General features: G+C 70.8%; 52 protein-coding genes and 2 riboswitches. Of the genes, 38 read left to right on the forward strand and 14 right to left on the reverse strand.

All coding sequences use genetic code 11. The annotated features are described in order from the left end of the window. The 9 genes from VGW35_00425 to VGW35_00465 all read left to right on the forward strand — a co-directional run. Positions 1-911 (forward strand): DNA mismatch repair protein MutS (locus tag VGW35_00425; GenBank protein ID HEV8306101.1); only part of this gene is annotated, 911 nt, incomplete at its 5' end. A gap of 288 nt (positions 912-1,199) precedes the next feature. Beyond that, a riboswitch (Fluoride riboswitch) is annotated at positions 1,200-1,268 on the forward strand. Positions 1,269-1,411: 143 nt separating this feature from the next. Next, positions 1,412-1,555: a CBS domain-containing protein gene (locus VGW35_00430; protein ID HEV8306102.1), complete on the forward strand. Its 144-nt coding sequence runs from the start codon at positions 1,412-1,414 to the stop codon at positions 1,553-1,555. Positions 1,556-1,562: 7 nt separating this feature from the next. Then, positions 1,563-2,525 (forward strand): DUF4129 domain-containing protein, encoded by a 963-nt coding sequence (locus tag VGW35_00435; protein HEV8306103.1) that lies wholly within the window; start codon positions 1,563-1,565, stop codon positions 2,523-2,525. Between the two features lie 40 nt (positions 2,526-2,565). Continuing rightward, complete coding sequence (locus tag VGW35_00440) at positions 2,566-2,994, forward strand: hypothetical protein (protein ID HEV8306104.1); 429 nt, start codon at positions 2,566-2,568, stop codon at positions 2,992-2,994. Continuing rightward, on the forward strand, positions 2,991-3,947 hold the full coding sequence (locus VGW35_00445; GenBank protein HEV8306105.1) for a MoxR family ATPase: 957 nt from the start codon (positions 2,991-2,993) through the stop codon (positions 3,945-3,947). Before VGW35_00440 ends, VGW35_00445 begins: the two co-directional genes overlap by 4 nt. Continuing rightward, entirely contained in the window at positions 3,944-5,221 is a 1,278-nt protein-coding gene (locus VGW35_00450; protein ID HEV8306106.1) for a DUF58 domain-containing protein, read from the forward strand. Before VGW35_00445 ends, VGW35_00450 begins: the two co-directional genes overlap by 4 nt. After that, positions 5,221-5,727 (forward strand): hypothetical protein, encoded by a 507-nt coding sequence (locus VGW35_00455; protein HEV8306107.1) that lies wholly within the window; start codon positions 5,221-5,223, stop codon positions 5,725-5,727. The genes VGW35_00450 and VGW35_00455 overlap by 1 nt, the downstream gene beginning before the upstream one ends. 16 nt (positions 5,728-5,743) lie before the next feature. Next, complete coding sequence (locus VGW35_00460; protein HEV8306108.1) at positions 5,744-6,307, forward strand: hypothetical protein; 564 nt, start codon at positions 5,744-5,746, stop codon at positions 6,305-6,307. Continuing rightward, positions 6,211-6,693: a hypothetical protein gene (locus tag VGW35_00465; GenBank protein ID HEV8306109.1), complete on the forward strand. Its 483-nt coding sequence runs from the start codon at positions 6,211-6,213 to the stop codon at positions 6,691-6,693. The genes VGW35_00460 and VGW35_00465 overlap by 97 nt, the downstream gene beginning before the upstream one ends. A gap of 21 nt (positions 6,694-6,714) precedes the next feature. Here VGW35_00465 and VGW35_00470 read toward each other — a convergent pair whose 3' ends face one another. The 7 genes from VGW35_00470 to VGW35_00500 all read right to left on the reverse strand — a co-directional run bounded on the left by VGW35_00470 (position 6,715) and on the right by VGW35_00500 (position 11,730). Next, positions 6,715-7,137, reverse strand: coding sequence for a universal stress protein (locus tag VGW35_00470; protein HEV8306110.1), 423 nt, complete (start codon positions 7,135-7,137; stop codon positions 6,715-6,717). Between the two features lie 2 nt (positions 7,138-7,139). Next, positions 7,140-8,324 (reverse strand): cation:proton antiporter, encoded by a 1,185-nt coding sequence (locus tag VGW35_00475; GenBank protein ID HEV8306111.1) that lies wholly within the window; start codon positions 8,322-8,324, stop codon positions 7,140-7,142. A 67-nt stretch (positions 8,325-8,391) separates the two neighbouring features. Continuing rightward, entirely contained in the window at positions 8,392-9,381 is a 990-nt protein-coding gene (locus VGW35_00480) for a DUF6062 family protein (GenBank protein ID HEV8306112.1), read from the reverse strand. A 6-nt stretch (positions 9,382-9,387) separates the two neighbouring features. Further along, positions 9,388-9,588: a ubiquitin-like protein Pup gene (locus tag VGW35_00485; protein HEV8306113.1), complete on the reverse strand. Its 201-nt coding sequence runs from the start codon at positions 9,586-9,588 to the stop codon at positions 9,388-9,390. 112 nt (positions 9,589-9,700) lie between these two features. Beyond that, a riboswitch (Fluoride riboswitch) is annotated at positions 9,701-9,765 on the reverse strand. 49 nt (positions 9,766-9,814) lie between these two features. Continuing rightward, entirely contained in the window at positions 9,815-10,108 is a 294-nt protein-coding gene (locus VGW35_00490; GenBank protein ID HEV8306114.1) for a hypothetical protein, read from the reverse strand. After that, the gene (locus tag VGW35_00495) at positions 10,098-11,264 is read right to left on the reverse strand and encodes a sulfite oxidase (GenBank protein ID HEV8306115.1); all 1,167 of its coding nucleotides are present in this window, start codon (positions 11,262-11,264) and stop codon (positions 10,098-10,100) included. Before VGW35_00495 ends, VGW35_00490 begins: the two co-directional genes overlap by 11 nt. Positions 11,265-11,343: 79 nt before the next feature. After that, positions 11,344-11,730 carry a hypothetical protein gene (locus VGW35_00500; GenBank protein ID HEV8306116.1) on the reverse strand — a complete coding sequence of 129 codons (387 nt, stop codon included), beginning with the start codon at positions 11,728-11,730 and terminating at the stop codon, positions 11,344-11,346. A 170-nt stretch (positions 11,731-11,900) separates the two neighbouring features. Between VGW35_00500 and VGW35_00505 the strand changes: the two genes are divergently transcribed. From VGW35_00505 to VGW35_00550, 10 genes are all read left to right on the forward strand, one after another. Further along, positions 11,901-12,695, forward strand: coding sequence for an HAD-IIA family hydrolase (locus VGW35_00505; protein HEV8306117.1), 795 nt, complete (start codon positions 11,901-11,903; stop codon positions 12,693-12,695). Positions 12,696-12,699: 4 nt separating this feature from the next. After that, the gene (locus VGW35_00510; protein HEV8306118.1) at positions 12,700-13,680 is read left to right on the forward strand and encodes a cation diffusion facilitator family transporter; all 981 of its coding nucleotides are present in this window, start codon (positions 12,700-12,702) and stop codon (positions 13,678-13,680) included. Between the two features lie 45 nt (positions 13,681-13,725). After that, complete coding sequence (locus VGW35_00515) at positions 13,726-14,412, forward strand: corrinoid protein (GenBank protein HEV8306119.1); 687 nt, start codon at positions 13,726-13,728, stop codon at positions 14,410-14,412. Next, complete coding sequence (locus tag VGW35_00520) at positions 14,409-15,326, forward strand: homocysteine S-methyltransferase family protein (protein HEV8306120.1); 918 nt, start codon at positions 14,409-14,411, stop codon at positions 15,324-15,326. Before VGW35_00515 ends, VGW35_00520 begins: the two co-directional genes overlap by 4 nt. Positions 15,327-15,395: 69 nt before the next feature. Beyond that, positions 15,396-16,235 carry an LLM class F420-dependent oxidoreductase gene (locus VGW35_00525; GenBank protein ID HEV8306121.1) on the forward strand — a complete coding sequence of 280 codons (840 nt, stop codon included), beginning with the start codon at positions 15,396-15,398 and terminating at the stop codon, positions 16,233-16,235. Positions 16,236-16,274: 39 nt separating this feature from the next. After that, a complete protein-coding gene (locus tag VGW35_00530) occupies positions 16,275-16,724 on the forward strand; it encodes a nitroreductase family deazaflavin-dependent oxidoreductase (GenBank protein HEV8306122.1) in 450 nt (149 codons plus the stop codon). Then, complete coding sequence (locus VGW35_00535) at positions 16,721-17,467, forward strand: hypothetical protein (GenBank protein ID HEV8306123.1); 747 nt, start codon at positions 16,721-16,723, stop codon at positions 17,465-17,467. Before VGW35_00530 ends, VGW35_00535 begins: the two co-directional genes overlap by 4 nt. 66 nt (positions 17,468-17,533) lie before the next feature. Next, positions 17,534-18,949, forward strand: a complete 1,416-nt coding sequence (locus VGW35_00540; protein HEV8306124.1) for an adenylate/guanylate cyclase domain-containing protein — start codon at positions 17,534-17,536, stop codon at positions 18,947-18,949. Next, positions 18,946-20,073 carry a polysaccharide deacetylase family protein gene (locus VGW35_00545; protein ID HEV8306125.1) on the forward strand — a complete coding sequence of 376 codons (1,128 nt, stop codon included), beginning with the start codon at positions 18,946-18,948 and terminating at the stop codon, positions 20,071-20,073. The genes VGW35_00540 and VGW35_00545 overlap by 4 nt, the downstream gene beginning before the upstream one ends. After that, positions 20,070-21,173: a tetratricopeptide repeat protein gene (locus tag VGW35_00550; GenBank protein HEV8306126.1), complete on the forward strand. Its 1,104-nt coding sequence runs from the start codon at positions 20,070-20,072 to the stop codon at positions 21,171-21,173. The genes VGW35_00545 and VGW35_00550 overlap by 4 nt, the downstream gene beginning before the upstream one ends. A 246-nt stretch (positions 21,174-21,419) precedes the next feature. On the opposite strand, the gene VGW35_00555 is transcribed toward VGW35_00550, so the two are convergent. Next, complete coding sequence (locus tag VGW35_00555) at positions 21,420-22,346, reverse strand: fumarylacetoacetate hydrolase family protein (protein HEV8306127.1); 927 nt, start codon at positions 22,344-22,346, stop codon at positions 21,420-21,422. Between the two features lie 205 nt (positions 22,347-22,551). On the opposite strand from VGW35_00555, the gene VGW35_00560 reads away from it, so the two are divergent. Genes VGW35_00560 through VGW35_00580 form a run of 5 tightly spaced genes read left to right on the forward strand, consistent with a single transcriptional unit; the run spans position 22,552 to position 27,880 of the window. Continuing rightward, on the forward strand, positions 22,552-23,574 hold the full coding sequence (locus tag VGW35_00560; GenBank protein HEV8306128.1) for a 2-dehydropantoate 2-reductase: 1,023 nt from the start codon (positions 22,552-22,554) through the stop codon (positions 23,572-23,574). 40 nt (positions 23,575-23,614) lie between these two features. Then, a complete protein-coding gene (locus tag VGW35_00565) occupies positions 23,615-25,234 on the forward strand; it encodes an ABC transporter substrate-binding protein (GenBank protein ID HEV8306129.1) in 1,620 nt (539 codons plus the stop codon). A 31-nt stretch (positions 25,235-25,265) separates the two neighbouring features. Continuing rightward, positions 25,266-26,189 carry an ABC transporter permease gene (locus VGW35_00570; GenBank protein ID HEV8306130.1) on the forward strand — a complete coding sequence of 308 codons (924 nt, stop codon included), beginning with the start codon at positions 25,266-25,268 and terminating at the stop codon, positions 26,187-26,189. Positions 26,190-26,192: 3 nt separating this feature from the next. Then, positions 26,193-26,978, forward strand: coding sequence for an SDR family NAD(P)-dependent oxidoreductase (locus VGW35_00575; GenBank protein HEV8306131.1), 786 nt, complete (start codon positions 26,193-26,195; stop codon positions 26,976-26,978). After that, positions 26,975-27,880: an ABC transporter permease gene (locus VGW35_00580; protein HEV8306132.1), complete on the forward strand. Its 906-nt coding sequence runs from the start codon at positions 26,975-26,977 to the stop codon at positions 27,878-27,880. Before VGW35_00575 ends, VGW35_00580 begins: the two co-directional genes overlap by 4 nt. Before the next feature lie 12 nt (positions 27,881-27,892). On the opposite strand, the gene VGW35_00585 is transcribed toward VGW35_00580, so the two are convergent. Next, complete coding sequence (locus VGW35_00585; protein ID HEV8306133.1) at positions 27,893-29,491, reverse strand: D-aminoacylase; 1,599 nt, start codon at positions 29,489-29,491, stop codon at positions 27,893-27,895. A gap of 105 nt (positions 29,492-29,596) precedes the next feature. Between VGW35_00585 and VGW35_00590 the strand changes: the two genes are divergently transcribed. The 7 genes from VGW35_00590 to VGW35_00620 all read left to right on the forward strand — a co-directional run bounded on the left by VGW35_00590 (position 29,597) and on the right by VGW35_00620 (position 36,402). Next, a complete protein-coding gene (locus VGW35_00590) occupies positions 29,597-30,214 on the forward strand; it encodes a hypothetical protein (GenBank protein ID HEV8306134.1) in 618 nt (205 codons plus the stop codon). 124 nt (positions 30,215-30,338) lie between these two features. Further along, positions 30,339-30,902, forward strand: coding sequence for a shikimate kinase (locus VGW35_00595; GenBank protein HEV8306135.1), 564 nt, complete (start codon positions 30,339-30,341; stop codon positions 30,900-30,902). After that, complete coding sequence (locus tag VGW35_00600) at positions 30,899-32,755, forward strand: bifunctional homocysteine S-methyltransferase/methylenetetrahydrofolate reductase (protein HEV8306136.1); 1,857 nt, start codon at positions 30,899-30,901, stop codon at positions 32,753-32,755. The genes VGW35_00595 and VGW35_00600 overlap by 4 nt, the downstream gene beginning before the upstream one ends. Positions 32,756-32,856: 101 nt before the next feature. Further along, positions 32,857-33,828 carry a protein-methionine-sulfoxide reductase catalytic subunit MsrP gene (gene msrP, locus VGW35_00605; protein ID HEV8306137.1) on the forward strand — a complete coding sequence of 324 codons (972 nt, stop codon included), beginning with the start codon at positions 32,857-32,859 and terminating at the stop codon, positions 33,826-33,828. Between the two features lie 59 nt (positions 33,829-33,887). Continuing rightward, complete coding sequence (locus tag VGW35_00610) at positions 33,888-34,529, forward strand: protein-methionine-sulfoxide reductase heme-binding subunit MsrQ (GenBank protein ID HEV8306138.1); 642 nt, start codon at positions 33,888-33,890, stop codon at positions 34,527-34,529. A gap of 41 nt (positions 34,530-34,570) precedes the next feature. After that, a complete protein-coding gene (locus VGW35_00615) occupies positions 34,571-35,002 on the forward strand; it encodes a CBS domain-containing protein (GenBank protein ID HEV8306139.1) in 432 nt (143 codons plus the stop codon). Further along, the gene (locus VGW35_00620) at positions 35,002-36,402 is read left to right on the forward strand and encodes an FAD-dependent oxidoreductase (protein HEV8306140.1); all 1,401 of its coding nucleotides are present in this window, start codon (positions 35,002-35,004) and stop codon (positions 36,400-36,402) included. The genes VGW35_00615 and VGW35_00620 overlap by 1 nt, the downstream gene beginning before the upstream one ends. A gap of 207 nt (positions 36,403-36,609) precedes the next feature. Here VGW35_00620 and VGW35_00625 read toward each other — a convergent pair whose 3' ends face one another. From VGW35_00625 to VGW35_00635, 3 genes are all read right to left on the reverse strand, one after another. After that, positions 36,610-37,422: a creatininase family protein gene (locus VGW35_00625; protein ID HEV8306141.1), complete on the reverse strand. Its 813-nt coding sequence runs from the start codon at positions 37,420-37,422 to the stop codon at positions 36,610-36,612. 11 nt (positions 37,423-37,433) lie between these two features. After that, positions 37,434-38,531: a Zn-dependent alcohol dehydrogenase gene (locus tag VGW35_00630; GenBank protein HEV8306142.1), complete on the reverse strand. Its 1,098-nt coding sequence runs from the start codon at positions 38,529-38,531 to the stop codon at positions 37,434-37,436. A gap of 275 nt (positions 38,532-38,806) precedes the next feature. Further along, on the reverse strand, positions 38,807-40,363 hold the full coding sequence (locus VGW35_00635) for an NAD(P)/FAD-dependent oxidoreductase (protein ID HEV8306143.1): 1,557 nt from the start codon (positions 40,361-40,363) through the stop codon (positions 38,807-38,809). A gap of 400 nt (positions 40,364-40,763) precedes the next feature. Here VGW35_00635 and VGW35_00640 point away from each other — a divergent pair, with 400 nt between their 5' ends. From VGW35_00640 to VGW35_00665, 6 genes are all read left to right on the forward strand, one after another. After that, a complete protein-coding gene (locus VGW35_00640; protein HEV8306144.1) occupies positions 40,764-41,738 on the forward strand; it encodes an ABC transporter substrate-binding protein in 975 nt (324 codons plus the stop codon). A gap of 214 nt (positions 41,739-41,952) precedes the next feature. After that, positions 41,953-43,488: an ABC transporter substrate-binding protein gene (locus tag VGW35_00645; protein ID HEV8306145.1), complete on the forward strand. Its 1,536-nt coding sequence runs from the start codon at positions 41,953-41,955 to the stop codon at positions 43,486-43,488. 15 nt (positions 43,489-43,503) lie between these two features. Then, the gene (locus VGW35_00650) at positions 43,504-44,448 is read left to right on the forward strand and encodes an ABC transporter permease (GenBank protein ID HEV8306146.1); all 945 of its coding nucleotides are present in this window, start codon (positions 43,504-43,506) and stop codon (positions 44,446-44,448) included. Continuing rightward, the gene (locus VGW35_00655; protein HEV8306147.1) at positions 44,445-45,374 is read left to right on the forward strand and encodes an ABC transporter permease; all 930 of its coding nucleotides are present in this window, start codon (positions 44,445-44,447) and stop codon (positions 45,372-45,374) included. The genes VGW35_00650 and VGW35_00655 overlap by 4 nt, the downstream gene beginning before the upstream one ends. A 76-nt stretch (positions 45,375-45,450) precedes the next feature. Continuing rightward, positions 45,451-45,912 (forward strand): carboxypeptidase-like regulatory domain-containing protein, encoded by a 462-nt coding sequence (locus VGW35_00660; protein ID HEV8306148.1) that lies wholly within the window; start codon positions 45,451-45,453, stop codon positions 45,910-45,912. A gap of 385 nt (positions 45,913-46,297) precedes the next feature. Further along, on the forward strand, positions 46,298-46,657 hold the full coding sequence (locus VGW35_00665) for an RNA-binding protein (protein ID HEV8306149.1): 360 nt from the start codon (positions 46,298-46,300) through the stop codon (positions 46,655-46,657). Between the two features lie 69 nt (positions 46,658-46,726). Here the strand turns inward: VGW35_00665 and VGW35_00670 are convergent, their stop codons facing one another. Continuing rightward, positions 46,727-47,509: a DUF2182 domain-containing protein gene (locus VGW35_00670; protein ID HEV8306150.1), complete on the reverse strand. Its 783-nt coding sequence runs from the start codon at positions 47,507-47,509 to the stop codon at positions 46,727-46,729. A gap of 9 nt (positions 47,510-47,518) precedes the next feature. After that, positions 47,519-48,124, reverse strand: coding sequence for a DUF1326 domain-containing protein (locus VGW35_00675; protein ID HEV8306151.1), 606 nt, complete (start codon positions 48,122-48,124; stop codon positions 47,519-47,521). 345 nt (positions 48,125-48,469) lie between these two features. On the opposite strand from VGW35_00675, the gene VGW35_00680 reads away from it, so the two are divergent. Further along, positions 48,470-48,975, forward strand: a 506-nt coding sequence (locus VGW35_00680) for a cytidylate kinase-like family protein (GenBank protein ID HEV8306152.1), incomplete at its 3' end; no start/stop codon positions are given.

Genomic DNA, 48,975 nt, shown 5'->3' on the forward strand with positions numbered 1-48,975 from the left:
CCCAGGCGCTGGCGGCGCTTCGAAATCGGGGTATCGGCCTGGCCGCCAACGCGCTCGGCCAATCCGCGGACCATGTGCGCGATTTCTTCGGCATGCTGCGGGCGGAACTCGCGTTCTACGTCGGTTGCGTCAATCTGCACGAAGAGCTTGTGCAAAAGGGAGAACCCACGTGCATCCCGTTGCCGGCGGCTGGCGATGAGCGGCGATTATCGTTTCGCGGGCTATACGACGTTGGTCTCACATTGAGCGTCGACCGACGAGTAGTCGGCAACGAGGCGAATGCTGACAGGAAGAACCTTCTGATCATCACCGGTCCGAACACGGGGGGCAAATCGACGTTCCTTCGGAGCGTCGGCTTGGCCCAACTGATGATGCAGTGTGGGATGTTCGTGCCTGCAGAGTCCTTCCGGGCGAGCCTCTGCGACGGTCTATTCACGCATTACAAGCGAGAAGAAGATGTCAGCATGGAAAGCGGAAAGTTCGACGAGGAGCTCAGGCGCATGAGCGAAATCGTCGACCTCATCGCATCGCATTCCATGATTCTGTTCAATGAATCGTTCGCGGCGACCAACGAGCGGGAGGGTTCGGAGATCGCGCGGCAGATCATATCGGCTCTATTGGAAAAGGGCGTGAGGACCCTTTATGTGACGCATATGTATGAGTTGGCGCATGGCTTCTATGAGAGGAGTATGGAAAACGTCCTGTTTCTGCGAGCCGGACGCCAAGCCGATGGAGCCCGAACATTCAAATTGATTGAGGGAGAACCATTACCCACGAGCTTTGGGGAAGACCTGTACAACAACATCTTCACCGCGGAGATCGCTCATCGCGTGACCAGCGATCCGAAGGCACGGGCGACCCGCGGAAGAGATGCGATGCCGGGACCTCCTCCCGCTGGACGAGGAAGATAATTCCGGTGACGTATTGCGTGGCCATCGTCCAGACAGCAAGACGCCGCCGAGGCGGGCGGCAAGTCGCGGTGCGCGGCCAGCGCCGCAGAGAACCATGTTACGGCTCAGCTCCGCGAGCCTGGCCGCCGTCACGGCGGGGTTGCTCCGTCGGTACGGTCGCCCGGGGTTCTTCCTACCGGCGCCCGGTGGCTGGCTGCCGGGTGCGCCGTTCAAGGGATTCCTTCCCTCAAATTTGCCCGCATGACTCGCGAATGATTGGCTTGACACGGGCAGCGGGCTGGGACCACAATTCCATCGGGTGATGGGGTTCGCCTCCTAACCGCTGCCCCACGGGCGGCTAATGACCCCTACCGAAAAGCTCGGTAGGGGTTTCGTGTCTCAAGGCTCCTGCTGAGGGAGCCCTTTCCTGTTCGAAGTGCAAGGCGCATGGTCGCTTCCGGACCCGGTCAGTCGAGGGCCCGGGTCACCATCAGTGAGGAGGTCCGGCAGAGCGTCGCCGGTTGGCGTCGTGCTCCATCCTGACGCAGCACCAGGTGAAGCGGCTGGTGGTCGTGGACGGGGCCGGCCGCCCGCGCGGGCTGGTCGACCGGCGCGACGTTCTCCGCTCGCTCGCCGCCGAGCCCGCCGCCGGGAGTGGGAATTGAGCGGCCGGTGAGTCCGATCGGGCGGCCGCATGGCAGTCTCCGAGGATGGACGCCGGTCGTCGCGTCGGGGGGCGCGGCGCTGGGCGGGCTCGCCTTCGCGCTGGCGGCCCTCGAGGGGTCCCGGAGCGGGGCGGCTGGGGGACCGGCGGCGCGGCTCGTCCTCGGCCTGCCGGAGTGGCTGACGACACTGGTCCTCGCGCTGCTCTCGGTGGCCATTCTGGTGTTTCTCGCGCTGCTCCTACCCCGCCGGGTCCGGTGGAGGCGGAAAGGGGACGAGGAGTTCCAGCTCTACTACGAGCCTCCGAGGGTGTCGCCATGGCTCCTGCTGCTCCTCGGCGTGCCGGCCCTGACGCCCGTGGGAGCCCTGGTGGCGCTCTGGTGGGTGGACTGGGCGCCATTCAGGGAAGGGGTCGCCGGACTGGTTCTCGGGGCTCCCTCCGCCCCGCCGGGCGAGCCGGCCCCCGCTCGGCCGGATTCGCTCCCACCGATCGCGTCACTCCCGGCGTTCAGCGGCGCCGTCGCGGCGCTGGCCGTCCTCGCCGGACTCGTGAGCCTCGGCCTCGTGCTGTGGATCCTTCTCGACGATCGGCTGGCCCGGTGGTGGGCCAGGCCTGCGGCGGCCGGTCGCCCCGAGCCTCTGCTCGAGGCGGTGGAGGCGAGCCTGGACGACCTTCGGCGAGAGCCCGATGCGCGACGGGCCATCATCCTGTGCTATCGGCGCTTCGAGCAGTGGCTCGCCCGATCCGGATTCCCCCGGGCCCCCTGGGAGACCCCGACCGAATTCATGCGGATCGCGCTCAGTCGGCTGCCGCTGCCGCTGGGGGCGGTGTGCACCGTGACGCGGCTCTTCGAGCTCTCGCGGTTCAGCCACCACCCGGTCGGACCCTCCGAGCGCGACGACGCGGTCGGGTCGCTGACCGAGATCAAAGCGGCCCTGGAAAGGGCCGAGTCCCGTGCCCCCGCCGCCTGAGCGTCGCTGGCCCGGGATTCTCGCAGGGTACACGGTCTTGGTGGGCCTCCTGGCGCTGGCCGCGACCCCTCTCTACCTCGCCGTCGAGCCGAGCGCCAAGCCGGTGGTGGTCCGGCTGGCCGTCGCCGCGGTCCTGGGCGTCGCGCTGATCCACCTGCGAGGAGAAGTGCGGGCGCAGATCGCCGCCCAGCCCCCCTCGGCCTTCGAGCGGGCCCTGGCCCGGGTGCCCGTGGAGTCACACCTGGCCCCGATCTTCGTGACGCTCCGGGAGGAGATCCGGATCAGCATGAGGAGCCACGGGTACTTCGCGCAGGTCCTGTGGCCGCGGCTCCTCGACCTCGCGGCCCGGCGACCCGGCGGCCCGCCCGCGACCTGCCCGGCCCGGCCCGGCGGGCGGCGGCTCCTCCGGCGGGGCCCGCCGCTCGCCACCCTTCGAGCCCTGATCGCCGGGATCGAGGAGCGGACATGAAGATCGACGCGCTGGCCGGCCGGAGCCGGGACGTCCTGGCCACGCTCGCGCAGGTCATCGTCGGGAAAGAGGACGTGCTGGAGCGGATCCTCGCCGCGATCCTCGCCAACGGGCACATCCTGATCGAGGACTACCCGGGTCTGGCCAAGACGCTCATCGCCCAGCTCTTCGCCCAGACCCTGGACCTCGACTTCAAGCGCATCCAGTTCACGCCCGACCTGCTCCCGAGCGACATCACGGGCAGCTTCCTCTACGATCAGCGGCAGGGGCGTTTCGAGTTCCGCCGGGGCCCCGTCTTCACCCACCTGCTCCTCGCCGACGAGATCAACCGGGCGACGCCCAAGACCCAGGCGGCGCTCCTCGAGGCGATGCAGGAGGCGCAGGTCACCGTCGAAGGCGACCGGTTCCCGCTCGATCCCCCGTTCCTGGTGATCGCCACCCAGAACCCGATCGAGCTGGAAGGCACCTATCCGCTCCCCGAGGCCCAGCTCGACCGCTTCCTCATGCGCCTGGGGATCGGGTATCCGAATCCCGAGCAAGAGCGGGAGATCCTGGCCCGGCGCCGGCAGCGGCGGGAGGACGCCGCGCGCGTGCCCACCATCATCTCCCGGACGGAGCTGCTGGCCATGCAGGCCGCGCTCGAGGACGTGTTCGTGAGCGAGGCGATCGAGCGGTACATCGTGGACCTGGTCCGCGCGACGCGCGCCGACGGCCGTGTGGCGCTCGGAGCCTCGCCCCGAGGGGCACTCGCCCTGCTGAAGCTCGCGCGGGCGCAGGCGGCCCTCCGCAGTCGCGACTTCGTGACGCCCGACGACGTCAAGGAGATGGCCGTTCCGGGCCTGGCTCACCGGCTGATCCTCCGGCCCGAGCTCTGGGTCTCCAGGGTGTCCAGCGTTCAGGTGGTGAGCGATCTCCTCGGCCAGGTCCCGACCCCCAAGGCCGACCCCTCGTGACCGCCCGGCGCACTGGGCTCACGGTCTCTGCCCTGAGCCTGGTCGCGCTCGCGCTCTTCCTCGCGGTCCTCGCGGGCCGGGCGGAGCTGCTCCTGGTCGCCCTGCCGCTGCTGCTCAAGCTCGTCGCCGGCGCGCGCGACCCGACGCCGCCGGCCTACGACCTGGACTACGAGGTGTCGGCCGAGCGGGTGTTCGAGGGCGATCGACTGGTCGTGACGGTGACGCTGACCGCGCGCTCGCCGGTCCCCCTCCTCGAGCTGGCGGAGCCGTTGCCCTCGTCCGTGGAGGTGGTGTCGGGCCTCAACCGAGCGGTCCTGGCGCTCGAGGCGGGCCAGCGCGGTCGATGGACCTACGAGGTTCGCTGCCGGGAGCGCGGCCACTTCAGCCTGGGTACCGTGCACGCCCGGATCTGGGAGCGATCGGGGCTCCGGGTGCTGGAGGGCCGCCACCTCGATCCGAAGCCCGTCAGGGTGTACCCGCGGGTGGTCCCGCTCCGCCGGGTGCCTCGCCCGCTCCGCACCCAGACCTCGGTCGGGAACTACGTCTCCCCGACCTTCGGCGCGGGACTCGAGCCCGGGGACATCCGGCCGTTCGCCCCCGGCGATCGGGTCAAGCACGTGAACTGGCGCGCCTCCCTCCGGCTCGGCGCGCTCTACGTCACCCAGTATCAGCAGGAGCGGAACGCCGACGTCGTGCTGATGCTCGATACGCTGAGCCAGGTGGGCCTTGCCCCCGAGACCAGCCTCGACGGCTGCGTGCGGGCGGCGGCCTCGCTGGCGCGGGCGTACCTCGCCCGGAAGGACCGGGTCGGCTTCATCGAGTACGGCGGGGTGATCCGCTGGGTCAGGCCGGGCTCCGGCCCGGCCCAGCTCGAGCGGCTGCTGGATGGGCTGGTGGCCGCCCAGCCGCTCTTCACCTACATCCGGAAGGACCTGAGCCTGGTTCCCCCTCGGGTGCTCCCGCCCCAGGCCCTGGTCATCGCCCTGAGCCCGCTGCTCGACCCGCGCTTCCTCGACGCCGTGGGGGACCTCGCCGCCCGGGGCTTCGACCTCGTGGTGCTGTCGGTTTCCCCCATCGACCTCACGCGGGCCGCGCTCGCGCCGACGCCACTGACGGACCTGACCTGTCGGCTCTGGGCCCTGGAGCGGCGCGCCCAGCTTGCCGAGCTGCGTCGGCGCGGGCTCGTCGTCCTCGAGTGGGCGCCGGATGCGCCGGTCGAGCTGGCGCTCGCCTCGCTCGGGGGACACCGCCGGCGCATGGTGGTGGCCGGCTAATGCGTCCGCTCGCGACCCTTCTCGGTCTGGCCCTCGTCGGGCTGCCGATCCTGGCCGCCCCGATAGGGGCCGTCGCCGCGCTGGGGGCGGCGGCCGGCGTCCTGTGCGCGGGCGGGATCGTTGGCCGGTCCCCCCGAATGGTGACAGCGGGCGCCGGTCTCGGGGTGATCCAGTACACGCTCGCCCTGTGGCTCCGATCCGCGCCGCCCGATTTCCTCACCGCGCTGGCGCTCGGCATCGTCCTGTCCCTGCTCCTCGACGTGAGCGACTTAGCCGCCCGCTTCCGCGGAGCGGCCCTGGATGCCGCCGTGGTCCGGGGGCAGGTGCGTCACTGGATCGGATCGGCGGCCCTCGCCGCCGCCGCCGGGCTGGCCCTCGTTGTCGCGGTCGGGCGGGTCACGGTCGCTCTCCCGAGCTGGGCCTATCCCGCGGCTGCCGGGATCGGAGTGCTGGTCGCTTTCGCCGGCGCGATGTGGGCGGTGATCCGCGCGACCGCTTCACCCTGACCGCCGGAGGCTTCCCGTGAGACGCAAGCTGACAATCCGGACGCTGCGAGCGCGCGAGATCCTGGATTCTCGCGGCTGTCCGACCATCGAGGCCGAGCCGCTTCTGCCGGTGCCGATGCTGAACGTCGTGAACGGCGGCCGTCACGCGGCCGGCGGCCTCGACTTCCAGGAGCTGATGATCGTCCCCATCGGCGCGGGCACCTTCGCCGAGGCCTTGCGGGCGGCCGCCGAAAGCTACTGGGGGCTGCGCGAGGTCCTCGCCGAGCGGGGCCTGTCGACCGCCGTCGGGGACGAGGGCGGGTTCTCGCCCGCGCTCCGCTCCGTGGAAGACGCGCTGGAGTGCATCATTCGAGGGATCGAGCGGGCCGGCTACCGACCCGGCGTGGAGGTGGCGCTGGCGCTGGACCCGGCGGCCAGCGAGTTCCACCGGGACCGGGCGTACGTGCTGGCGCGCGCCGGCGGCGGCGCCTGTCGGCCCGGGACATGGTGGAGTGGTACCGGCGGCTGGTCCAGGCGTACCCCATCGTCAGCATCGAAGACGGCCTCGGCGAGGCGGACGCGGAAGGCTGGACGCGGCTGACCGAGGCGCTCGGCCAGCAGGTCCTGCTGGTGGGCGACGATGTGTTCGTCACGAATCCCGAGCTGATTCGGGACGGGATCGCCCGGGGGATCGCCAACGCCGTCCTGATCAAGCTGAACCAGATCGGTACGGTGAGCGAGACGCTGGAGGCGATCCGGGCGGCGCGCGCCGGCGGGTATCGCATCGTCGTCTCGCATCGCTCGGGCGAGACCGAGGACACGACGATCGCGGACTTCGCCGTCGCCGTCGGCGCCGAGTTCATCAAGACCGGCGCGCCCTGTCGGGGCGAACGGACGGCGAAGTACAACCAGTTGCTGCGGATCGCGGAGGATCTCGGGGCGGGCGCGCGCCACCGCGGCGTGTCGAGCTCAGGCCCGACGGGGTAGCGCCCGGGATCGGGAGCACGGCTACTTCACGATCATCACGCTGCACGGGGCGAGCCGGCTCAGGTTCTGGGTGGTGCTGCCCATGATCCGTCCCCAGATGTTCGAGTGCCCGACGAAGCCGACGACCAGGAGGTCGAAGCCGCCCTCCTTCGCGTAGGTCACGATCGTCTCGACCTCGTGGCCCGGCTTGACTAGGGTTTCCAGCTCGACGCCCTGGAGCGCGGCGAGGTCCCGGGCCTGCTTGGTCAGATTCCGGAAGAACTCCTCGAACTCGGCCTGGGCCTCCTTGACCTCGCCCACGGTGGCCGCGTAGTGCGGGAGATGCTCCATGACCGAGAGCGTGTACAGCTCGGCGTCGAAGCGCCTCGCGATTTCGATCCCGGTCCGGAGCGCCCGCCGGGAGCCCTCGGACCCGTCGTAGGCGACCAGGATCTTCCGGAACATGCCTAGCCTCCTTTCCCCTGGCGCTCCGAGTCGGGAACCAGCACCGCCCGGGCCGGGGCGCCGGCCCCGCCCTCAGACACCCGCCGGGGCTCGAACCACCGCTGGGCGATGAACGTCGGCACGATCGCGCTCAGCACGACGACGGTGACGATCACCGAGAACTGGGCCTGGTCGAAGATGCCGGCGCGGAGCCCGTACAGCGACGAGATTGTGCCGAAGGTCAACCCCGTGCTCATGAGGAGCGTCGTGAACATGGCCTCGCGCGCCGGCAGATAGCGGATCGAGAGCGGGTAGACACCGACCGTCTTGGTGACGAGCTTCACCAGGAACAGCATGCCGAGCAGCCCCAGGTTGGCCCACACGAGCCCGAGGGAGACGTTCATGCCACCCTTGAGGAAGAAGAAGGGCGTGAGGAACGCGAAGGCGACGACGCGAAAGCGGCGCTGCTCCTCCCGGTGCTGCTCGAAGACGTGGGACACCGCCAGCCCGAGGATGAAGGCGGGCAGGACCGCGTGGCTCTGGGCCACCTCGGAGAAGTACATGAGGACGAGGAGGGCCGCGAAGGCTCCCTTGATCTCCGGCTCGATGACGCGCCGTCCGTACCGGGCGAAGAACCAGCGATGGAGGGGCGGCATGATGACGATGATCGCGACGGACATCACCACGAACACCACCAGCCACCACGTCGGCCGGATGAAGAGGAGACTCAAGGCGGCCGCCGTGCCGAAGTCGGTCACGAAGGTGGCGGCCATGAGGAGCTTGCCCATCGGATGGGCGGTGAGTCCCGTCTCGACGAGGACGGCGTAGACCACGGCCAGGGACGTCGTGGAGAGCGCGACGCCGGTGAGCTGGGATGCCGGCAGCGACCACCCGAGGACGTACTGGCAGAACACCCAGGCGCCGACGAACGGGGTGACGAACGAGATCCCGCCGATCAGGAGGCTCTCCTTGAGCTTCTCCCGCATGAGGGCGACATCGACCTCCGCCCCCGCCAGAAACGTGAGCACGATGCCGGCGAAGCCCGCCAGGAAGTCGAGCCATGGGGTCGTGTGGAGGCCGAGGGCGTTGCCGGCGACCACGCCGAAGGCGATCTCGATGAGCGCCACCGAGAGGCCCAGCTCCACCGAGGCCATGCTGGCGAGCAGGATCAGGATGCCGGCCACCATGGCGATGTAAGCGTTTTCCATTCAGGTCTCCGTTCGCGATCGGGTGGGCCGGATGACGCTCAGGCCGCGTCTTCCGGCAGCCCTTCGTTCACCGACCAGAGCCGGTCGTGAAGGGCTGCCGACTCGATTCGTCGCCGAGCGGTCGGGTCAGCTCCCGGAGCCGAAGCTCGAGTCGCCCTGTCTCGAAGGCCAGGGCTTCGAGGCGCTCGCGCAAGGCGTCGGCCGACTCGGCGGAGGTCGGGTTCGACTCGGGGGGACCGGGGGTTCGGGGCGCTTGATCAGTCGGCGCAGGCGTGAGGGACCGCGGGATCTCGTTTCCGAAGAGCTTCGGGTGCCCTGCCACGAAGTCGAGGGCGTTCGTCCACGAGGCGGCCTCCTCGTCGGTGAAGGGGGCGTGCTTCCGGTAATCGTGCTTGCCGATGAAGCCGGCGAGGTGCTCGGCGAGCCGGTCGAGCCTGCGGAGCGCTTGCCCGAGGAGGAGCACCGCCCCCGCGTGCCTGGGGAATCGCGCGAGCGCCAGCGTGAGGTGGGGGAGACAGACCCCGGTCGAGCGCGCGTAGGCCCGATCGAAGTCGGGGTCCTGAATGTGGTCGAGGAGCGTTTGGAGGTAGCCTGTCTCCGCGCTCCCCACCATCTCGCAGAGCGGGCATCGGCGTCGGGTGGCCCGGGCGCGCAGGAAGCCGACGGACGGGCGCCGGCCGAAGAGGCGGCGCCAGACCCCGAGGACCGGGGACTCGCGTAGCTCTCGCTGAGTGCCGTTCAGCCGGTCGCGCAGCCGGCCTAGCAGGTCTTGATAGATGATCGCGATCCCGAGGCCGGCGTTCCCGACCTCGGTCGACATCCACGCATGCCAGGCACAGAAGCCCCACGACCGGTCGAGGATCCCCCGGGTCGCCGGGTCCGTAACCTGCTCGTAGAGGAGTCCGTCCAGCGCCCGGAACGTCGTCTCGTGGAGGCAGCGGCAGACCGGACACCGGGGCTTCCCGCAGGCGTCGAGCAGGTGGAAGTAGGCGATGAACTTGCTGGGACGGCCCCGAGAGCGCCAGCCGAGGTCCCCCAGCAGGCGGTCCAGATCCACCGATCGTTATTCTCCGCCGCGCTGGACGTAGCTCTTGACGAACTCCTCGGCGTTCTCCTCGAGGACGCCGTCGATCTCGTCGAGCACCTTGTCGAGGCCCTTCTTGAGGGCCGCGCCCTTCTCGGCGACCTTCGGGTTGGCCGCCGGAGCCTCGTCGTGCTTCTCCGGTTCGGACGCCGCCTTCCTCTTGCGATCCTGCTCCGCCATCGTCTGGCCTCCTACTGCGCCTCCTGTCGCACGTGCCGTCGGGTCGCCCCAGCCCCCAAACAAAAATCCGGGCCCCGGTGGGAGCCCGGAATCAGAAACTCCCACCGGGCACAACCCAGTAGGAGTCATCAGCGGCCGGCCGCGGTTTAGAGGGCGAACTCCATCGCCCGCGTCGTTGATGATCTCAGTATACGCCTCCCGTCAGGCGCCCGGTCAAGCCAAATGGTCAGGGCCCGAGGTAAGTCACCAGGTACTCGAGGATCAGCGGCCTGGTGTCGGGGGTGATGGGGGCGCCGTAGGTGATCATGCGGTCGACGATCGTCTCCCAGCGGCCCCGGTCCAGCCGTTGCTGGGCCAGGATCTCCGGGGCGTGGCACATGATGCAGCTCCCCAGCACGAGCTCCATGTGCTTGCCGGCGGGCAGGGGGTTGCCCTGGGCAGCGAGCGAGCCCGCCGTTCCTCCCGCCGCGAAGCCGGCCAGCAGGACGCCGAGGAGCCGAGCCGCCCGCCTACCCCACATTGACCCGCACGGCGTGGATCACGTTCCAGCGGTAGCCCTGGGGGTCGGGCGGCCGGCTCAGGGGCTGGTAGCGCCCGAGCGAATCGCTGGCGCGCGCCATGAGGGTGTGCGCGCCCGGCCGGGCGTCCCAGGCATGCTCCCAGCGACGCCAGGCGAAGCGCTGCTCCGCCCCGGTGAGCGTGGCCGGCTTCCAGGACTGCCCGCCGTCGGACGAGACGTCCACCGCCACGATCGCGCCCTCCCCGGCCCACGCGAACCCGAAGACGGCCTGGGCGCCGGCCGTGAGCTGGGCCCGGTCCAGCGGACTCACGATGACGGACTTGCACTCGAGTGACTGGAGGGAGTAGGTCTGCTGGGGGTCGTCCACGCGCGGCGACCGATAGCTCCGCTGCATGAACGGGCCGTTCCATTCCTTCTCGGCCAGGGTGATCTCGGTCAGCCACTTGATGGAGGCCGAGCCGATCCAGCCGGGCACGATGAGCCGCGCCGGGCCGCCGTGGAGGTGCGGCACCGGCCGGCCGTTCATCTCGAGCGCGATCATGGTGTGCGGCTCCATCGCCTTCCAGATCGGATGGCTCCGGATGAAGTCGGGCGCCTGCGGGGTCGGCGGCGCGTCGTTGCCGTTGGGCACCACGTGCCGCGCGCCGGGCCGCGGCCTGGCCAGACGGAGGACGTCGGCCAGGCGGACCCCTTTCCAGACGGCCGTGCCCACCGCGCCGTACTCCCACTGGATGCCTGACGCCTTGGGGGTATGGAAGCTCCGGCCGTTGCCCGCGCACTCCAGGGTGATCGTGTGGGTGACCTGCTCCATCCGCCGCAAGTCGTCGAGCCGGAGCGTCAGCGGGTTCTCGACCTCGCCGTCCACCTTGAGAACGTACTGGGCCGGGTCCATCTCCGGCCCGTCGTAGTTGTTGCGGACGAAGAAGAGCTCGTGGGGCGTGATCTCGGTCGAAAGCTCTTTGAGCGGCGTTTCGAGGTTGAGCGGCCGCGGGCTGCGAACGATCAGCTTCTCCTTGCCGGGGATCGAGGGCGCCGGGGTCTGCGCTACCACCGGGACGCCTCCCCCGAGGAGGGCGGCGGCCGTGCCGACGTGGATCATGAAGGCACGACGGGAGAGACCCACTGGCGGCTCGGCTGGCGGACGTCGGTCACTCACGGCTGTCCTCCTCGTCCCGCGCTCACGCGCGGGTGCAATTGTACGCTGGCCAGCGGCAGCCCCGGTGGCGCCGCCGCCCTCAGGGCCGAGCCCACCCGAGCCCCAGAAGCGCGAGAAGCCAGGCCGGCACGAGCGCCGCCACGCCGAGGAGCCAGCAGGTCAGCGGGCGGTCGCCGCCCCCCGACGCGTCCAGGCGCCGGACGGCATGGTCGGTGAGGATCGCGCCGAGAAGCGCGGCGGCCGACGAGGTGACGAACGCCCTCGCCGCCCCGCCCGTCTCGGGCAGCCCGGTGGGCGAGGCGCCGAGCAGGGCGACGAAGGCGACGAGCCAGGCCGGGAGGAGGGCGAGGAGTCCCAGCAGCCAGAACCGCATCGCTCCGCCCCCGGGCCGCCGGCGCACATAGCCGACCGCCGCGCGCGTAATCAGCACGCCGACTGCCGCGAGCGCCACCGACCATGCCACCATCAGCCCGCCACCGGCGGAACCCCCGTCCGGGCCCGCCTTGCCTGCATGATACCAGGCGTCCCGGCCGGTTGTTCCGGTGGACGCCGATGGGTATCATCCCGAGCGTGGGCGCGCCAGGGGTGCTTCGCGGCCCCCCGGGTCCAGCGCCCTCCTCACGGAGGATGCGCCCGATGACGCTCGCCACGCTGCGCGGCTTCGCGTTCGACCTCGACGGCTGCATCTGGGCCGGCCCGATTCTCCTGCCAGGCGCCGCCGAGCTGGTGCGCGCCCTCCGGCTGGCCGGCCGCCGGGTCGTGTTCGTCACCAACAGCTCGCGCGAGCTGGCGGCCGGACTCAGCGCGCGGCTGAGCCGGCTCGGCATTCCGGCCTCCCCGACCGACGTGCTCTCCGCGCTCGAGCTGCTCGGGGAGACCATCCGCCGTCGGATCGGTGGCGTGCGGGTGCTGGCGCTCGGCACCGACGAGATGCGCCAGGTCCTCGAGGCGGCCGGGCACACGGTCGTTCCGATCGAGGCCTGGCCGGAGGCCGAGGCGGTCGCCATCGGGAACGACCCCGCCTTCGACTTCGGGCGGCTCCGGGCGGCCTCGCGTGCCGTGGCCGCCGGGGCCGCGTTCTTCACCGTCAACCTCGACCCGAGGCTGCCGGTCGGCCCCGACGAGTTCGACCCCGGCTGCGGCGCCCTGGCCGAGGCGGTGGCGGTGGCGGGGGGCGCGCGCCCGGTGGTGGTCGGCAAGCCCCACCGGCCGATCTTCGACAGCGCGCTCGAGCGGCTGGGGTGCCGGCCGAGCGAGACCGCGATGGTAGGCGACAGCCTGGCCACCGACGTCGCCGGCGGCCGCGCGGCCGGGATGGTCACGGTCTGGCTCGATCCGTCGGGCGACGGCGAGGGCGCGGGCCGCGCCGACCTCACCGTCCGGTCGCTGGACGAGCTGCGGGAGCTGTGGGCGGCCGGACTGCTATCATGAGAGCATGAGGGCGAGCGCCGGCTCCTCGAAGGCTCGGGCCGAGACGGTCGCCATCGCGGGCGCCGGCAGCCTGGCCGCGCTGAAGCTCGGCACCGGCCTGGCCACGAACTCGATCGGACTCATCTCCTCGGCCATCGACTCCCTCATCGACGTCCTGATCTCGACCCTCAATCTCCTGTCCATCCGGATCGCCGACTCGCCCGCCGACGAAGGCCACCCCTACGGCCACGGGAAGGTCGAAAACCTCGCCGGGCTGGTCCAGGCCGCCGTGATCGCCGGGCTGGGCGCCTGGGTCATCTACGAGGCGGTCCGCCGGTTGCTCCTGGGTACGCGCCCGGAGAACACCGAGTGGGGCGTCGGGGTGATGGCGGCTTCCATGGGGGTGAGCTGGCTGATCACGCGCCATCTGCGGCAGGTCGCCGCCCGCACCGACTCGGTGGTGCTGCTGTGCGACTCCCTCCACTACGCGACCGACGTCTGGACCAACGCCGGCGTGCTGGCCGGCCTCGTGCTCCTGTGGCTCACGGGTGCCACCGTCTTCGATCCGCTCATCGCGATCGCGATCGGCGTGATCATCGTGCGGTCGGCCTACCTGATCGTGGCCCGGTCGGTGGCCGACCTGATGGACGCGGCCATCCCCGTGGACGAGCAGCGCGAGATCGAGCGCGTCATCCATCGCCACAAATTCGTCGTCTCCTTCCACGACCTCCGGACCCGCCGGTCGGGCTCCCAGCGGCAGATCGACTTTTCCGTGGTGCTGTGCCGGCACCTCCCGCTCGGCGAGGCCCACGATCTCGTCGACCACATCGAGAAAGAGATCGAGCGGACGATCCCCCGCTCCCACGTCGTCGTCCACGCCGAGCCGTGTATGCCGGAGTGTCGGCTGACCGACCTGTGCGTCCTCTGGAGCAAGCAGGAGGATCTCCTGGCCCACGACCCGCGGCGCGAAGACAAGGCGGTCGTGGAGCCTCCGGGGACGGGCTGACGCCTTGTCGGGCCGTGTCGCCCGTGATACAAAAGGGCCAGAACGATGGCGAGCGGCAAGGACGGAACCTACGACTACCCGCGGATCGCCCGCGCCTTGATCCTGGGCGACAAGGACACCGTGGGCCGGATGACCCGGGAAGGGCTCGACCTGGGCCTCGATCCCAAGGAGATCATCTTCAAGGGCCTCATCCCGGGCATGGACGTCGTCGGCGAGAAATTCCGCCGGAACGAGTACTACGTGCCCCAGGTGCTTCTATCGGCGCGGGCGATGTACGCCGGGCTCGACCTGCTCAAGCCGCTGATCACGGCCGCCGCCACCAGCGAGTATCTCGGTACCGTCGCCATCGGGACCGCGCAGGGCGACCTCCACGACATCGGGAAGAACCTGGTGGCCATGATGCTCGAGGGCGCGGGGTTCCGCGTGGTGAATCTCGGCCGCGACGTGGCGCCCGAGGTGTTCTGCAAGGCCGTGGAGGAACATGGCGCCAACATCGTCGGGATCTCGGCGCTCATGACGACGACGATGCCAGCCATGAAGCGGACGATCGACGCCCTGACCAAGGCGGGGCTCCGCGACCGGGTCAAGGTGATGATCGGCGGGGCGCCGGTGAGCCAGGCGTTCGCCGACGAGATCGGGGCCGACGGCTACGCCAGGGATTCGACCCTGGCCGTCGTGAAGGCCAAGGAACTGACCGGGGCGCCGGTGAAAGGCGCCGCCCAGAGGCGGTGAGCGGTCCTACGTCCAGGGGCAAGGAGTGGCTCGAGCGGGTCCGGAGCGGGGACCTCCTCGTCTTCGACGGGGGGTACGGGACGATGCTGTTCGCGGCCGGCCTCCTCGACGGCGCCTGCCCCGAGCTCTGGAACGATACCCATCCCGACGTCGTCCGCGGGATCCACCAGGCCTACTTCCAGGCGGGCTCCGACTTCGTCGAGACCAACACCTTCGGCGGCACCCGGCTCAAGTTCGGCGCCTACAAGATCGCCGAGCGGACGCGCGAGCTGAACGAGAAAGGGGCGCGCCTGGCCCGGGAGGTCTGCCCGCCACCGGGGTACGTGGCGGGGTCCATCGGCCCGACCAGCCACATCGTGGAGCCCTACGGCGACGTCACCGAGCAGGAGCTCTACGAAAGCTTCCGGGAACAGGCCGAGGCTCTCGCCGAGGGCGGCGTGGACCTGTTCGCGGTCGAGACCATGATGTACCCGGAGGAGGCGCTGGCCGCCATCCGGGCCTGTAAAGACGCCAGCGGGCTCCCCGTCATGGCCACCATGTTCTTCATGTACGAAGACCTCCACGACCGGGACCGAACGATGTGGGGCGAGAGTCCCGGCGAGGTCGCGCAGAAGCTCATGGCCGGCGGTGCCGACGTGGTGGGGATGAACTGCGGCCGGGGGCCGGACCGGGCGATCGTCATCATCCGCGAGATGCGGGCCGTCACCGACGCCCCGCTGGTGGCGTACCCGAACGCGGGGCTCCCGATCACGACCGGGGACCGTGTCACCTACGAGCTGGGCCCCGAGGAGATGGCCCGCGATTACCCGGCGCTCCTCGACGCCGGCTGCAACGTGGTCGGCTCGTGCTGCGGCTCCACGCCGGAGCACATCCGGCTCATCGCCGACACGGTCCGCGCCCGCCAGCGGCGGTAGATCGCGGCCGGGGGCTCTCGGGGTCGTCGCCCCGGACGCCCGTCATCGTCTCACACGCGAGGAGAGCGTATGAACACCGGCGCCTTCATCTTCGCCACCGACTACGCGATCCGGATCGACGAGCTGGCGCGCGCCCTGGAGGAGCGCGGGTTCGAGTCGCTCTTCCTGCCCGAGCACACCCACATCCCCGTGAGCCGCCGGACGCCGTTCCCCGGCGGCGGCGCGCTCCCCAAGGAGTACATGCACACCCTCGACCCCTTCGTGGCGTTGACCGCCGCCGCTGCGGTCACCACGCGGCTCCGCCTCGGAACCGGCATCTGCTTGATCATCCAGCGCGACCCGATCATCACCGCCAAGGAGGTGGCGAGCCTCGACCTCCTCTCGAGCGGACGCTGCCTGCTCGGGATCGGTGCCGGCTGGAACGCCGACGAGATGGAGAACCACGGCACCGTGTTCAAGACGCGCTTCCGGCTCATGCGCGAGCGCGTCCTGGCCATGAAGGCGATCTGGACGCAGGACGAGGCGGCCTTCCACGGCGAGTTCGTGAACTTCGACCCGATCTGGCTGTACCCCAAGCCCGTCCAGACGCCGCACCCGCCCGTCCTGCTGGCCGGCGAGAGCGGCCACACCCTCCGGCGCGTGGTCGAGTTCGGCGACGGCTGGTTTCCACGCGGCCGGGCCGGAGAGGCGGCCATCCTGGCCGGGCTCGACGACCTCCGGGCCCGGGCCGCCCGCGCGGGCCGCGACATGAAGACGATCTCGGTGTCCGTCTTCGGCGCCAAGCCGGACGCCGCCACGCTCGACCGCTACGCGGCGGCCGGCGTCACCCGCGCGATCCTGCGCCTGCCCTCCGAGGGGCGCGACACGATTCTCCCGTTGCTCGACCAGTACGCGAAGCTCATCCGGTAGCCCGCGCCGCATGGGAACCGGTGGGCCCGCCCAGGCACGATGGCGGCGACGTACCGACTGGGCTGCTGGCGCCGGGTGGCGAACGTGCTCGTGCGCGCCCTGCTCCGCTGGGGACTGGGGCCGCCGCGCACGTACCTCCTGACGGTCCGCGGGCGCGTCACCGGGCGTCCCCACTCGACGCCGGTGACCCTCGTGGAAGAAGGCGGGTTGCGCTGGCTGGTCGCGCCCTACGGCGAGGTCGGCTGGGTACGCAACGCTCGAGCCGCCGGCGAGGTGATGCTCAGCCGAGGCAGTCGATCCGAGCGGGTGACGGTCTTCGAGCTGGAGCCGGCCGAGGCCGCGCCGATCCTGCGGCGATACCTGACGCAGGTGCCGATCACGCGACCGTTCTTCGACGTCAGGCCGGCCTCCGGGCTCGACACCTTCGCCGCCGAAGCCCCCCGCCACCCGGTGTTCCGCATCGTCAGGGTGGACAACGAGCCCCCGTGAGCGGGGCGCCCCCGCTGCTCGACCCCGCGCCGGTCGTCCTGCGACGGGTTCCCCTCCGTATCGACCCCGCCGAGGTCCGCGCCTTCCAGGCGTACAAGCCTCCGCTGCCGCTGGCGCCGTCCGAGCTCACCACGCGGCTCGAGGCGGCCGGCCGAGAGGCGGCGGCGCTGATCGAGCCGCGACTCGGATATCGGACGGTCGCCGTCACCGAGGCGGGACCGGATACGCTGACCCTGGCCGATGGCCCGCGCCTCCACATCCCCGACATCGGCCGTCACTGGGGGGCGGTGGATGCCGTGACCGTCGGGGTTGCCACGATCGGGGAGGCGGCGGAGGACCGGGTCCGGGCGCGCCGGGAGGCCGGCGACTTCCTGGGCGCGACGCTTCTCGACAGCGCCGCCTCGGCCGCCGTCGAGTGCCTCGCCGAGTGGGCGAACGACTACCTCTGCCAGCTCGGCGTGGCGGCCGGGCTCGCGGTGACCAACCGGATCAGCCCCGGGCTCGCCGGCTTCGGCCTCACCGAGCAGTCGCTCCTGCTCGGACTCTGTCCGGCGGGCGAGGCGGGCGTGTGGCCCGAGCCCGGCGGGACCCTCCGGCCTGCCAAGAGCATCTCGTTCCTGGTCGGCATCGGGCGAACCGCGCGCCTGGACCACTACTTCGTCCAGTGCCGCCGCTGCTGGGCTCGGGACTGTCCGGCCCGTCGCCTGGCCGCGATCACGACGGTTCACCGAGGGGACCATTGACGGACGCGGCGGGCTCCATGATACGTTCAAGGGTCCCCGGAGAGCCGTCGGGGACGGGAGGGAGCGATGGCGGAGGGCCAGCCGGCTGCCGGGGCGGAGGAGGTTCGAGTCGGCCTGTCGCTTACGTCCAAGCTCAGCCTCCTCATCACCGTCCTCCTCGTCGCCACCGTCCTCCTGGTCAGCGCGATCCAGCTCCGCCAGACGCAGCGGGAGCTGACGGCCGAGATGACCAAGCGCGGGCTGACGATCGCCACCCACCTGGCCGCCAGCGCCAAGAACCCCATCCTGACGAACGACGAGCTCACCCTGACCCTCCTGGTGAAGGAGGCCCTGCAGGACCCCGACGTGGCCTACGTCATCATGGTCGATCACGAGGCGCGGATCGTGGCCCACCGCGACCTCGGCCTCATCGGGCGGCCGGTCGAGCGGCCGGGCGAGCTGCGGCCCCTCGCCGGTGAGCTCCTGGTCCAGACATATGCCGACCCCAAGCTCGGCCGGCTCATCGACTTCGCCGTCCCCCTGGTCTTCAGCAAGGTCCCGGTCGGCGCCCTCTACCTCGGCTTCAGCCAGCGGTCCATCGAAGCCGCCGTCGCCAAGGCCCGGAACCAGGCCATCCTGATCAGCGGTGTGATGATGCTGGTCGGGATCGGCGGGGCCGTGGCCCTCTCGGGCGTCCTCTCGCGTCCGATCCTGCGGCTCGTGGAGGGGACGCGGGCCATCGCGGCCGGGAACTTCCAGGTCTCCCTGGCCATCGCGGCGCGAGACGAGATCGGCGTCCTGACGGAGTCCTTCAACCGGATGGCGAAGAGCCTCCGCGAGAAGGAGATGATCAAGCGGGCCTTCAGCCGATACGTGGCCCGGGAGGTGGTGGACGAGATCCTGAAAGATCCGGAGCACCTGGTGCTGAAGGGGGAGCGGCGCGACGTGACCGTGCTCTTCTGCGACATGCGCGGCTTCACCAGCCTCTCCGAGCACCTGCCGCCGGAGGAGGTCGTCCTGCTCCTCAACCAGTTCTATACCCTGATGATCGACACCACCTTCAAGTACGACGGGACCCTCGACAAGTTCCTCGGTGATGGCGTGATGGCGATCTTCGGGGCGCCGATCGCGCACCCGGATCATGCCATCCAGGCGATCCGGGCCGCCCTGGCCATGCAGGCCGGCGTCCTCGAGCTCAGCGAGAAGCGGGTCCGGGACGGGAAGGCCCGGGTGACGGTCGGCATCGGCGTCAGCGCCGGGGAGGTGGTGGCCGGGACGGTGGGCACCGAGGACCGCATGGAGTACACGGTCGTCGGTGACAGCGTGAATCTGGCCTCCCGACTCCAGTCGGAGGCCAGGGCCGGCCAGATCCTGATCAGCCGGCGGACGCATGAACGGGTGGAACGGCTGGTGGAGGCGCGCACCCTCGGCATCCTCAAGGTGAGGGGCCGGGAAGAGTCGGTCGAGGCCTTCGAGGTGCTGGGGCTGGTGCCCGTCGCGTGAGGGACCGAGCGCGGGCGCGCCAGCCCGGGCCCCTCACGCGGCTCCTCGCGACGGCGGGCGCGGGACTCCTGGTGGCGGCCTGCGGAGCATTTCCGCCGAAGACGCCGACCGCCCCCGCGGCCACGCCCTCGCCCGGCGGGAAATCGGGCCCCGCCGCACCGGCGCCCGAGCCCGCTTCCCCCCTGGCGGTGACGCCCGAGGCTGGTCCAGCGCCGCTCCCCGAGATCTTCGAGTCCGACGAGTTCATCGTCACCTTCGCCAAGGCGGGAGAGACGGCGGAGCGGCTGGCCGAGAAGCTTCTCGGAGACCCGACCAAGGCCTGGGTGATCGAGGACTACAACGGGACGGCCAGCTTCTCCCCTGGTCAGGAGGTGGTGATCCCCAAGCGATCCTGGAACCTGGCCGCGGTCGATCCCTCCGGGTACCAGATCGTGCCGGTCCTCGTGTACCACAACATCGGCCCCGAGGCGAAGGGCCGGCTCGTCCTCGCCGCCCAGACATTCGAAGAGCAGATGCGGTACCTCAAGGCCCAGGGGTATCGCGTCGTGAGCCTCAGCGAGCTCTACGACTTCATGTCCTTCAAGCGCCAGCTCCCCCGCCGCGCCGTCGTCATCACCTTCGACGACGGTTACAAGTCCTTCCTCCAGTACGCCTACCCGCTCCTGAAGGAGCTGGGGTTCATGGCCACGCTCTTCGTCTACACGGACTACGTCGGGGCCGGACGCAACGCGCTGAGCTGGGAAGACCTCCGGCGCCTGGCCCTGGAGGGCTTCGACGTCCAGGCGCACTCCAAGACCCACGGGGACCTCCGGCGGAAGCCCGGCGAGTCGGACGAGGAGTACGGCCGGCGCATGCAGCTGGAGCTCGGCTATCCCCAGACCCTGTTCCAGCGCTATCTCGGGCGGTCGGCGCGGATCCTGGCCTACCCCTACGGCTACCACGACGAGAGCCTCATGCAGAGGGCCAGGGAGTTCGGGTACACGGCGGCGTTCACCGTGCGCCGGGAGGGGAACCCGGCGTTCGTGTCCCCGTTCAGGGCCCACCGGAGCCAGATCCACGCGGACATGAGCCTCGCCGACTTCGTGAAGAACCTGACCATCTTCAGCCAGGAACCCGCCAGGTGAGCCCTCGCGCCGCGCTCACGGGCCTGGCCCTCGCGCTGGCCGTCGGGGCCTGCGCAGCGCCCGCCTCCAGAACCGCGAGGCCCGAGGTCACGCCGGCCGCCCCGCGGATTTCGACCGAGGCCCTGGTGGCCGCTCATCGGGCGAAGGCCGAGGGCCTCGAGCGGGACGGCAACCTCCTGCGGGCCCGCGACGAGTGGGCGATCGCGCTCACCATCAATCCGAACGACCGCACGTCCCGCGTGCGGCGCGACGCGGTGGAGAGCCGGATCGAGCGGGCGACGGCCGACCGGGTCCGGCAGGGTCGGGACGCGCTCGCGCGGGGCGCCCACCTGGAGGCCCGCCGGCACTTCCTGGCGGCGCTGGCCCTGGATCCGCGCAACGCGATCGCCTTCGAGGCGCTCCAGAATCAGGTGAAGGATGTCCGGTTCGTCACCTACACCGTGCGGCGCGGGGATAGCCTGCCGGCGCTCGCCGAGCGGTACTACGGGGATCGCTCGCGGGCCGAGGTCATCGCGGAGACGAACCAGCTCGCGCCCAATGCCCGCCTCGTGCCGGGGAGGGCGCTGCGCATCCCCGAGATCCCCGGCGTGCCCTTCGTCCCGGTTGAGGCGCGCCCGCCGGCGCCGCCCGCCGAGCCCGTCGAGGTCGACCCGCTGCTGCTCGAGGCCCGCGAAGCCCTGGGGAAGGGCGAGTACGCGGTCGCCCTGGCCGACGTGGACAGGCTCCTGGCCGGCAACCCCCAGAATCCCGAGGGGCTCGACCTCAAGAAGGCGATCCTCTACGGCCTCGGCAAGGCTCAGCTCCAGCAGCAGCGGTACGCGGACTCCTATCAGACACTGACCCAGCTCGCCCGGCTGGCGCCGACCTACCAGGACACGGCGGCGCTCCTGCGCCAGGCTCGGGACCGGCTCGTCCTCCAGCACTACAACCAGGGGCTGCGTCTCTATCGGGAGGAGAAGCTGGAGGAGGCGATCGCCGAGTGGCGGCTCGCCCTGGAGCTCGACCCCCAGCACGTGAATGCTCGGCGGAACCTCGAGCAGGCCGAACGGGTCCTCCGGGGCCTCGAGCAGCGCCGGCGGTCGACCGCCCCGGGAAAGTAGCGGGAGCGGGCAGCCAGAGGATCTGCCTCCAATTTCCCTCTCCCCCACCGGGGGGGCATCGCCGATGGCCCTGACCACGTCGCTACATTCGCCGATCAGGGTGAGAAGCTTCGAATCGACCGCGCGCCACGGCTCGCTCAGCCGCCGACGGTTGGTGTTCCGCTCCGAGCGGCGGCTTCGCCGCCGCCACCCCGCTTTCCTGGGGGAGGCTTCGGAGGGGGCCGCACAGGCCCCCTCCGATGGATTTCAGGCGTCGGCGACCGGGTTCTCGATCGAGCCGAGGCCCGTGATCTCCATGCGCACCACGTCGCCAGCCTTGAGGAGGACCGGGGGCTTCCGCGAGAAGCCGACCCCGGCCGGCGTCCCGGTGGCGACGATGTCGCCCGGCATCAGGGTGAGGTGGGCGGAGAGATAGGCCACCAGCACGTTGATGTTGTAGATCAGGTTCTTCGAATTGCCGTGCTGGAGGCGTGTGCCGTTCACCCACGTCGAGAGCTCCAGCCCGTGGGGATCGGGAATCTCGGCACGGTCCGCGATCCAGGGACCCATCGGCGCGAAGCTGTCGCAGATCTTCCCCGCCATCCACTGGGTCGTCATGAACTGGAAGTCGCGCGCGCTGACGTCGTTGATGATGGTGTAGCCCCAGACGTAGTCGAGGGCATTCTCCTGCGCGACGTCCTTGGCCTGCCGCCCCATGACGAAGGCCAGCTCGACCTCGTAGTCGAGCTGGTGGCAGCCCCTGGGCCGGACGATCGGCGCTTTGCAGTCGATGATGGCGGTCGGGAACTTGGCGAAGAGCGGAGGCTCCTTGGGAATCGGGCTGTTGGTCTCCTGCGCGTGATCGGTGTAGTTGAGGCCGATGCAGATGAACTTTTCGGGGTCGTGGAGCGGCGCGTGGAGCTTGACGGCCGACAGGGGATGGGTGGTCCACTGGAGCCGGCCGGCGCGCACGGCGTCGTCCATCGCGGCCAGCGCGTCCTCCGCGCCGGCCCCGGCGCCGAGAGCGCTCCGCGTGCTCGGCGGGAAGAGCGCGTGGGCAAGCTCGCCGGCGCGAACCACGCCCCGCGCGGCGAGGTACCGGTGGTAGGTCTCACCGAGGCATCGGACCTGGTCGCCGACCAGACTGCCGAGCCGGGGAGGCGAGCCGTGGACGGAGTAGCGGACGAGCTTCATGGGGATCTCCTGGGCCTGGGAGTCTCGGGCCGAGACTGTGGGGTTATTATCCGCGGTGCTCCTCGGGTGTCAAGCCGCCCGGTCACCGCCGCTCGGTCCGGGGCCCGCGATCTCCAGGCTGCGCTCGGCGTCGGGTCTGGGTGCCGCTCCGTGCGGGCCGGCTCGCTTGACGCCTCCGAGGCGCTGTGATACTTCGGGGACCACCATGGTCACCGTCTTCGGAGCCGGGGCGATCGGCGGCGTCACCGGAGCCGCGCTGGCTCGCGCCGGCCACGACGTCCTCCTCGTCGACGCCAACGAGCCCCACGTGGCGGCCATGAATGCGGACGGCCTGACGGTGGACGCCCCCGAGGGCGGCTTCACCGTTCGCGTCCGGGCCGTCGCCCCGGCCGCGCTCGGCGACGACCTCGATCTCGTCCTCCTCGCCGTGAAGGCCCAGCACACCGCGGACGCCCTGGAGATCCTCGTCCCGCGGCTCCGCGAAGCCGGCGCGATCGTGTCGCTGCAGAACGGCCTGAACGAGGAACTGATCGCCGCCCGGGTAGGTCGCGACCGCACGGTCGGCTGCCTCGTGAACTGGGCGGCTGACTGGATGGCGCCCGGGCGGATCCAGCACGGCGGGAGCGGCGCCTTCGTCCTGGGCGAGCTCGACGGCTCCATCACCCCTCGCGCCAAGGACCTGGCGATGCTCCTCAGCGTCGTCACCGAGACCCGGATCACCGACAACATCTGGGGCTACAAGTGGGCCAAGCACGTCTACAGCGCCCTCCTGGTGGCCACCGCCCTCGTCGACGCGCACATCTACGAGGTCGTGGAGCGCTCGCAGCCGGTCGGCCGGATGCTGGTGGCGCTCGTGGCCGAGGGCATGGCGGTGGCGGAGGGCGTCGGGGTGCGGCTCGAGGCCTTCGACGAGTTCGACCCGACCTGGTACTGGGCGGGGGTGGCCGGGGACGACGACGCCGTCACCCAGTGCATGGCCGCGATCGCCGGGCATTACCGCGCCCACACGAAGACCAAGACCGGCATCTGGCGGGATCTGGCCGTGCGCCGGCGCAAGACGGAGGTCGAGGCGCACCTCGGGTCGACGCTGGCCAAGGCCGACGCGCTCGACATTCCCATGCCGCTGACCCGCCGCCTGCTGGAGCTGATCGGGGAGCTGGAGACCGGGCGCCGCCGGATGGGGTGGGACAACGTGGACGAGCTGGTCGCGCTGGCCGGGACGGCCTGAGCGGCGAGGCTGGGGCTCGGGAAGGAAAGGAGAGGCATCGATGACCATCTTGGCTGGCCGGCGGTTCCGGGGCGGTCGTCGCCTGAGCGCGGGTCTGGTCTGGTCGCTCGCCGGCGCCCTGATGCTGGGCGCGCTCGCCGGCCCCGCCCTCGCCCAGAAGCGGGGCGGGACGCTGACGATCGTGCGGCCCACCGATCCCGTCTCCCTGGATCCGCAGCTCGAGACCACGGCGCCGGGGGCCTGGGTCTACTACAACATCCTGGAGCCTCTCCTCACCCTCGACGAGAAGATGCAGGTCCAGCTCAAGCTGGCCGCGGCCTACGAGGTCCTGTCGCCGACGAAGGTCCGCTTCAAGCTGCGCCCGGGCGTGAAGTTCCACGATGGCACCCCGCTGAACGCCGCCGCTGTCAAGTTCACCTTCGAGCGCGCGCTCAAGGGAAGCCCGCCCGCCCGCTGGGCGAGCCTGGCCGGCTCGCTGGCCGGGGCCGAGGTCGTGGACGACCTCACCGTCGACGTCGTGACCAGCGAGCCCTATGGCCCGATCCTGAGAACGCTGGCGATGATCTACACCGGCATCGTCTCGCCCACCGCCGTGCAGAAGCTGGGAGCGGACTTCAGCCGGGCGCCGGTAGGGACCGGGCCCTTCAAGTTCGTCGAGTGGAAGACGAACACCCACGTCATCATCGAGCGCAACCCGGACTACTGGGGCGACAAGACGCCGCTCGACCGCGTCGTCTTCAAGGTCGTGCCCGAGGAGGGCGCGCGGATGATCGCGCTCCAGACGGGCGACGCCGACATGGTGCTGCTCCCGTCGCCGCCGCAGCTGCCGGCGCTCAAGCGGGACCCGAAGTTCACCGTGCACGAGGTGGTGGGGGGCCGGGTGGTCTTCGTCGGGATGCACGCGGGGCTTCCGCCGCTCGACGACGTCCGTGTCCGCACGGCCCTGCTCTACGCGGTGGACCGGAAGGCGATCCTCGACAACATCATGGAGGGCTCGGCGGTGGCGGCGCGGGGGGTGCTGGCGCCGGGGGTGTTCGGCTTCAAGGACCTGCAGCTGGACCAGCTCTACCCGTTCGACCGGAGCCGGGCGAAGGCCCTGCTCGGGCAGGCGGGCTGGACGGCGGGGCCCGACGGGATCTTGACCAAGGGGGGCCAGCGGCTGAGTCTGACCTGGATCGCGGCGCGGGGGCGGTACCCGAAGGACGGGGAGATCACCGAGGCGGTGCAGGCGATGCTCCGGGAGGTGGGGGTCGAGGCCAAGGTGGAGTTCCGCGAGTGGGCGGCGGTGTTCACCCAGCTCCGGGGGGCCTCGCTGAACCAGCATCTCTTCACCCTGGGCTGGGTGACGACGAACGCGGACGCCGACTACTCGCTCTACGCCCTGTTTCACTCGAAACAGGTCCCGCCGACGGGCTGGAACACCTCGCGCTATGCCAACCCGCGGGTCGACACGCTGGTCGAGCAGGCGCGGCGGAGCCTGAACCAGGCGGAGCGCGAGAAGCTCTACGGGGAGGTCCAGGACATCCTGGCCAAGGAGATGGTCTGGATCCCCGTCTACAACACCAAGGAGATCGTGGTGACCCGCGCCCACGTGAAGGGCTTCACGGTCCATCCGGTGGAGTACAACCTGGGGCTCTGGAAGACCTGGCTGGACAAGTAGCCCCCGGCTCCCGCTCGGCCCTGTCCCGGACATGCTCACGTTCATCGTCCGCCGTCTGCTGCTGGCCATCCCCGTGCTCCTCGGCGTCATCTTCGTCGTCATGCTGACGGTCGAGCTGATCCCCGGGGACGCGGTCACGCTCATGCTCGGCGAGCACGCGACCAAGGAGGCCGTCGAGAGGCTCCGCGACTTCCTGGGCCTGGACCGGCCGCTCCTGGCCCGTTACGGCCAGTACCTCGGGAAGCTCGTCCGCGGAGACCTCGGTCGGTCGATCCAGCAGAATCGCCCCGTCGTCGACGAGCTGGCCGAGGCGTGGCCGGCCACCGTCGAGTTGGCCGTGGCCGCGCTCCTGCTGGCGGCGGCCGTGGGGGTCGCGGCCGGCATCGTCTCGGCCGTGTGGCCGAACTCGCTGTTCGACGCGGTGGCGCGGCTGGGATCGCTGTTCGGCCTGTCGATGCCCGTCTTCTGGACCGGCCTCGTCCTCATCGTCGTCTTCGCGCTGTGGCTTCCGTGGTTCCCGGTCGGCGGAAGCGGTTCCGCCTCGCATCTCGTGCTGCCCGCCGTCACGCTCGCCCTTCCTTCGATTGCCATGATCGCGCGCATGACGCGCTCGAGCGTGCTGGAGGTCCTGCGGGAGGACTACGTCCGGACCGCCCGGGCCAAGGGCGTCCGGGAGCAGTGGGTGGTGATGAAGCACGCCCTCCGGAACGCGACGATCCCGATCCTCACGCTGGTCGGGCTCCAGGCGGGCCAGCTTCTGGGGGGCGCGGTCCTCACCGAGACGGTCTTCGCCTGGCCGGGGCTCGGCCGCCTCATGGTGAAGGCGATCTTCGCCCGCGACTACATCCTGCTCCAGGGCGCCGTGCTCGTCTTCGCGCTCGCCTTCGTGGTCGTGAACCTGCTCGTGGACCTGTCGTACGGGGCTCTGGACCCGCGGATCTCCCGTCAGGGCTGAACGATGGGAGCCGAGCGTCTCGCCGGTCGCGTCGCCATCGTGACGGGCGCCGCCCACGGGATCGGGCGGGCCATCTGCGTCGAGCTGGCCCGAGCCGGGGCATCGGTCTGGGCCTGCGACGTCCTGGACGAGGAGCTGGCCGGCACCCGGCGCGCGGTCGAGGAGGGCACGGGCCGGCCCTGCCGGACCGCGCTGGTCGACGTCACCGACCCGGCTCGGGTCACCGCCTTCGTCGACGAGGGGGCGGGCCCCGAGGGTCGGGTCGACATCCTCGTGAACACCGCCGGGGGCGTGGCCGGCCAGACGATGCGCCCGGTCGAGGAGGTCTCGGACGCCGACTGGCACCGCATCTTCGCCATCAACCTGGACGGGGCCTTCCACTTCACGCGAGCCGTCGCCCCGCGGATGAAGGCCGGCCGCCGCGGGAGCATCGTCAACATCTCCTCGGGAGCCGGGCGCTCCCACAGCCTCACCGGCATCCAGGCTTACGCGAGCGCCAAGGCCGGTCTCATCGGGTTCACCCGGCAGACGGCCCGCGAGCTCGGGCCCTACGGGATCCGGGTCAACTGCGTCGCGCCGGGATTCATCCGGTCCAACCCGGCCTCCGAGCGCCAGTGGCAGGCCATGGGCGAGGAAGGGCAGCGGCGGCTCCTGGAGTCGCTCGCGCTCCGGCGCCTGGGGCAGCCGGAAGAGGTCGCCCGGGTCGTGGTGTTCTTCGCCTCCGACGACGCCGCCTACGTCACGGGGCAGACCATCAGCGCGGATGGCGGCCACTGGATGCTCGGATGAGCGCCGGGCCCGTGGCTGGCGTCGCAGTGGCGGCGCTGCCGGCGGTCGAGCGGCGGGGCGCGACCCTCCTCGGAGACGCCTGGCGCCGCTTTTGCCGAAACCGCCTCGCCCTGATCGGCCTCGCGGTCGTCACCGTGCTCCTGGCCGCGGCGGTGTTCGCGCCCTGGCTGGCGCCCTACGATCCCGGGAAGCAGAGCCTCTTCGAGAAGCGGGCCCGCCCGGGCGCGAAGTACGTGCTGGGGGCCGACGAGTTCGGGCGCGACATCCTCTCCCGCGTGATCTACGGAAGCCGGGTCGCCTTGCTGGTGGGCACGCTCTCGGTGGCCATCGCGCTGCTGGCGGGCCTCGCCCTCGGGAGCCTGGCCGGGTTCGTCGGCGGGTGGGTCGATGCCACGGTCATGCGTGGGATCGAGGTGTTGCTGGCCTTCCCGTACCTCCTCCTCGCCATCGCCGTCGTGTCGGCCCTGGGCCCCGGCGCCCTCAACACCACGATTGCCGTCGGGATCTGGGGCGCGCCGCCGGTCACGCGCATCGTTCGCGGCTCGGTGCTGGCGTTGAAGGAGACCGAGTACGTCAGCGCGGCCCGGGCGCTGGGAGCGCCGAGCCTGATGCTGATCGGCCGGCACATCCTCCCGAACGTCCTGCCGACGGTCGTCGTCTACGGAACGCTCTTCATGGCGAACGCGATCCTGGTCGAGGCGGCCCTGTCGTTCCTGGGACTCGGGGTCCAGCCCCCGACGCCGTCGTGGGGTCTCATGGTGTCGATGGGCCGCGACGTTCTCCTGGTGGCGCCCCACGTCGCGACCATCCCGGGGCTCGCCATCATGGTCGCCGTCCTCGGCTTCAACCTGGTGGGCGACGGCCTCCGCGACGCCCTCGACCCCCGCCTGCGCGGCGCCTGAAGCGCCTTCCCGTCAAGACCGTCGGAGCACCCGGCCCGGCAGGCTGCCGGTGTGCTCGCCGTCGCGGATCACCAGGCGGCCGTTGACCAGGACGTGCTCGATGCCGCGGGGGTACTGGTGGGGCGCCTCGTACGTCGCCCGGTCCTCCACCGTGCGCGGGTCGAAGACCACGAGGTCCGCCCGGGCGCCGACCCGGATCACGCCCCGGTCCGCGAGTCCCAGCCGTCGGGCGGGAAGCCCCGTCATCTTGTAGATCGCCTGCTCGAGCGCGAGGACGCCCTCGTCCCGGCTGTAGCGGCCGAGCACCCGCGGAAAGGTGCCGTAGTTACGCGGATGCGGCATCCCCTGCGCGAGCTCGCCGGAGGCCGCGAGCGCTGACCCGTCGGAGCCGATCATCACCTGGGGGTGGGCCAGCACGCGCCGGACGTCCGCCTCGTCGAGCTGGAAGAGGATCATGGACGCCTTGCCGCGCTCCGCCTCGATCAGCCGGAGCGCCGCCTCGGACGGCGCCAGGCCCCAGGCCCGGCCGAGCTCCGAGAGGCGCCGCCCTTCCGCGTCGCGGCGGGTCGGGGCGTAGGCGATCATGATCGCGTCCCAGCCCACGTTGGCCGCGAAGTTCTCGCGGCTGCCGGTCCCGGCCTCGACCTCGGCCGTGATCCGGGCGCGCGTCGTGGAGTCGGCCAGGCGCGCCAGGGTCGCCTCGATGCCGCCCTCCAGCGCCCAGTCGGGCAGCAGGGTGCGAAGCGTGGTGCTCGAGGCCGTGTAGGGGTAGGCGTCGGCCGTGACGTCGAGGCCGTCCGCCCGGGCGCCGTCGATGAGCGCGAGGGCCTCCGTCACCTTGCCCCAGTGGAGGCGCCCCGCCGCCTTGAGATGGCTCACCTCGACCGGCAGCCCGCCCTCGCGGCCGATCCGGATCGCCTCGCTGACGGCGTCGAGCAGCGTCGTTCCCTCGCCGCGGATGTGGCTCGCGTAGAAGCCGCCCCCGCGCGCCGCCACGCGCGCCAGCTCCACGATCTCGCCCGTGTCGGCGAACGAGCCCGGGGCGTAGATGAGCCCGGTGGACAGGCCCCAGGCGCCGCCCTCCAGGCTTTCCGCCACCAGCCGGCGCATCGTGTCGAGCTCGGCAGCGGTGGGGGGACGGCGGGCGAACCCCATCGCCGCGATGCGGAGCGTTCCATGCCCCACCAGCTGGACCACGTTGAGGGCGCAGCCGTCCCCCTCGAAGCGGTCGAGGTACTCGCCGACCGAACGCCACGAGAGGTCGAGGCCCGGCGGAATGTAGAGGGCGAAGCCCCGGAGATCCTCCCGGAAGGCCGGGTTGACCGGGGCCGGCGAGAAGCCGCAGTTCCCCACTACCTCGGTGGTGACGCCTTGCCGGATCTTGGACTCGGCTCGGCGGTTGCCCCAGAGCCGCCAGTCGGAATGGGAGTGCATGTCGATGAACCCCGGCGCCAGCGTGCGGCCGTGAGCGGGGAGGGTGAGCCCGGCCGGCTCGCGCGCGAGGTCACCGACCGCGGCGATCATCGCGTCGCGGATCCCCACGTCGGCCTGGAACCCCGGAGCGCCGGTCCCGTCGACGACGGTGGCGCCCTCGATCTTGGCGTCGAGCATGCGCGGGTATCCTCGGCCGCCGGCCCGGGTCCCGTCAAGGCCCCGCGACGACGGTTCGCGTGGTCCCTCCGGCTTACGGTATCCTCGGATCAGGAGGATCCCACCATGCAGGAGCCCGGGCGTGACACCGTCGCCGAACGCCTGACCCGCCTCGAGCGCGAGAACCGCCGTCTCAAGCACATGGTCGCGGCCGGCCTCGTCGGGTTGGTGGCCGTCCTCCTGATGGGGCAGGCCCCGGTGGCTCAGGCGCCGAGGATCGTGGAGGCCGAGCGCTTCGTGCTCCGGGATCCGAGCGGAAACGTCCGCGCCACGCTGAGCGTGACGTCGGAGGGGGGAACCGGCCTGAGCCTCATGAACAAGGACGGCACCGTCGGCGCCCTGCTGGTGACGGTCGACGCGGGCTCGGCGCTCGCGCTGGGCGATCCCCATGGGGCCGTGCGGATCGAGCTCGGAAAGACGGCGGAGGCCTGGGGCCTGAGCCTGCGCGACCCCCGCGACGTCCCGCGCGCCAAGCTCCTCGCCCGGGAGACCGGCTCGCATCTGGAGCTGTTCGACGCGAAGGGCATACGGAGGGTGTCGCTGCCGGCCGTCTCCACGGCTACCAGGGGGGCTGCCGCGCCCGAGGCCCGGACGCCACCGGGGAAGCCGAAGGCGCCGGGTGCGGCGCCACGCGCCACGCCCCGGCCGGAGGCTCCGCCGGCCCCGCCGCCCTTGACCCGCTGACGACCCCGCGCCTCGGCGCTCGAAAAAAAATGCGCGGGGCGTGGCTCGCCCCGCGGACGATCTCCGTGTCAGCTTGCCGACACCCTCGAGGGGAAGGCCCGCCCCGCGTGCTATCATCGCAGCCATGGGTCCCGGGCACGAAGCCTCGCGGAACGTGATCCTGGTGGGCTTCATGGGTGCAGGGAAGTCCACGGTCGGGCGCGTCCTCGCCCGCCGGCTCGGCCTCTGCTTCGTCGAGACCGACGACATGATCACCGGCGGGGAGGGGAGGTCGATCCCCCAGATCTTCGCCGAGCACGGCGAGACCTACTTCCGGATGCTCGAGGCCGCCGCCATGGACGCCCTGATGGACAAGCACGGGCACGTGATCGCCACCGGCGGAGGCCTCCCGTGCCGCCCCGGCGCGATGGAGCGCTTGAAGGCGCTCGGCACCGTCGTCTGGTTGGCAGCCGACTTCGACGCGCTCTACCAGCGGGCCGGCCGCGTCGGCAGCCGGCCGATGCTGGCCGGCCGCTCCCGCGACGAGGTCGCGGCGCTCTACGAGACGCGCAAGAGCTGCTACAGCCAGGCGCACCTCGCGATCGAGACGACGCGCCTCGGCGTCGACGCCGTGGTGAGCCGGATCCTGCGCCACCTGCGCGAGCGCGGCCGCCGGGTGACGCCTGGGGTGGCGAGGCCCGTCCCGTGAGCCATCCGCTGCTCGAGCGACTGGCGGAGGGCCCGCTCCTCGCCGACGGGGCGATGGGCACCATGCTCTACGCCCGCGGCGCCCCCCTGGACGCCTGCTTCGACGTGCTGAACCTGCACGATCGGAAGGTCGTCCAGTCGATCCACGGGGAATACCTCAGCGCCGGCGCCGACCTCCTCGAGACGAACACGTTCGGCGCCAACCGCTTCAAGCTGGGCGTCCATGGTCTCGAGGGCCGGGCCCGCGAGATCAACCGCGAGGGGGCCCGCCTGGCCCGCGACGTCCGCGAGACGATGGGGCGCGACGTCTTCGTGCTCGGGTCGGTGGGACCGCTCGGCAAGTACCTCACCCCGCTCGGCACCGTGACCGAAGAGGAGGCCCTGGCGGCCTTCCGCGAGCAGGCCGAAGGGCTCCTCGAGGGCGGCGTCGACGGCTTCGTCGTCGAGACCTTCTCGGACCTGCGCGAGATCGGACTGGCCGTCCAGGCCATCCGGGCGGTGTCGGCCGACCTTCCCGTCATCGCCCAGATGGCGTTCAACGAGGACCGTGTGACCTTCGTGGGCCACGCGCCGGCCGACGTGGCGCGCGAGCTCCGGACGCTACCGGTCCAGCTCATCGGCGCCAACTGCTCGGTCGGCTCGAGCGTGCTCTACGACGTCCTGGTCCTCCTCCAGCAGGCGGCGCCCGAGCGCCCGATCGCCATTCAGCCGAACGCCGGCCTGCCGAGCCGGGTCGGCGAGCGGCTCATCTACCTCTCGTCGCCGACGTACATGGCGGACTACGCGGGGCGCATGCTCGACGCCGGGGCCCGGCTGGTGGGCGGCTGCTGCGGGACGACGCCGGCTCACGTCCGGGCCATGCGCGAGGCCGTGGATCGCCACGTCCCCGACGCCGCCCGCGCGCGGCGTGGCATCTTCATCACCCCGGCGGCGAGCCTGGCCGCCGAGGCGGCCCCCGTCGGCGCCACGGCCGAGCCCACCCGGCTCGAAGCGCGGCTCATGGCGCGGGAGTTCCTGGTCACCGTGGAGCTCGACCCGCCGCGCGGGCACAACATCGAGAAGCTCGTTCAGGGGGCCAAGCTCCTGGCCGAGCGCGGCGTCGAGGTGGTCGACATCAATGACGGCTCGCTGGGGCGCGTCCGGATGTCCGTGCTGCCGACCGCGATCGTGGTGCGGGAAGCGACCGGCCTCGACATCAACATGCACTTCACCTGTCGCGATCGGAACCTGATGGGCATCCAGGCGGATCTCCTGGGGGCCCACGCCCTCGGCATCCGGAACATCCTGGCCATGACCGGCGATCCGCCCCGAGCCGGCGACTACGTCAACGCCACCGCCGTGTTCGACGTCGACGCCATCGGGCTCGTGCGGATCGTCAAGGGGATGAACGGGGGCGTGGACGCGACCGGGAACTCGATCGGGGAGCCCACGGCCTTCGTGATCGGGGTCGCCCTCGACCCCGGGGCGCCGGACCCGGAGCGGGAGGCCGATCGGTTTCGCCAGAAGGTCGAGGCCGGCGCCAGCTGGGCCCAGACCCAGCCGATCTACAACCTGGCCCAGCTCGAGCGCTTCCTCTCGCGGCTCGGCCGGGTCCCGGTCCCGATCGTGGTGGGGATCCTGCCCCTCCATTCCTGGCGTCACGCGGAGTTCCTCCACAACGAAGTACCCGGGATCAGCATTCCCGATGCGGTCCGCGCCCGCCTCCGACAGGCCGGCGATCATGCCCTGCGTGTCGGGATCGAGACCGCCCAGGACATCCTGGCCGAGGTGCGCGGCCGCTACGCCGGGGCCTACCTCATGCCGTCGTTCGGGCGCTTCGAGGTGGTCGCCGAGGTCCTCGACGTCCTCCGCTGACGCCTCCCCTGGCGCGGCCGGGTTTGACATCCCCGTGACAACCACTCGCCGGCCGGGCGTACACTCGTAGGAGACGGATCCCAGACAGGGAGGAGGTCTCGATGCTGATCCGGCGAGCTCCCTACGCGAGGATGTTCACGTGGTCGGAGGTCACCGACCACCGGCTCTACCTGAACCGGCGGGCTTTCATGGCCGGCGCGGCGGCGCTGGCCCTGGGCGCCGGCGAGCGGGCGGAGGCGACGCCGAAGCCCCCGACGCCCGGGGCGCCCCTCAAGGCGGCGCGGAACGCGGGCCTGAGCTCGACCGAGCCGGCCACCAAGTTCGAGGCGGCCACCACCTACAACAACTTCTACGAGTTCGGCGTCAACAAGGAGGATCCGGCCGAGAACGCCCACCTCCTCCGCCCGCGGCCGTGGTCCGTCAAGGTCGAGGGCCACGTCGCCAGGCCTCGGACCTACGACATCGACGAGCTCCTCAAGCTGGCCCCCCTCGAGGAGCGGATCTACGCGCTCCGCTGTGTCGAAGGGTGGTCGATGGTGATTCCCTGGATCGGGTTCCCGCTCAGCGCGCTGCTCAAGCGGGTGGAGCCCACCAGCCAGGCCAGGTACGTGGAGTTCACGACGCTCCTCGATCCCGAGCAGTTCCCCAGCCAGCGCAAGGGCTTCTTCAACTTCACCAGCCTCGACTGGCCGTACGTGGAGGGCCTGCGGCTCGACGAGGCGCTCCACCCGCTGACGCTCCTGACCGTCGGGATGTACGGGCAGGTGCTGCCGAACCAGAACGGCGCCCCCATCCGGGTGGTCGTGCCGTGGAAGTACGGATTCAAGAGCGCCAAGTCCATCGTCCGCATCGGGCTCGTGAGCGAGGAGCCGAAGAGCGCCTGGAACAAGGCCGCTCCCCAGGAGTACGGCTTTTACTCCAACGTGAACCCGACCAAGGACCACCCCCGCTGGAGCCAGGCGACCGAGCGCCGGATCGGCGAGTTTCGGCGCCGCAAGACGCTCATGTTCAACGGCTACGCCGAGCAGGTCGCTTCGCTGTACGCCGGGATGGACCTGAACAAGCACTACTAGACCCGGGGGCCGGGCCGCCCACCGAGCCGGGTGGCGGGCCGACGACTGAGGACGACGGGATGCGACGGCTCTCGGCCCGGATCGCGCTGAAGAGCGGCGTGTGGGCCGCCTGCCTCACGCCGCTCGCGCTCGTCGTCTACTGGACGGTCGCCGACGACCTCGGCATCAACCCGATCGAGGCGGTCACCCGGTGGCTGGGCGTCTGGACGCTCCGGCTGCTCCTGCTGAGCCTCACCATGACCCCGCTGCGCCTCCTGTTCGGCCTGTCGTGGCCGATCACGCTGCGCCGCCTGCTCGGGCTCTTCGCCTTCTTCTACGCGACGCTGCACTTCGGGGTCTGGATCGTCGTGGACCACTTCTTCGACTGGCCGACGATGGGGGCCGACATCGCCAAGCGGCCCTACATCATGGCCGGCCTGGGGGCCCTCGTCATGCTCGTCCCGCTGGCCGCCACGTCCACGGCCGGAATGGTGAAGCGACTCGGCGCCCCGGCCTGGCGGCGCCTCCACCGGCTCGCCTACCTGGCCGCGGTCCTGGCCGTCCTCCACTTCCTGTGGCTGGCGAAGGTCGGACGGGTCACCCCCTTCCTCTATGCCGCGTGGCTTGCGCTCGTCCTCGGGATCCGGCTGTGGGCCGCCGCCCGGCGGATCGTCGCGCGGCGCCGCCGGCGCCGGGCGGAGGCGGACGCCGTCCCGGCCTGACTCCGAGCAGTGACTCCCCGGAGGCGATGCAGGAGGCAGACATGAACATCGCGAGCATCCTCTCAACCAAGGGCATCAAGGTCTTCACGGTCCGGCCGGAGCAGTCGATCCGGCAGGCGCTCGCGCTGCTCGCCGAGCACAACGTGGGGGCGCTGGTCGTCGTGGACGAGACCAACCGGCCCGTCGGGATCGTCTCGGAGCGCGACATCGTCCGGGAGGCCGCCCGGAACGAGCAGCTCTTCTCCCGCATCGTCGGGGAGATCATGACCAGGGATCTCGTGGTCGGAGTGCCGCAGGACGACCTGAAGTCGGTCGGCCACACCATGACCGAGAAGCGGATCCGGCACCTGCCGGTGGTCGACCAGGGGAAGCTCGTCGGCATCGTCTCCATCGGGGACATCGTGAAGACGCAGCGGGACCAGTACGAAGGCGAGGTCGACACGCTGCAGACCCAGATCCTCGAGGAGCACTGATGGCGGCCCCCGGCACCGAGGCCGACCCGCTCCGCGTCGCCATCGTCGGGGCCGGGCCGACCGGGTTCTATGCCGCGGAGCAGCTGTTCAAGCCGCCCGGGCTCGTCGTTCGGCTCGACATGTTCGACCGCGTGCCGACGCCCTACGGGCTGGTCCGGGCCGGCGTGGCGCCCGATCACCAGAAGATCAAGTCGGTGACGGTCGCCTTCGACCGGATCGCGGCCAATCCCCGCTTCCGGTTCTTCGGGTCCGTCGAGCTCGGCAAGCACCTGACCCGGGACGACCTGCGCGACCACTACCATCAGATCCTCTACACGACCGGGGCCCAGACCGATCGGCGGATGGGCATCCCGGGTGAAGATCTCTCGGGGAGCCACGCCGCGACCGAGTTCGTCGCCTGGTACAACGGCCACCCCGACTACCGGGACTGCCAGTTCGACCTGAGCCAGGAGCGCGCGGCGGTGGTCGGCGTGGGCAACGTCGCCATCGACGTCGCCCGCATCCTCTGCCGCTCCCCGGAAGAGCTGGAGGCCACCGACATCGGCGAGCACGCCCTCGAGGCCCTGCGCCGCAGCCGGATCCGGGAGGTGTACCTGCTCGGGCGCCGGGGACCCGCTCAGGCGGCCTTCACCAACCCCGAGCTCAAAGAGCTCGGCGAGCTGACGGCGGCCGACATCGTGGCGCTCCCCGAGGAGGTCGAGCTGGATCCGCTCACCCGGGCCGAGCTCGAGCGCACCCAGGACCGGATCACGCTCAAGAAGGTGGAGATCCTGCAGGGCTACGCCGCGCGCAAGCCGGCCGGCAAGCCCCGCCGGCTGATCCTGCGCTTCCTGGTGTCGCCGGCCGAGCTCACCGGCGACGAGGCCGGCCGCGTCGTGGCCATGCGCCTCGTCCGCAACGAGCTCTTCACCACTCCGGCCGGGACGTTACAGGCGCGGCCGACGGAGCGGTTCGAGATCCTGCCGGTCGGCCTCGTCTTCCGGTCGGTCGGCTACCGGGGAGTGCCGCTGCCCGGCGTGCCGTTCAACGAGAAGTGGGGCGTGATCCTGAACGAGAAGGGACGGGTGATCGACCCCGAGACGCAGGCGCCCGTGGTCGGCGAGTACACGGCTGGCTGGATCAAGCGGGGCCCGACCGGCGTCATCGGCACCAACAAGCCGGACGCGGCCGAGACGGTGGCCTGCATGCTGGAGGATCTGGCCCGCGGGGCGATCCTCCGGCCGGCCCATCCCGAGCCCGCCGCCGTCGAGGCCCTCGTCCGGCAGCGGCAGCCGCACTACTTCTCGTACGCGGACTGGCGCCGGCTGAACGAGCTGGAGGTCGCCCGGGGCCAGCCGGCCGGACGGCCCCGGATCAAGTTCACGCGCGTCGAGGAGATGCTGGCCGCGCTGGGCCGCTAGATCTTTCGGGGGGGTCTCGGAAGACCCCCCGATGCCCCCCCGTCGTGGCGGCGGCGAAGCCGCCGCTCGGAGCATTCCTCGATGTACCACGCGCTCGGTGGTCGGCGCCGGGTTACCCCGGCGCACCGATGGGCGGGTGCCGGGCGCCTACGGCGGCTGGCCCAAGCTCGCGCTAAACCGCGCGTGATGGCTGCGTGGTGCCCCGCACTACCAGCGGATGTCGCGCTGGACAGGCAGCCGGTGCTGGTCCTGGCGGGCCTCGATCGGCCAGCTCCGGAACTCCTCCAGCCAGATGAGCATCTCCTTCATGATGATCTCGAGGATCCGGCGGCCTTTCTCGGCGGTGGCCTTCGTCGGGTCGCCGTGGACGCCCGTCTTGGTCCAGCGGCCCCAGAAGTCGTTGAAGCGGACGGCCGTGGTGCTGTCCGAGGTCATCGTCCGGCCGACCCGGTCGTTGTCGGCTACCGCCTTGTCGAGCTGGACGCGCTCCCCGGCGAAGTGCAGGTAGAGCGAGGTCTCCCACTCGTCGGCGTGGGCGTATACCCCGGTCTCCAGGACCTTCAGGCTCTCGTCCCGCCCCATGTTGTAGTAGCCGAAGGCGCAGCAGAGGGCGGGGGTCTCGAGCACGGTCCGGCGCGCGATCAGGTCCACCATCGGCATGTTGGAGCCGTGGCCGTTGACGACCGCGATTCGCTTGAAGCCGTGATAGGCGACGCTCTTGGTCACGTCCACGCAGAAGTCGATGAAGTGCTGCGGCTCGACGTGGATGGTGCCCGGGAAATCGAAGTGGTGCATGTTGAGGCCGTAGGGAATCCCGGGCAGCACCAGCACCGCGCCGGGAGCCCGGCGGGCCAGCTCGCGACAGACGGACTCGGCCAGGAACAGGTCGGTGTCCAGCGGCAGGTGAGCTCCGTGTTGCTCGGTGGAGCCGGTCGGCAGGATGACGACCTTTTCCCGCTCGATGGCGTCGTTCATCTCGGGCCAGGTGAGCTTGTTGTACTCCCACATGTCACGGGCCACGGCTCCCTCCCTCACTGGTAGACGATGACGCTCCGCTTGACCTCCCCCTGCTGGAGGAGATCGAAGGCGTGGTTGATCTCCTCGAGGGGAAGACGCCGGCTGATCAGCTCCCGGACCTTGAGCCGGCCGTCCATGAACAGGTCGATGAGCAGGGGCAGGTCGACCTTCTGGCGCGAGCCGCCGAACGAGCTGCCGGTCAGCACACGCTCCTGCAGGAGCATTCCCGGGTCGATCGAGAGCCGGGTGCCGGCCGGGGAGAGTCCGATCACGACCGCCATGCCGCCGCGATGGACGGCGTGAAAGGCCTGCTCGATGGTGCGCTGGGTACCGACGACCTCGAAGGCGAAGTCGGCGCCGCCGTGCCCGGCCAGCTCGTGGATGCGGGCGACCGGGTCCTCGCGGGCCGCGTCGACCCGGTGGGTCGCCCCGAACTCCTCGGCCCAGGCGAGCTTCTGGGGGAGGACGTCCACCGCGATGATCTTCGCCGCGCCCATGAGCCGCGCCGCCTGGATGACGTTCAGCCCGACGCCGCCGCACCCGAACACGGCGACCGTGCTGCCCGCCGGCACCCTGGCGCGGTTCATCACGGCGCCGGCGCCGGCCGTGACGGCGCAGCTCACCAGGCACACGACGTCGAGCGGGGCGTCCCGGCGGATCGGGATCACCCCGTGCTCCAGGAGCACCGCGTGGGTGGCGTAGGAGGAGACCTGGAGGAAGTGGTTGAGCGCCTGGCTCCCCTTGCGGAAGCGGGAGGTGCCGTCGAGCATCAGGTGGCGCGGCTTGTCGCGGAGGGCACAGAGGTTCGGGCGGCCGACGATGCAGTACCGGCACGTGCCGCACGACGGGATGTAGCTCGTGACGACGTGATCGCCCGGCCGGACCCACTCGACCCCCGGTCCCACCTTCTCGACGACGCCGGCGCCCTCGTGGCCGAGCACGACCGGCAGCGGGTGCGGCAGATCGCCGGTGATCACGTGGAGGTCGCTGTGGCAGATCCCGCTCGCCACGTACCGGACCAGCACCTCGTGCGGTCCCGGCTCGAGGACGTCCACATCTTCGACCACCAGGGGTTGCTTCAGCTCGTACAGGACGGCGGCTCTGGCGCGCATGAGCTCCTCCCTGTGTGCCGCGCCCACGGCAGTGGCCCGCGGACGGCGGACACCACGATAGGCGCTCGGCGGAGCGCGGGTCAAGCCCCGGCATCCCGCCCCGACGTTCCGCTGGCCGAGTCCCCTCAGGCCCTCATGCCGAGGGTGTGGGCTCTCGCGCTCGCACATGACCACCTCGCCACCTGATGTTCCGCTCCGAGCGGCGGCTTTGCCGCCGCACCGACTCTTGGGGGAGGCCTCGGAGGGGTGTTCCGACACCCCCTCCGAAACTCCGCTCAGGCGCCGGCGGCGAGATCCTCGAGGATCGCGTGGGCGGCGTTGTGCCCGGGGGCTCCGGTCACCTCGCCCCCCGGGTGGGTGCCGGCGCCGCAGAGGTAGAGGCCGGGCAGCGGGGTGCGGTAGCGCGCCCAGCCCGGCAGCGGCCGGCGCGCGAACATCTGGGCGGGCACGATGTCGAGGTGGCGGATGTTGCCGTCGGTGAGGCCGACGCGCGCCTCGAGGTCGGCCGGGGTGAAGAGGACCCAGTCGACCAGGGCCCGGCGGAAGTTGGGCGCGTAGGCCGTGAGGAGGTCGACGAGCTGCTCGCCGACCGCCTGCCGGCGCGTCTCCCATGACCCCTCGCGGAGCCGGACCGGCGCCCACAGCGCCCAGACCGAGACCACGTGGTGGCCCGGGGGAGCCAGCGTCGGGTCGTAGACCGACGGGATCTGCACCTCCATGAGGGGCGTCCGCGAGGGATGGCCCGCCTGGGCGTCCTGCCACGAGCCGAGGAAGGCCTCCACCGAGGGGCAGATCTTCACCTGGGCGAGGTAGCGGGGATCGGGGTCGCGCCCGAGATACGCCGAGAAGTCGGGCAGCTCGCGGAGCGCGGCGTGAAACTTGAGGTAGGCGGCGCGGGTCGAGAGCTGCGCCACCTCGGTCCGGAAGCCGGCCGGCAGCGCATCCTCCGGGACGAGGCGCAGGAACGTGCGCTTGGGGTCGGCGTTGGAGACGGTGAGGGAAGCGCGGAGCACCTCGCCGCCATCCAGGACCACGCCCGCGGCGCGACCCGCCTCGACGTGCACCCGGGCCACCGAGGCGCCGGTCCGGATCTCGACGCCCGCCTCGCGCGCCGCACGGGCCATCGCCTGGGTGATGGCGCCCATGCCGCCCCTGACGATGCCGACGGTGCCCGGCGCCGAGCGAAGGTTCACCTTGATGTAGGCGTAGCACAGGGCGCTCCCCGGGAGCCGCGGGTCGCCGATGTCCTGGGCATTGAGCGTGTGGGCGCGCAGCACGTCGGATTCGAAATGCTCGTGGACGAGGTCCCACATGGGGCGGGTGAGGAGCGTCTGCCAGAGCGCTTCGTCCTCGGTGCCGCGGACGCGGTCCGCGATCTCGGCCTCGGTCGGCGCCGGTGCGAGGAAGTAGGGATGGAGGAGGCGGGCCGCGCGCTCCCAGAAGTCCATCCACCGGAGGTAGGCGGCGGCGTCACGCCGCGAGTGGCGCTCGATCCCCGCGGCCGTCCGGGCGTGATCGTCCCACACGACGAGGCTCCGGCCGTCAGGAAAGGGATGGAAGCGGGCGGGGTCGAGGCCGAAGACCTCGAAGCCGTGACGGGTGAGCTCGAGGTCGACGATGACCTTCTCCTGGAGGAGGTGGCAGATGTAGGAGCAGGACGAGAGGCGGTAGCCGGGGAAGAGCTCTTCGGTGATACAGGCGCCCCCGACCAGCTCCCGGCGCTCGAGCACGAGGACCTCGAGCCCGCCGCGGGCCAGGTAGGTGGCGGCGACCAGGCCGTTGTGGCCCGCGCCGATCACGATGGCATCGTACCGTCCCGGCATCGCCGGCATGGTCGCGCGGTACCCGGGGCGCTGTCAACCCGGGGCCGCTCCGCCCGGGCTTGACTTGCGGGCGCGACGGGTGATACCCCGGGCACACGGCGCGCGCTCACGCGCCGGCCGTCAACGTCCCGTCAATGGGCGCAAGATCGCGAATCGAAAGGACCGGAGGTACAGAGGACTGAGGGAACGTCGAGACAGGCCGCGTCGCCCGCAGCGTCTGGCGGTATACGCAGACCTGCGCATCCTGTGGCCGAATTCGAGTTAGGCGTAGCGTTAGGGGGCGAATGCCGCGACGGTAATGGACAGAGAACCGAAACTCGCGTACCTCGCCAGCGCGTTCCCGGCGGTGACGAGCTATGCTGAGCCGTCTCGATTTCGACGGAGGGCTGGTATGACGGATCCCCGACTCGTGCTCACGGCCATCCTGGTCATCGCCCTCCTCGCCGCGCCGCTCGCCGCAGAGGCGCAGCCGACACCGAAGCCCGCGCGGGTCGCGCTCGTGTGTGGGGCGCGCTGCGAAGGCGGAGGCTACGACGCGCTTCGGCAGGGGCTCCGCGAGCTGGGGCGGGTCGAGGGCCGCAACCTCGTCCTCGACGTGCGAGGCGCCGAGGGGCGACCGGATCGTCTGCCCGCCCTCGTGGCCGAACTGGTCGCGGGCAAGCCCGACATCATCGTCGCCGTCTCACCACAGCCGGCCCGCGCGGCGAAGGACGCGGCCGGGGCTATTCCCGTCGTCTTCGTGGCGGTGGCCGATCCGATCGCAATTGGGCTCGTCCCGAGCCTTGCCCGGCCAGGGGGAAACGTGACAGGTCTGAGCACCGTGGTTCCGGGGGGCTTCATGGGCAAGATGCTCCAGTTGCTGAAGGAAGCGGTGCCGCCGGCCTCCCGCATCGCGGTGCTCTGGAGCTCGAAGAACCCTCTCCATGTTGACTTAATCCCGAAGGAGCTGACACCGTCGGCCGAGCCCCTCGGCGTGCGGCTCCAGATGCTGGATGTCACCGAGCCCGCTGGCATCGCGCCCGCGGTCGAGGCCGCCGTGCGCGGGCGCGCGCAAGCGCTGCTCGTCCTGGGTGATCCGGTGTTCCACCGGCCCTTCGGACGGGTGCCCGAGCTGGCTTTGCGAGCCAAGCTGCCTTCCCTGTATCTCGACCGCGACGTGGTGACGGTGGGAGGAGGGCTGCTGTCCTATGGCCCCGACTGGGGCGTGATGTTCCGCCGCGCCGCCACCTACGTGGACAAGATCCTGAAAGGCGCCATGCCCGGCGACCTGCCCGTCGAGCAGCCCACCAAGTTCGACTTCGTGATCAATCTGAAGACCGCGAGAGCCCTGGGCCTGATGATCCCCCCCTCGGTGCTCGCGCGGGCCGACGAGATCATCGAGTAGTGAGCATGCTGACGAACCGGAGGGCCGCGAGCGCTACGAGCATCAATCGGACGAGGAGGCCCTTGCGGAAGATGAGGCGGCTTATGAGTCGACGACCCACACAGTGATGGAGGTGCCGGTGGACAGCCTGCAGCCGCGCCTGAAGGGCAGGCTCTTTAGGTCCCGGCAGGGGCCCTGAGGAGTGCTCCCACCCGAGCCAACCCGAGGAGGTCGTATGATTCGCTTTCTGCTCATTCTGTTCGTGTTCGCGGTGGCGCACCCGCTGGCCGCTCAGGAGCAGCCTCGCGTGGGGGGCGTCCTCAAGGCCGCCATGATCGGGGAGCCGCCTTCCCTCGACCTGCACTGGACCACCGCCGTCATCACCCAGCAGATCGCCTGGCACGTCTACGAGACCCTCTTCACCTACGACCGCGACTTCAATCCCATTCCGATGCTGGCGGAGTCCGCCGACGTCGCCGACGGCGGGCGGCGGGTGACGATCGCGCTCCGCCGGGGCGTCCGGTTCCACAATGGCAAGGAGATGACCTCGGCTGACGTCGTGGCCTCCCTCAAGCGCTGGGGGGCGCGGGCGACGCCGGCCAAGCCGGTCTGGAAGTCCGTGGAGGCCGTGGAGGCGAAGGACCCGTACACGGTCGTCATCCACCTCAAGGAGCCCTCGGGCTCGCTGATCCCGGCCTTGGCGAGACCCAACAACGGGGCGGCGATCTACCCGAAGGAGGTCGTCGAGCGGGCGGGTGCGGATGGCCAGATCGCCGAGTTCGTCGGCACCGGGCCGTTCCGGTTCGTGGAGCACAGGCCCGACCGCCACATCAAGGTGGCCCGCTTCAAGGAGTACGCGGCCCGGGCGGAGGCACCAAACGGCTACGGCGGTCGGCGGACCGCGTACGTGGACGAAATCCTCTTCATCCCGGTGCCCGACGTTCCCGTGCGGATCGCCGGCGTCGAGACCGGCGAGTATCATTACGCAATCTCGCTCAAAGGGGACCTCTACGAGCGGATCAAGGCGCTGCCGGGTGTCGAACCGGTCATCCTGAAGCCGTACGGGTGGGCGACGGCGGTCCTCAACACGAAGCAGGGGGCCATGGCCGACAAGCGGTTCCGCCAGGCCTTCCTCGCGGCGCTCGACATGGAGCCGATCATGGCGGCCGGCTTCGGGCACCCAGCCTTCTACCGGCTCGACCAGTCGGTCCACTACCGGGAGCAGCCGTGGTACTCGACGGTGGGCGGCGACCAGTACAACCAGAAGAATCCCGAGAAGGCCCGCCGCCTGTTGCGGGAAGCCGGCTACGCGGGCCAGCCGATCCGGTGGATCACGACCAAAGAGTACGAGTGGATGTACAAGAACGCCCTCGTCGCCAAGCAGCAGCTCGAGGCGGTGGGCTTCCGGATCGATCTTCAGGTGCTCGACTGGGCGACCCTGGTGCAGCGGCGCAACAAGCCGGAGCTGTACGACGTCTTCTCGACCGGGTTCTCGTTCAACCACGACCCGGCGCTCGCGACCGCGCTCCAGTGCAGCTGGCCGGGGTGGTGGTGCCACCCCGAGAAGGAGAAGCTCTTGGAGGCGATGGCCCGGGAGCATGACACGAAGAAGCGCCGGGAACTCATGGATCGGATCCAGGCGATTTTTTACGACGACGTGCCGCGCATCAAGTTCGGCGACTACTTCCAGCTCGAGGCCAAGCGCAAGGAGCTGCGCGGCTTTCAGCCGACCCCCGAGCTGTTCTTCTGGAACACCTGGCTTGCCCACTGAGAGGCCTGCTCTCGCGTGAAGACGTACATCCTCCGGCGGCTCCTGGCGGTGGTGCCGGTCATGCTGGTGGTGGCGACGGTGGCGTTCGTCCTCGTCCACCTGGCGCCCGGCGACCCGGCCAGCGTGATCGCCGGGCCCTACGCGTCGCCCGAAGACGTCGCCAAGCTGCGGCAGCAGCTCGGGATCGACCGGCCGCTCCACGTCCAGCTGGGGCGTTGGTACTGGCGGCTGCTCCACGGCGACCTGGGGAACTCGATCTTCCTGCGGCGACCCGTGATCGAGGCGATTCTCGACCGGGCCGAGCCGACGCTGCTCCTCACCACGGCCGCGACGCTGCTGGCCGTGCTCGTCGGCGTCCCGGCCGGGATCGTGTCCGCGCGGCGCCACGGCGGCTTCGTGGACCAGAGCCTCATGGTTCTGGCCCTCCTGGGGACCTCGGTGCCGAACTTCCTCCTCGGACTCCTCATGATCCTCGTCTTCGCGGTCTGGCTCGGCTGGTTCCCGGTGGCCGGCTACGTGCCGCTGGAGTCCGGGCTCTGGCGGACCCTCCGCTCCCTGCTCATGCCGGCCGTCGCCCTCGGCCTGGTCCAGTCGGCGCTCATCGCGCGGATCACGCGGTCGGCGATGCTGGACGTCCTGCGCGAGCAGTTCATCCTGGCCGGGCGAGCCAAGGGACTGCCGGAGGAGAGCGTCGTGTACAAGCACGCGCTCAAGAACGCCTTCGTCCCGACGCTGACGGTGATCGGCATCTCCTTCGCCGTGCTCCTGGGCGGTGCCGTCATCATCGAGCAGGTGTTCAACATCCCGGGTCTCGGTCGCCTCATCATCTCGGCGGTGCTGCGCCGTGACTATCCCGTGATCCAGGGCGTCATCCTGGTCATCGCCGGGGTCTACGTGCTGGTGAACCTCGCGGTGGACCTGGCGTACCTGGCCCTCGATCCCCGGATCCGGTACCAGTGAGCTCCGTCGGGGTGCCGTCGAGCGTGGCGGTGGGCGCCCGGCCCGAGCCGGGTCGGGTGGCCGCCTGGGGAGCCTGGACCTGGCTCGCCCTGCTGAGCCGCCGGCGGGTGACCCTGGTCGGCGGGCTGCTGGTCGCGCTGAATTTCCTGGTGGCGGCGCTGGCGCCGGCCCTGGCGCCCTGGGACCCGCTGGCCCTCGACGTCCAGGGCCGACTCCGGGGCCCGGGCGCCGGCCACTGGTTCGGGACGGACGACGTCGGGCGGGACGTGCTGAGCCGCGTCCTCTACGGGGCGCGCATTTCCGTCATGGTGGGCGGGCTCGTGGTCGTGCTGTCGGTGGCCGCCGGTCTCGTGGTGGGCCTGGCGGCCGGCTACTACCGGCGCCTCGACGGGATCCTCATGCGGATGATGGACGGCCTGATGGCCTTTCCGGCCATCATCCTCGCGATCGCCCTGATGGCCTCGCTCGGCCCGAGCCTCCAGAACGTGATCGTGGCCCTCGGCGTCGTCTACGCGCCGCGGATCGCGCGCATCGTGCGCGGCTCGGTGCTGGTGGTGCGTGAGCTTCCATACGTCGAGGCGGCCCAAGCTCTCGGGGCTTCCGACGTCGCCGTCATCGTCCGCCACGTCCTCCCCAACTGCCTGTCGCCGGTCATCGTGCAGGCCACGTTCATCTTCGCGCTGGCGGTGCTCGGGGAGGCGGCGCTCTCCTTCCTCGGCGTGGGCGCGCCACCCTTCGTCCCCTCCTGGGGCAACATCCTGGCCGAGGGCCGGCTCTACATCCAGCAGGCACCCTGGCTCACCGTCTTCCCGGGCGTGGCGATCATGGCGACCATCCTCGGCTTGAATCTCTTCGGGGACGGCCTCCGGGACCTCCTGGACCCCCGGCTCCGGGGGGTGTCAGGAGGAGCGCGCAGCGTATCCTGAGGCCGTCACGCGACTCCCAGATGAGAGCGGCGAACTTGTTGCGCGAGCCGGGGCGCCTGCGTTATAAAAGAGAGCCGTGACGAAGCCCTCGTTGTCCGCGATGCAGTCGGTCATCGGACTCCTGGCCGGGGTCATCTCGATCGTGGGAGGCACCTATTCCCTCGTGAAGTTCTTCGAGCCGAGCCCGAGCTTCGGAGAGGTGGTCGCGGTGGTCCGCGAGGCCAGGACCGACAGGCCCGTGCCGGATGCGACCATCGAGATCTACACGCGGGAGAACGCGCTGGTCACCACCCTGGCGCCGGCGGGCAACGGCCGGGCGCGCCAGCCCCTGAAGGAGGGACCGTACCGGCTCCGCGTGAGCCATCCGCGGTTCGGCGCCGAGGTGCGGCAGATCCAGGTGCTGTCCGGACAGACGGCGGAGGTGCGGATCCAGCTCACGCAGAGGACCGGGGGGTCGTCCCCGCTGGGGAGCGCGACCCGCGCCGTCACCGAAGGGGCGGGCGCCGTGGAGCGGTTCATCCGCGGGTTCAGGCTCTAGTAAATGGGAGGGGGGCCTCGACGGCCCCCTCCCAAACCTCCCCCAGGAGAGGTTGCGGCGGCGAAGCCGCCGCTCGGACGGCTGTTCAGTGCAGAGCAAACTCGGTCCGGGGCGCGCCTTGGTCCGACACACTCCTAGGTCATTTTGGGGGTCTCGGCGCCCCCCCGATGCCCCCCGCTCCCCCGGACCTCTGGGGCCACGCCACCGCGATTCCCTTGCGTTTCCCATGGCCTGAGGTATACTGATATCGGTTCGCCGGTTCTGCGCCACGCCTTTGTGGCCTCCTGACCTGGCCTCGCCTCCGACGGCCTCTTCCGCGTCTCCGGGGCGATTACTCGATGCGGAAGTTCTCCGGCCCCGGACTCGGGGTCGAAGGAGGCATTCGATGCCATCCAAGTTGTATGTCGGCGGTCTGTCGTACTCCACCACCTCCGAGAGCCTGCGCGAGTACTTCACCCAGTGCGGCGCGGTCGAGTCCGCCACGGTGATCACCGACCGGTTCTCGGGGCAGTCCCGCGGCTTCGGCTTCGTGGAGATGTCCACGGAGGCGGAGGCCCAGGCGGCCATCTCCAAGCTGAACGATCAGCCCTTCGAGGGCCGGCGGCTCACGGTGGCTCCCGCGAACTCGCAAGGTCAGCGCTCCGGCGCTGGCGGCGGGTCACGCAGCGGCGGCGGGTACCGCTCGGGCGGTGGTGGCGGCTTCGGGGGGGGTGGCGGCGGTCAGCGTCGCGCTCCCCGCTGGTAGACCGGCCGACCCGGTCTCGTAGCAAGGACGGCGCAGGCGGCCTCGGGCCCCTGCGCCGTTTCGCTTTATTTAAAAGGGCGGCGGCGCGAAAGGGAGGCCGAGCGCGAGGCCGACCCCCCACAGGAGGAGCAGCGCGCCGACGGGGGCGGTGATCCACCGGCCCCAGGCGACGGCCTTTTCCACGAACATCACGGCGGCCAGGGCCAGCATCCAACCGACGTTGACGCCGCCCACGGCGAACATCAGGACCATCAGCGCCCAACAGCACCCCACGCAGAAGAGCCCGTGCCGGAGTCCGAGGGCGAAGGCCGCCCATCGGCGGTCGCCGCCGTGCCAGTGGCTGGCGAGGAACCCCACCGGCGAGCGGCACTGCTGGAGGCAACTATACTTGAGCGGGGTGAACTGGAAGAGACCGGCCAGCAAGAGGGCCGCCGCGGCGCCGAGCGAGCCGGCCGCCCCGCCGGCGCCGGCGGCCGCGACGACCCGGTGGATCAGGGTGTCGCCCAGGAATGCGGCGACCCCGAACAGCCCCCACATCGCGAGGTAGCCGGCGACGAGGAGCCCCAGCGCCCGGCGAGCATGCTCGTGCCGTCGGCTGATGGTCCGGAAGACGGTCACCAGCGGCAGGCTCGACGGGAGCATCATCGCCACCGACATCACGGTCCAGCCGACGACGAAGACGGCGAGGCGAGCGCCGTAGGGGAGGGCCGTCGCGTCGATGGCCACCCGGTGGTCGAGGTAGCCGGCGTAGGGCGAGGCCCCCACCGCGGCCAGCGCGAGCCAGGCCCCCATCACCAGGGCGGCGAAGGCACCGCCGAAGAGAAGGCGCTCCGTCCGCGCGTCCGCCGTCACCGGCGCTCCCTAGGCCGCGAAGCGGAAATTGCCCTGGATCGCGTTCCGCCCGAAGAAGGACCAGGTCATGCCGTGCTGGGGCAGGTTCACGCGATGGTGGGAGGCCTTGGCGACGTATGCCGGCGAGCCCGGAATGGTGCTGAAGATCGTGTCGCGGATGGTGGTGGGGTTCCCGTCCTTGTCGGTGTAGGGCGCCATCTCCGCGTCCACCACGTCGCCGATCTTGAGCGAGCCCTTCCCCTTCTCGAGCCGGTAGTCGATGGGGGCGCTGTAGACCCCCAGCACCTCGCCGATGAGCTGGGCCAGGTCGCCGAGCGGCCCGCCGAGCTTGCCGGCCCACGCGTCGACCAGCGCCTCCTTCTGCGGCGGGGTGGCGCGGTCGTCCACGTAGAGCGCGAGCTTCCAGTTGCCCTTCAGGATGTTGCCCGGGATGTGGGCGACGCCGGCGATGCAGAGGCCGGAGACGTCGACCCCGCGGATCGTCCCGCGGTCGATCCGGTAGCAGATGAAGGCGTCGCAGGTGCGCCCGTCGGGATCCTCGCCGATCCAGCAGGGGCAGGGCGCCGCGCAGGAACAGGCCTCGAGGAGTGAGCCTTCGAGCTGATAGTTCGCCATGACCGGACCTCCTTACCAGGGGGCGGCAGTCGCCCCGTCGGCGATGCGTTGGACATCTTCTGCGAGGAGATCCCCCAGAGCCAGCATGACGAGCAGGGGCACCACGCGGAGCTTCATCGGGGGGAGCCTCCCTTTGCAGCGTTCGTCTGAAGGGCGCGGCGGATGAAGAGAGACTAGGCGACCCCCGAGGAGGTGTCAAGCGGGAGAGTCGGCCCCGCGGACCGCCAGGCCCGGCCCGCTTGTGGGCGGGCGCGTCAGGGAGGGACAATGGGATGACTGGGAGTGCCGCGGGAAGACTGCGGCGTGTCCGGAGAGTGGCCGGGGGAGCCCGGCAGGAGGTGGGCGATGAGTATCGTCGCGATTTCCCAGACCCTCGGCAGCCTGGGCGACGAGATCGGGCGCGAGCTAGCCCGAGGTCTCGGCTACGAGTTCGCGGATCGGGAGATCGTCCTGAAGGCCGCGGAGCGGTTCGGCGAAGGCGAGCGAGAGCTCCAGCACGTCACCGACGAGAAGCCCACGCTGTGGGAGCGCTTCACGGAGACCAAGGACCCCTATCTCACCTACATCGAGGCCATCGTCCGGGAGATGGCTGCCCGCGACAACGTGGTCCTGGTGGGGCGCGGTGCGCCGTTCGTGCTGGCGGCGGTCCGCCATGCCCTCCGGGTGCGGATCACCGCCCCCCAGGGTGTGCGGGCCAAGCGGGTGGAGACCCAGCAGGGCATCACCCCGGAGGCGGCTCCCGGCATCGTGCGGGACAGCGACCGTGACCGGGCCGCCCGGATCAAATTCCTGTACCAGGTGGACTGGGATGATGCCCTTCTCTACGACCTCGTCCTCAACACCGAGCACCT

The sequence above is a fragment of the Candidatus Methylomirabilota bacterium genome (genome assembly GCA_036005065.1).
GTDB lineage: Bacteria > Methylomirabilota > Methylomirabilia > Rokubacteriales > DASRDR01 > DASYQW01.

What these genes read in the sequence shown, in the direction of transcription:
- VGW35_00540 (HEV8306124.1), top strand. Translation starts at nt 17,534, where the DNA reads ATGGCGGAGGGCCAGCCGGCTGCCGGGGCGGAGGAGGTTCGAGTCGGC.
- VGW35_00645 (HEV8306145.1), top strand. Translation starts at nt 41,953, where the DNA reads ATGATTCGCTTTCTGCTCATTCTGTTCGTGTTCGCGGTGGCGCACCCG.
- VGW35_00455 (HEV8306107.1), top strand. Translation starts at nt 5,221, where the DNA reads ATGCGTCCGCTCGCGACCCTTCTCGGTCTGGCCCTCGTCGGGCTGCCG.
- msrP (HEV8306137.1), top strand. Translation starts at nt 32,857, where the DNA reads ATGCTGATCCGGCGAGCTCCCTACGCGAGGATGTTCACGTGGTCGGAG.
- VGW35_00630 (HEV8306142.1), bottom strand. Translation starts at nt 38,531, where the DNA reads ATGCGCGCCAGAGCCGCCGTCCTGTACGAGCTGAAGCAACCCCTGGTG.
- VGW35_00585 (HEV8306133.1), bottom strand. Translation starts at nt 29,491, where the DNA reads ATGCTCGACGCCAAGATCGAGGGCGCCACCGTCGTCGACGGGACCGGC.
- VGW35_00515 (HEV8306119.1), top strand. Translation starts at nt 13,726, where the DNA reads ATGGCGAGCGGCAAGGACGGAACCTACGACTACCCGCGGATCGCCCGC.
- VGW35_00475 (HEV8306111.1), bottom strand. Translation starts at nt 8,324, where the DNA reads ATGGAAAACGCTTACATCGCCATGGTGGCCGGCATCCTGATCCTGCTC.
- VGW35_00615 (HEV8306139.1), top strand. Translation starts at nt 34,571, where the DNA reads ATGAACATCGCGAGCATCCTCTCAACCAAGGGCATCAAGGTCTTCACG.
- VGW35_00500 (HEV8306116.1), bottom strand. Translation starts at nt 11,730, where the DNA reads ATGGTGGCATGGTCGGTGGCGCTCGCGGCAGTCGGCGTGCTGATTACG.
- VGW35_00620 (HEV8306140.1), top strand. Translation starts at nt 35,002, where the DNA reads ATGGCGGCCCCCGGCACCGAGGCCGACCCGCTCCGCGTCGCCATCGTC.
- VGW35_00610 (HEV8306138.1), top strand. Translation starts at nt 33,888, where the DNA reads ATGCGACGGCTCTCGGCCCGGATCGCGCTGAAGAGCGGCGTGTGGGCC.
- VGW35_00555 (HEV8306127.1), bottom strand. Translation starts at nt 22,346, where the DNA reads ATGAAGCTCGTCCGCTACTCCGTCCACGGCTCGCCTCCCCGGCTCGGC.
- VGW35_00565 (HEV8306129.1), top strand. Translation starts at nt 23,615, where the DNA reads ATGACCATCTTGGCTGGCCGGCGGTTCCGGGGCGGTCGTCGCCTGAGC.
- VGW35_00525 (HEV8306121.1), top strand. Translation starts at nt 15,396, where the DNA reads ATGAACACCGGCGCCTTCATCTTCGCCACCGACTACGCGATCCGGATC.
- VGW35_00485 (HEV8306113.1), bottom strand. Translation starts at nt 9,588, where the DNA reads ATGGCGGAGCAGGATCGCAAGAGGAAGGCGGCGTCCGAACCGGAGAAG.
- VGW35_00580 (HEV8306132.1), top strand. Translation starts at nt 26,975, where the DNA reads ATGAGCGCCGGGCCCGTGGCTGGCGTCGCAGTGGCGGCGCTGCCGGCG.
- VGW35_00635 (HEV8306143.1), bottom strand. Translation starts at nt 40,363, where the DNA reads ATGCCGGCGATGCCGGGACGGTACGATGCCATCGTGATCGGCGCGGGC.
- VGW35_00530 (HEV8306122.1), top strand. Translation starts at nt 16,275, where the DNA reads ATGGCGGCGACGTACCGACTGGGCTGCTGGCGCCGGGTGGCGAACGTG.
- VGW35_00590 (HEV8306134.1), top strand. Translation starts at nt 29,597, where the DNA reads ATGCAGGAGCCCGGGCGTGACACCGTCGCCGAACGCCTGACCCGCCTC.
- VGW35_00595 (HEV8306135.1), top strand. Translation starts at nt 30,339, where the DNA reads ATGGGTCCCGGGCACGAAGCCTCGCGGAACGTGATCCTGGTGGGCTTC.
- VGW35_00465 (HEV8306109.1), top strand. Translation starts at nt 6,211, where the DNA reads ATGGTGGAGTGGTACCGGCGGCTGGTCCAGGCGTACCCCATCGTCAGC.
- VGW35_00665 (HEV8306149.1), top strand. Translation starts at nt 46,298, where the DNA reads ATGCCATCCAAGTTGTATGTCGGCGGTCTGTCGTACTCCACCACCTCC.
- VGW35_00675 (HEV8306151.1), bottom strand. Translation starts at nt 48,124, where the DNA reads ATGGCGAACTATCAGCTCGAAGGCTCACTCCTCGAGGCCTGTTCCTGC.
- VGW35_00575 (HEV8306131.1), top strand. Translation starts at nt 26,193, where the DNA reads ATGGGAGCCGAGCGTCTCGCCGGTCGCGTCGCCATCGTGACGGGCGCC.
- VGW35_00445 (HEV8306105.1), top strand. Translation starts at nt 2,991, where the DNA reads ATGAAGATCGACGCGCTGGCCGGCCGGAGCCGGGACGTCCTGGCCACG.
- VGW35_00560 (HEV8306128.1), top strand. Translation starts at nt 22,552, where the DNA reads ATGGTCACCGTCTTCGGAGCCGGGGCGATCGGCGGCGTCACCGGAGCC.
- VGW35_00505 (HEV8306117.1), top strand. Translation starts at nt 11,901, where the DNA reads ATGACGCTCGCCACGCTGCGCGGCTTCGCGTTCGACCTCGACGGCTGC.
- VGW35_00510 (HEV8306118.1), top strand. Translation starts at nt 12,700, where the DNA reads ATGAGGGCGAGCGCCGGCTCCTCGAAGGCTCGGGCCGAGACGGTCGCC.
- VGW35_00470 (HEV8306110.1), bottom strand. Translation starts at nt 7,137, where the DNA reads ATGTTCCGGAAGATCCTGGTCGCCTACGACGGGTCCGAGGGCTCCCGG.
- VGW35_00570 (HEV8306130.1), top strand. Translation starts at nt 25,266, where the DNA reads ATGCTCACGTTCATCGTCCGCCGTCTGCTGCTGGCCATCCCCGTGCTC.
- VGW35_00490 (HEV8306114.1), bottom strand. Translation starts at nt 10,108, where the DNA reads ATGTGGGGTAGGCGGGCGGCTCGGCTCCTCGGCGTCCTGCTGGCCGGC.